Source organism: Aeromonas sp. s13, assembly GCF_040907905.1.
Classification (GTDB): domain Bacteria; phylum Pseudomonadota; class Gammaproteobacteria; order Enterobacterales; family Aeromonadaceae; genus Aeromonas; species Aeromonas veronii.
On the sequence record NZ_JBFOCS010000072.1, the window covers coordinates 44,529 to 102,199 of the forward strand.

The 57,671-nt window shown below is 52.4% G+C and carries 53 protein-coding genes, 1 other RNA gene and 1 pseudogene (1 of these 55 only partly in view); 16 read left to right on the plus strand and 39 right to left on the minus strand.

Annotated features, from left to right (window positions below):
• Nucleotides 1-331: 331 nt before the first annotated feature.
• The 3 genes from AB5Y82_RS14670 to AB5Y82_RS14680 all read right to left on the minus strand — a co-directional run bounded on the left by AB5Y82_RS14670 (nt 332) and on the right by AB5Y82_RS14680 (nt 3,707).
• Entirely contained in the window at nt 332-1,600 is a 1,269-nt protein-coding gene (locus AB5Y82_RS14670) for an FAD-dependent 2-octaprenylphenol hydroxylase (RefSeq protein WP_111899769.1), read from the minus strand.
• A 136-nt stretch (nt 1,601-1,736) separates the two neighbouring features.
• A complete protein-coding gene (gene ubiH, locus AB5Y82_RS14675; RefSeq protein WP_111899768.1) occupies nt 1,737-2,960 on the minus strand; it encodes a 2-octaprenyl-6-methoxyphenyl hydroxylase in 1,224 nt (407 codons plus the stop codon).
• Between the two features lie 177 nt (nt 2,961-3,137).
• Nucleotides 3,138-3,707, minus strand: a complete 570-nt coding sequence (locus AB5Y82_RS14680; protein WP_005346580.1) for a UPF0149 family protein — start codon at nt 3,705-3,707, stop codon at nt 3,138-3,140.
• A 173-nt stretch (nt 3,708-3,880) separates the two neighbouring features.
• Between AB5Y82_RS14680 and zapA the strand changes: the two genes are divergently transcribed.
• Both zapA and ssrS read left to right on the plus strand, forming a co-directional pair.
• The gene (gene zapA / locus AB5Y82_RS14685) at nt 3,881-4,213 is read left to right on the plus strand and encodes a cell division protein ZapA (RefSeq protein ID WP_005333910.1); all 333 of its coding nucleotides are present in this window, start codon (nt 3,881-3,883) and stop codon (nt 4,211-4,213) included.
• 16 nt (nt 4,214-4,229) lie between these two features.
• A non-coding RNA gene (ssrS, locus tag AB5Y82_RS14690) (6S RNA) lies at nt 4,230-4,411 on the plus strand.
• Nucleotides 4,412-4,576: 165 nt separating this feature from the next.
• Here the strand turns inward: ssrS and AB5Y82_RS14695 are convergent.
• Both AB5Y82_RS14695 and fdhD read right to left on the minus strand, forming a co-directional pair.
• The gene (locus AB5Y82_RS14695; RefSeq protein ID WP_368174160.1) at nt 4,577-6,868 is read right to left on the minus strand and encodes an FdhF/YdeP family oxidoreductase; all 2,292 of its coding nucleotides are present in this window, start codon (nt 6,866-6,868) and stop codon (nt 4,577-4,579) included.
• Nucleotides 6,855-7,661, minus strand: coding sequence for a formate dehydrogenase accessory sulfurtransferase FdhD (gene fdhD, locus AB5Y82_RS14700; protein ID WP_349933957.1), 807 nt, complete (start codon nt 7,659-7,661; stop codon nt 6,855-6,857). Before fdhD ends, AB5Y82_RS14695 begins: the two co-directional genes overlap by 14 nt.
• 153 nt (nt 7,662-7,814) lie before the next feature.
• On the opposite strand from fdhD, the gene AB5Y82_RS14705 reads away from it, so the two are divergent.
• Nucleotides 7,815-8,729: a LysR family transcriptional regulator gene (locus tag AB5Y82_RS14705; protein ID WP_368174161.1), complete on the plus strand. Its 915-nt coding sequence runs from the start codon at nt 7,815-7,817 to the stop codon at nt 8,727-8,729.
• Nucleotides 8,730-8,813: 84 nt separating this feature from the next.
• On the opposite strand, the gene emrD is transcribed toward AB5Y82_RS14705, so the two are convergent.
• From emrD to AB5Y82_RS14720, 3 genes are all read right to left on the minus strand, one after another.
• Complete coding sequence (emrD, locus tag AB5Y82_RS14710; protein WP_005333920.1) at nt 8,814-10,010, minus strand: multidrug efflux MFS transporter EmrD; 1,197 nt, start codon at nt 10,008-10,010, stop codon at nt 8,814-8,816.
• A gap of 262 nt (nt 10,011-10,272) precedes the next feature.
• Entirely contained in the window at nt 10,273-10,935 is a 663-nt protein-coding gene (locus tag AB5Y82_RS14715; protein WP_058056648.1) for a glutathione S-transferase family protein, read from the minus strand.
• A gap of 168 nt (nt 10,936-11,103) precedes the next feature.
• Nucleotides 11,104-11,559: a hypothetical protein gene (locus AB5Y82_RS14720; protein ID WP_103252533.1), complete on the minus strand. Its 456-nt coding sequence runs from the start codon at nt 11,557-11,559 to the stop codon at nt 11,104-11,106.
• Nucleotides 11,560-11,758: 199 nt separating this feature from the next.
• Between AB5Y82_RS14720 and suhB the strand changes: the two genes are divergently transcribed.
• Complete coding sequence (gene suhB, locus AB5Y82_RS14725; RefSeq protein WP_005352992.1) at nt 11,759-12,562, plus strand: inositol-1-monophosphatase; 804 nt, start codon at nt 11,759-11,761, stop codon at nt 12,560-12,562.
• A gap of 407 nt (nt 12,563-12,969) precedes the next feature.
• Here the strand turns inward: suhB and AB5Y82_RS14730 are convergent, their stop codons facing one another.
• A complete protein-coding gene (locus AB5Y82_RS14730) occupies nt 12,970-14,601 on the minus strand; it encodes a methyl-accepting chemotaxis protein (protein ID WP_201901965.1) in 1,632 nt (543 codons plus the stop codon).
• 157 nt (nt 14,602-14,758) lie between these two features.
• Complete coding sequence (locus tag AB5Y82_RS14735) at nt 14,759-14,926, minus strand: hypothetical protein (RefSeq protein ID WP_159143522.1); 168 nt, start codon at nt 14,924-14,926, stop codon at nt 14,759-14,761.
• A gap of 14 nt (nt 14,927-14,940) precedes the next feature.
• Here AB5Y82_RS14735 and AB5Y82_RS14740 point away from each other — a divergent pair, with 14 nt between their 5' ends.
• The 6 genes from AB5Y82_RS14740 to pseC all read left to right on the plus strand — a co-directional run bounded on the left by AB5Y82_RS14740 (nt 14,941) and on the right by pseC (nt 20,793).
• Nucleotides 14,941-15,873, plus strand: coding sequence for a ZIP family metal transporter (locus tag AB5Y82_RS14740; RefSeq protein WP_111899764.1), 933 nt, complete (start codon nt 14,941-14,943; stop codon nt 15,871-15,873).
• 169 nt (nt 15,874-16,042) lie between these two features.
• On the plus strand, nt 16,043-16,735 hold the full coding sequence (gene mtnN, locus AB5Y82_RS14745) for a 5'-methylthioadenosine/S-adenosylhomocysteine nucleosidase (RefSeq protein WP_021230869.1): 693 nt from the start codon (nt 16,043-16,045) through the stop codon (nt 16,733-16,735).
• Nucleotides 16,732-17,694 (plus strand): cobalamin biosynthesis protein, encoded by a 963-nt coding sequence (locus AB5Y82_RS14750; RefSeq protein ID WP_111899763.1) that lies wholly within the window; start codon nt 16,732-16,734, stop codon nt 17,692-17,694. Before mtnN ends, AB5Y82_RS14750 begins: the two co-directional genes overlap by 4 nt.
• Nucleotides 17,687-18,508 carry a cobalamin-binding protein gene (locus AB5Y82_RS14755; RefSeq protein WP_162632498.1) on the plus strand — a complete coding sequence of 274 codons (822 nt, stop codon included), beginning with the start codon at nt 17,687-17,689 and terminating at the stop codon, nt 18,506-18,508. The genes AB5Y82_RS14750 and AB5Y82_RS14755 overlap by 8 nt, the downstream gene beginning before the upstream one ends.
• Before the next feature lie 144 nt (nt 18,509-18,652).
• Nucleotides 18,653-19,657, plus strand: a complete 1,005-nt coding sequence (gene pseB, locus AB5Y82_RS14760; RefSeq protein ID WP_043819496.1) for a UDP-N-acetylglucosamine 4,6-dehydratase (inverting) — start codon at nt 18,653-18,655, stop codon at nt 19,655-19,657.
• Nucleotides 19,654-20,793, plus strand: a complete 1,140-nt coding sequence (gene pseC, locus AB5Y82_RS14765) for a UDP-4-amino-4,6-dideoxy-N-acetyl-beta-L-altrosamine transaminase (protein WP_043819493.1) — start codon at nt 19,654-19,656, stop codon at nt 20,791-20,793. Before pseB ends, pseC begins: the two co-directional genes overlap by 4 nt.
• A gap of 259 nt (nt 20,794-21,052) precedes the next feature.
• Here pseC and AB5Y82_RS14770 read toward each other — a convergent pair whose 3' ends face one another.
• From AB5Y82_RS14770 to AB5Y82_RS14850, 17 genes are all read right to left on the minus strand, one after another.
• A complete protein-coding gene (locus tag AB5Y82_RS14770) occupies nt 21,053-22,108 on the minus strand; it encodes a class I SAM-dependent methyltransferase (RefSeq protein ID WP_111899761.1) in 1,056 nt (351 codons plus the stop codon).
• 37 nt (nt 22,109-22,145) lie between these two features.
• On the minus strand, nt 22,146-23,327 hold the full coding sequence (locus AB5Y82_RS14775) for a class I SAM-dependent methyltransferase (RefSeq protein ID WP_043819487.1): 1,182 nt from the start codon (nt 23,325-23,327) through the stop codon (nt 22,146-22,148).
• Nucleotides 23,328-23,427: 100 nt separating this feature from the next.
• Complete coding sequence (locus AB5Y82_RS14780; RefSeq protein WP_159143520.1) at nt 23,428-25,209, minus strand: glycosyltransferase; 1,782 nt, start codon at nt 25,207-25,209, stop codon at nt 23,428-23,430.
• Between the two features lie 157 nt (nt 25,210-25,366).
• On the minus strand, nt 25,367-27,205 hold the full coding sequence (locus AB5Y82_RS14785; RefSeq protein WP_159143519.1) for a radical SAM protein: 1,839 nt from the start codon (nt 27,203-27,205) through the stop codon (nt 25,367-25,369).
• A 24-nt stretch (nt 27,206-27,229) separates the two neighbouring features.
• On the minus strand, nt 27,230-27,574 hold the full coding sequence (locus AB5Y82_RS14790) for a cupin domain-containing protein (RefSeq protein ID WP_162632497.1): 345 nt from the start codon (nt 27,572-27,574) through the stop codon (nt 27,230-27,232).
• Nucleotides 27,575-27,591: 17 nt separating this feature from the next.
• Complete coding sequence (locus AB5Y82_RS14795; protein ID WP_080741235.1) at nt 27,592-28,437, minus strand: sugar nucleotide-binding protein; 846 nt, start codon at nt 28,435-28,437, stop codon at nt 27,592-27,594.
• On the minus strand, nt 28,434-30,338 hold the full coding sequence (locus AB5Y82_RS14800) for a glycosyltransferase (protein ID WP_368174162.1): 1,905 nt from the start codon (nt 30,336-30,338) through the stop codon (nt 28,434-28,436). The genes AB5Y82_RS14795 and AB5Y82_RS14800 overlap by 4 nt, the downstream gene beginning before the upstream one ends.
• Entirely contained in the window at nt 30,335-32,167 is a 1,833-nt protein-coding gene (locus AB5Y82_RS14805) for a radical SAM protein (protein WP_111899757.1), read from the minus strand. The genes AB5Y82_RS14800 and AB5Y82_RS14805 overlap by 4 nt, the downstream gene beginning before the upstream one ends.
• 3 nt (nt 32,168-32,170) lie before the next feature.
• Nucleotides 32,171-33,235, minus strand: coding sequence for a GDP-mannose 4,6-dehydratase (gene gmd / locus AB5Y82_RS14810; RefSeq protein WP_111899756.1), 1,065 nt, complete (start codon nt 33,233-33,235; stop codon nt 32,171-32,173).
• Nucleotides 33,236-33,238: 3 nt separating this feature from the next.
• On the minus strand, nt 33,239-34,396 hold the full coding sequence (glf, locus tag AB5Y82_RS14815) for a UDP-galactopyranose mutase (protein WP_139444494.1): 1,158 nt from the start codon (nt 34,394-34,396) through the stop codon (nt 33,239-33,241).
• Nucleotides 34,393-35,364: a glycosyltransferase gene (locus AB5Y82_RS14820; protein WP_139444493.1), complete on the minus strand. Its 972-nt coding sequence runs from the start codon at nt 35,362-35,364 to the stop codon at nt 34,393-34,395. Before AB5Y82_RS14820 ends, glf begins: the two co-directional genes overlap by 4 nt.
• A gap of 168 nt (nt 35,365-35,532) precedes the next feature.
• Nucleotides 35,533-36,738 (minus strand): acyl-CoA reductase, encoded by a 1,206-nt coding sequence (locus AB5Y82_RS14825; RefSeq protein WP_139444492.1) that lies wholly within the window; start codon nt 36,736-36,738, stop codon nt 35,533-35,535.
• The gene (locus AB5Y82_RS14830) at nt 36,717-37,772 is read right to left on the minus strand and encodes an acyl-protein synthetase (RefSeq protein WP_159143518.1); all 1,056 of its coding nucleotides are present in this window, start codon (nt 37,770-37,772) and stop codon (nt 36,717-36,719) included. Before AB5Y82_RS14830 ends, AB5Y82_RS14825 begins: the two co-directional genes overlap by 22 nt.
• Nucleotides 37,769-39,127 carry an AMP-binding protein gene (locus AB5Y82_RS14835; RefSeq protein ID WP_159143517.1) on the minus strand — a complete coding sequence of 453 codons (1,359 nt, stop codon included), beginning with the start codon at nt 39,125-39,127 and terminating at the stop codon, nt 37,769-37,771. Before AB5Y82_RS14835 ends, AB5Y82_RS14830 begins: the two co-directional genes overlap by 4 nt.
• A complete protein-coding gene (locus AB5Y82_RS14840; protein ID WP_159143516.1) occupies nt 39,124-39,873 on the minus strand; it encodes an SDR family NAD(P)-dependent oxidoreductase in 750 nt (249 codons plus the stop codon). Before AB5Y82_RS14840 ends, AB5Y82_RS14835 begins: the two co-directional genes overlap by 4 nt.
• Nucleotides 39,873-40,106, minus strand: coding sequence for an acyl carrier protein (locus AB5Y82_RS14845; protein ID WP_139459750.1), 234 nt, complete (start codon nt 40,104-40,106; stop codon nt 39,873-39,875). Before AB5Y82_RS14845 ends, AB5Y82_RS14840 begins: the two co-directional genes overlap by 1 nt.
• A complete protein-coding gene (locus AB5Y82_RS14850) occupies nt 40,103-40,639 on the minus strand; it encodes a GNAT family N-acetyltransferase (RefSeq protein ID WP_043819461.1) in 537 nt (178 codons plus the stop codon). The genes AB5Y82_RS14845 and AB5Y82_RS14850 overlap by 4 nt, the downstream gene beginning before the upstream one ends.
• Before the next feature lie 164 nt (nt 40,640-40,803).
• On the opposite strand from AB5Y82_RS14850, the gene pseF reads away from it, so the two are divergent.
• The 5 genes from pseF to AB5Y82_RS14875 are packed head-to-tail and all read left to right on the plus strand — an operon-like array spanning nt 40,804 to nt 45,316.
• On the plus strand, nt 40,804-41,499 hold the full coding sequence (pseF, locus tag AB5Y82_RS14855; RefSeq protein ID WP_159143515.1) for a pseudaminic acid cytidylyltransferase: 696 nt from the start codon (nt 40,804-40,806) through the stop codon (nt 41,497-41,499).
• A complete protein-coding gene (pseG, locus tag AB5Y82_RS14860; protein WP_368174163.1) occupies nt 41,489-42,745 on the plus strand; it encodes a UDP-2,4-diacetamido-2,4,6-trideoxy-beta-L-altropyranose hydrolase in 1,257 nt (418 codons plus the stop codon). Before pseF ends, pseG begins: the two co-directional genes overlap by 11 nt.
• A 6-nt stretch (nt 42,746-42,751) precedes the next feature.
• The gene (pseI, locus tag AB5Y82_RS14865) at nt 42,752-43,798 is read left to right on the plus strand and encodes a pseudaminic acid synthase (RefSeq protein WP_368174164.1); all 1,047 of its coding nucleotides are present in this window, start codon (nt 42,752-42,754) and stop codon (nt 43,796-43,798) included.
• Complete coding sequence (locus AB5Y82_RS14870; RefSeq protein WP_159143512.1) at nt 43,791-45,083, plus strand: motility associated factor glycosyltransferase family protein; 1,293 nt, start codon at nt 43,791-43,793, stop codon at nt 45,081-45,083. Before pseI ends, AB5Y82_RS14870 begins: the two co-directional genes overlap by 8 nt.
• Nucleotides 45,080-45,316, plus strand: coding sequence for a hypothetical protein (locus AB5Y82_RS14875; RefSeq protein WP_159143511.1), 237 nt, complete (start codon nt 45,080-45,082; stop codon nt 45,314-45,316). The genes AB5Y82_RS14870 and AB5Y82_RS14875 overlap by 4 nt, the downstream gene beginning before the upstream one ends.
• Here AB5Y82_RS14875 and AB5Y82_RS14880 read toward each other — a convergent pair.
• The 12 genes from AB5Y82_RS14880 to flaA all read right to left on the minus strand — a co-directional run bounded on the left by AB5Y82_RS14880 (nt 45,313) and on the right by flaA (nt 56,858).
• Nucleotides 45,313-46,641, minus strand: coding sequence for a DUF4910 domain-containing protein (locus AB5Y82_RS14880; RefSeq protein ID WP_159144568.1), 1,329 nt, complete (start codon nt 46,639-46,641; stop codon nt 45,313-45,315). The genes AB5Y82_RS14875 and AB5Y82_RS14880 overlap by 4 nt on opposite strands.
• Nucleotides 46,625-47,032: a VOC family protein gene (locus AB5Y82_RS14885; RefSeq protein ID WP_159143510.1), complete on the minus strand. Its 408-nt coding sequence runs from the start codon at nt 47,030-47,032 to the stop codon at nt 46,625-46,627. Before AB5Y82_RS14885 ends, AB5Y82_RS14880 begins: the two co-directional genes overlap by 17 nt.
• Nucleotides 47,029-47,784: an AAC(3) family N-acetyltransferase gene (locus tag AB5Y82_RS14890; protein ID WP_201296177.1), complete on the minus strand. Its 756-nt coding sequence runs from the start codon at nt 47,782-47,784 to the stop codon at nt 47,029-47,031. The genes AB5Y82_RS14885 and AB5Y82_RS14890 overlap by 4 nt, the downstream gene beginning before the upstream one ends.
• Nucleotides 47,781-48,014, minus strand: coding sequence for an acyl carrier protein (locus tag AB5Y82_RS14895; RefSeq protein WP_159143509.1), 234 nt, complete (start codon nt 48,012-48,014; stop codon nt 47,781-47,783). The genes AB5Y82_RS14890 and AB5Y82_RS14895 overlap by 4 nt, the downstream gene beginning before the upstream one ends.
• Complete coding sequence (locus AB5Y82_RS14900; protein ID WP_111899741.1) at nt 48,007-49,626, minus strand: HAD family hydrolase; 1,620 nt, start codon at nt 49,624-49,626, stop codon at nt 48,007-48,009. The genes AB5Y82_RS14895 and AB5Y82_RS14900 overlap by 8 nt, the downstream gene beginning before the upstream one ends.
• Before the next feature lie 85 nt (nt 49,627-49,711).
• A complete protein-coding gene (locus tag AB5Y82_RS14905) occupies nt 49,712-51,796 on the minus strand; it encodes a 6-hydroxymethylpterin diphosphokinase MptE-like protein (RefSeq protein ID WP_368174165.1) in 2,085 nt (694 codons plus the stop codon).
• 6 nt (nt 51,797-51,802) lie between these two features.
• Nucleotides 51,803-52,102 (minus strand): hypothetical protein, encoded by a 300-nt coding sequence (locus AB5Y82_RS14910; RefSeq protein ID WP_111899739.1) that lies wholly within the window; start codon nt 52,100-52,102, stop codon nt 51,803-51,805.
• The gene (gene fliS, locus AB5Y82_RS14915) at nt 52,099-52,521 is read right to left on the minus strand and encodes a flagellar export chaperone FliS (protein WP_111899738.1); all 423 of its coding nucleotides are present in this window, start codon (nt 52,519-52,521) and stop codon (nt 52,099-52,101) included. Before fliS ends, AB5Y82_RS14910 begins: the two co-directional genes overlap by 4 nt.
• A 25-nt stretch (nt 52,522-52,546) precedes the next feature.
• Entirely contained in the window at nt 52,547-53,956 is a 1,410-nt protein-coding gene (gene fliD / locus AB5Y82_RS14920) for a flagellar filament capping protein FliD (protein WP_111899737.1), read from the minus strand.
• 27 nt (nt 53,957-53,983) lie between these two features.
• On the minus strand, nt 53,984-54,424 hold the full coding sequence (locus AB5Y82_RS14925; protein ID WP_111899736.1) for a flagellar protein FlaG: 441 nt from the start codon (nt 54,422-54,424) through the stop codon (nt 53,984-53,986).
• 33 nt (nt 54,425-54,457) lie between these two features.
• Entirely contained in the window at nt 54,458-55,363 is a 906-nt protein-coding gene (gene flaB / locus AB5Y82_RS14930) for a flagellin B (protein ID WP_111899735.1), read from the minus strand.
• 583 nt (nt 55,364-55,946) lie between these two features.
• The gene (gene flaA / locus AB5Y82_RS14935; protein ID WP_111899734.1) at nt 55,947-56,858 is read right to left on the minus strand and encodes a flagellin A; all 912 of its coding nucleotides are present in this window, start codon (nt 56,856-56,858) and stop codon (nt 55,947-55,949) included.
• Nucleotides 56,859-57,176: 318 nt separating this feature from the next.
• Here flaA and AB5Y82_RS14940 point away from each other — a divergent pair.
• Nucleotides 57,177-57,671: pseudogene (locus tag AB5Y82_RS14940) on the plus strand (IS5 family transposase) (it continues 421 nt past the right edge of the window).

Here is a 57,671-nt window from a genome sequence, read left to right on the forward strand (position 1 = left end):
CAAAAAGCGACCGGATCCAAAAGTGTGTGCTCGTTCCTGCCCTTGCCAGGCAAGAGGGATTCCTTGAACGGAGCGGATTATATGACAAGCAGGCGAGCGTGCCGCTCAAAAAAAACTAATCCCCTCCCGTAAAACTGACTCCAGACACTAAGATAAATGCAGTGATAAAAACAGCCATAAGCCGACTCAGGCGAGATTAAATTTTGATTTTTACCGTTTCGTCACAATTTGCAGAAAAACGTTTCGCTCCAGAGCAAAATTAAAGGCTGACACCCAAAACGGGTCGTCAGCCTTGTCGGATTACTTTTGTTGTCAAAAACGGCGAGTAATATTAGTTTTTTTCACCCTTGGCCTGCATGGCACTGCCTTTGGTCGCAGCAACAGTCCAGTCAGGACGGGCCAATGCGGGCAACTCTCCCTCCAGCCCCATGGCGGCGCGGATCACCCCCTCCTTGAAGGGCGTCAGCAGATTGGCCGCGCGCAATCCCACGCCCCGCACCAGTTTCTTGAGCGGGTTGGCCCCGCTGAACAACCGCTTGAGCCCTTCCATCGCCGCCAGCATGCGAGCCGCCTCGCTCTTGCGCCAGCGCTCGTAACTGCGCAGGTTGGCGAGCAGGCCGATATCCTCGCCCGCGGCATGATTTTGCAAGATCTGCTCCGCCAGCGCGGCAGCATCCAGCAGGCCAAGGTTGACCCCCTGCCCCGCCAGCGGGTGGATGGTGTGGGCAGCATCTCCCACCAGCACCAACCGCTCGCGAGCAAAATCGCGGGCATAGCGGGCGGTAAGAGGAATCGCGCTGCGCGCCCCCTCCACCTTGCACAGACCGAGCCGAGCGTCGAAGGCGGCAGTGAGCTGGCGGTTGAACTGCTCGTCATCGCAGGCGCAGAGCGCCTCGGCGCGGGCCGCAGGCAGCGACCAGACGATGGAGCAGAGGTTCTCCTGCCACAGCGGCAAAAAGGCGAGCGGGCCATCCGGGGTGAAGATCTGGCGTGCCACCGCCTCATGGGGTTCGGCGCAGCGCACCGTCGCCACCAGCGCGTGGTGGCCATAATCCCAGCTGGTAAGCGGGATATCAGCCTGACGGCGCACCCAGGAGTGGGCGCCATCGGCAGCCACCACCAGTTTGGCCGAGATGGCCTGACCATCTTCAAGAAGCAGCAGGGCGCCCGCCGGGCCGCTCTGCAGGCTCTTGGCTCTGGCGGGGGTCAGCAACTGGATATTGCTGGCACCTTCAATTGCCTCAAGCAGCGCCAGCTGGATCACCCGATTCTCGACGATGTGGCCGAGGTTGGCCTGACGCAGGCTGGCGGCATCGAAGTCGATATGGCCAAAACTGTCCTGCTCCCACACCGCCATCTTGTCGTAGGCCTGCAGGCGGCGCGCTTCAATGCCGTCCCAGGCGCCGACATGGCGCAGGATCTGCTGGCTGGCCAGACTCAGGGCGCTGACCCGGTTATCGGCCACCTCCCCCAGCTGCGGGTCGGGCAGTTGTCCCTCCACCACCAGCACCTTGAGGGCGCTATGTTTCAGGGCCGCAGCGAGCCCCAGCCCCACCATGCCGCCACCGACAATCACCACATCCACATTTTGCATCTGCATCATCTCATCCTTTCAGGGCTGACCGGCTGGCCAGCGAGGGGACGCCCGCAGGCATCACCTCTTTATTCAATAGGTTTTGATCAACGAATGGCGGTCACCATCTTCCGGTCAACAGGTTCCACTCAACAAGTGCTGGCTAGTTGCCGCACACATCAGCGACAAAGCCCAGGGTGCGCGAGGCAAGCGGCGCCTTGAGGCACGGGAATCGCCCCATCAGGGTGAGCGCCAGATTGCGCCCAGCCACCAGCGGATCGTGACCATTGGAGAAGAGCTGGGCCAGCGAAGAGGTAAGCCAGACGGTCTGCTCCTGATCGCGCTGACGCTGCTGCCAGTAGCCACTCAGTACCTTGAAGCTGCCGATATCCTCCCCCTCTGCCAACGCCTTGGCTACGGCGCCGGTAAGCAGGTCGAGATCCCGCATCCCGAGGTTGAAGCCCTGTCCGGCAATCGGGTGCAGGGCGTGGGCGGCATTACCGACCAGCACGGTGCGCTGGGCCAGCGGGTAGTCGCAGGCGGTCAGAATGAGCGGATAGACGTTACGCACGCCGCATCGCTCGAAGCGACCAAGCCGCCAGCCAAAGGCCTGCTGCAGACGGGCAAGAAACGCCGCCTCATCGAGGGCCATCAGCTCATCCACCTCATGCTGCCCGACGCTCCATACCAGAGAGGAGAGCCCATCCTGCATCGGCAGCAGGGCCAGCGGCCCCCCTTCGGTAAAGCGCTCGAAGGCGCGTCCCTCAGGGTCTTGCGCCGTTTTGACCGTGGCGATGATGGCGTGCTGCTCAAAGTCGTGGCGGGTCACCGGCAACTTGAAGTGCTGACGCACAAAGGAGTTGCCGCCGTCTGCCGCCACCAGCAGGCGGGTCTCAATCTGTTCACCGCTCTCGAGGGTGAGGGTCACCTTCTCCTCATCGGGCGCAATCTCGCTCACCCGAGCCGGACAGCAGACCCGGATATTGGGAGAGGCCGCCATCGCCCGTTGCAGCTCATGACCGGCAGCTGCAAGCTCGATCACCTGGCCCAGCGCGGGCAGACCGTATTCGGCAGCCGACAGGCGAGCCTGACCGAAGTGGCCCCGATCCGAGACATGAATCTGGGTAATGGGGGCGCAATGGGGGGCAAACAGCGGCCAGAGTCCGCGTCGCAACAGCGCATCACAGGTACCGGCCGAGAGCGCAATGGCTCGGGCGTCGAACCCTGAATGGGTGTGCTGTTCGGGGACGCTTGCCTCCAGCAGCAGGATCTCGAGGGGGGAGCCATCGGACCGAAGCAGGGCTGCCAGCGAGAGGGCCAGCACGGCACCGCTCATTCCACCGCCGACCAGGGTGACATCGACCTGTCGCACATCAGATTGAGACATAAGCAGAGAGGAAGAAGTGAAAAAGGTGGCCTCATGCTATCACAAAGCCGCTGGCCGAATGCGAGGTCACCGGCAAAAAACAGGTTATGCCTCACAGGGTTAGCCACCACAAGGGAATAAAAAAGAGCGCCATCAGGCGCTCTTGCAGATTCAGTAAGGGTCGCGTTGACCCGCACCTCAATGAAGGGTCGGCGGCGCGCTCGGGGTATCGGGGCGCTTGCCAAACTCTTCGAAGGCCATCATGACCCCCAGTTTGACGTGTTCGTAGAGCACCAGGAAGGAGGCTTCGTTCTCGTCATCTTCCTGATCGAACTCGGCGGAGACCTGAGTGATACTGGCGATATCCTGGATCATCTCCTGCAACTCTTCCGACGCACGCGACAACTCCTGCTGCACCACGCCGAAACCGGCCAGAAATGCCTGTGACCAGTCCACCAGCGAATCGATGCGCTCGTCGAGGGGAGCATCATCGCTTGGCAGCAGCAGCTCGACCCCCTTCTGGGCCATCAGGCTCTCGACTACATTGTGATAAAGATCGGTCATCACCTGGCGCACCGGGGCCGGCAGGCCGAAACCGTCGTTCACCAGATCGTTGAAATGGGGCACCCAACTCTTGTCGTCCAGTGCCACACCGCCGCACACCAGACCGCAGATCACACCATGGGCCTCTACTGCGCTGGCCATCAGCTCATGTTGTTCCATGATGTCGGCCACTGCCGCATATTTAAGGGGGTTCGTTTTGCTCATCGAGGATCCGCTCAAAGTTCAGTCAAATTTGCAGAATTAATGGTCAGGATCCTAGCATTCTCCCTCTTCCAGAGCCAGCAAGGCCTTGAAACTTATGCATCTGCGCTATATAGTCCCGCCCAGTTGTCCACGTGGATAAAGGCGGAAATCAGCTCCGCCGTATTGAGGAAGGCATGAGCACAGAGGCCGTAGAAATCGTCATTTTGGGACGTCCCTACAAGGTATCCTGTCCCCTGGGACAGCAGGATGCCCTGCGCCAGGCCGCCGAGCAGCTGACCGACAAGTTGATCGACCTGCGTCAACGCTCCAAAGTCTCCAGCAACGAGCAATTGGCTATCATGGCGGCGCTCAATTTCTGTCATGAGCTCTGCCTTGAAAAAGAGAAGAACCACCAATACTCTGAGACCATGGACAAGCGGATCAAGATGCTGCAGCGCACCATCGAAGCGGCCCTGATCGAGCACGGACAATATGGTGATTCCAGCGAAGAGGGGCAACAGCCCTAATCGCAAACCGTTTTAAAATTCCCTGGGATGTTTGTCAGCCGGTTCAAGTCCCCGAGCCGATATTCATACCAAACAGGGGATCTGCCTTCTGGCTATTGCGCATGCTCGGCACGACCGAGAAGCCTGCGGTCAGATCCGATCCCCGCCTTGAACCGACGGTTCAAGGGCCCAAACCGGCAACGGCATCTCGGGGTACCAACAGCAAAAGCCCGTCACCAGCGTGACGGGCTTTTTCTTTGCCTGATGATCAACGCCCCCTACCCCTTTCAGAGCTGAAAAAATGCCCCGGATGAAAAGCTCACCCGGGGCATCACCGCATTCACAGTGCATGCTGTGTTAGCGCAGCCAGTCGCGTTAGCGCGTCTATTTGACCAGCAACAAATTCTCCTGCTGGCGGGAGGCGGTCACCAGCACCGGGATGGACTTGGAGGTCGGGGTAAACGAGCCCGCCCCTATGCTGTCGATGGGCACCAGCGGGTTGGTCTCCGGATAGTAGGCTGCGATGTTGCCGCGCGGGATCTCGTAGATCACCACCACAAAACCGGTCACGCTGCGCTCGCGCCCGTCGTTGCAGATGGCAGCCATGTCAACCCTGTCCCCTTCGGCAAAGCCAAGCTGGCGGGCATCCGCCTCGTTCATGAACACCACATTGCGCTGGCCCTTGATGCCGCGATAACGGTCATCCATGCCATAGATGGTGGTGTTGTACTGATCGTGGGAGCGCAGGCTCTGCAGCAGCAGCACCGGCTGATCGCTCATCTGCTCGGCATGGCGGGTACACTCCGGCAACACAGAGTGCGGCAGGGTGCTGGCACGAAACTCGGCCTGGCCGCTGGCGGTGTTCCACACCAGCTTGGCGGCGGAGTTATCCAGATGAAAACCGCACGGCTGCTGGATGCGGGCATTGAAATCGGCAAAACCGGCGATGGTCTGTTCGATAAGATCACGGATACGAGCATAATCATCGCGCAGGGCCAGCCAGTCGACCCGCTCGCCGCCCACGGTGGCATGAGCCATCCGCGCCACTATGTCGGTCTCGGAGAGGCAGAGGGGCGATACCGGCTCGGCTGCGCCGGTCGAGGCGTGCACCATGCTGAAGGTGTCCTCCACCGTGATCTTCTGGTTGCCGCTGTGCTGGATATCGAGCTCGGTGCGACCGAGGCAGGGCAGGATCAGCGCCGCCTTACCCACCTGCAGATGGCTGCGGTTGAGCTTGGTGCTGATCTGCACGTTGAGCTCGGCCTTTTTCATCGCCCCGTAGGTGAAGTCGGTGTCGGGCGCCGCTGCCGCCAGGTTGCCACCCAGGCAGATGAGCACCTTGCTCTTGCCCTCGTCCAGCGCCTTGAGCGCCTCGTAAACGTTGTGACCTGCGGCCCGTGGCAGGCTCACCTGCAAGTGACGCTCGAGCCGGTCGATAAAGGCGGCGGTGGGCTTTTCGTTGATCCCCATGGTGCGGTTGCCCTGCACGTTGCTGTGGCCCCGTACCGGACAGAGCCCCGCCCCCGGCTTGCCAATCTGGCCGCGTATCAGGTGCAGGTTGACGATTTCGCGGATGGTATCGACCGAATGCAGATGCTGGGTCACCCCCATGGCCCAGCAGCTTATGATGCGCTGGCTGGCGGCAAAGACCCGGGCGGCCTGCACGATCTCGGCGCGACTCAGGCCGGACTGCTGCTCGATCGCCGCCCAGTCGGTGGCACGCACCTGCGCCTCATACTCGTCAAAATGGCGGGTGTGGCGAGCGATGAAGTCGCGATCCACCACCTCTGGCGCCTCTTCCAGGATGTACTTGGCCATGCCACGCATGGCGGCCATGTCGCCACCCAGTTTCGGCGTCAGGTACTGGTGGCTGATGGTGGTGGCCGCCGGGGTCAGCAGCTCGAGCGGGCTCTGCGGGCTGGCGAAGCGCTCCAGCGCCACCTCTTTCAAGTTGTTGAAGCTGACGATCTTGCAGCCGCCACGCGCCGCCTGGCGCAGGGCATTCATCATGCGCGGATGGTTGGTACCCGGATTCTGGCCATAGACGAACACCGCATCGGCCTGGTCGAAGTCATCCAGCACCACAGTCCCCTTGCCGATGCCGACCGACTGGATCAGCGCCACCCCGCTCGCCTCATGGCACATGTTGGAGCAGTCGGGGAAGTTGTTGGTACCAAACAGGCGGCCAAACAGCTGATAAAGATAAGAGGCCTCGTTGCTGGCACGCCCCGAGGTGTAGAACTCCACCTCGTCCGGGCTGGCAAGCCCCTTGAGGGTGTCGGCAATCAGGGCGAAGGCATCGTCCCAGCTTACCGGCTCGTAGTGATCGGTCGCAGGGTTGTAGCGCATCGGCTCGGTCAGCCGCCCCTGATACTCGAGCCAGTAGTCGCTCTGGGTCGCCAGCTGGCGCACCGAGTGGGCCGCGAAAAACTCGGCCCCCACCGTCTTGCCGGTGGATTCCCAGGCCACCGCCTTGGCGCCGTTCTCGCAGAACTGGAAAGTGCCGTGGTCGTTGTCACCCCAGGCACACCCCGGGCAGTCGAAGCCGTCGGTCTGGTTGACCCGCAGCAGGTTCTTGATGTTCTGACGGGTTTTCTGGCTGCGCAGCACCTGTTTCATGGTGGATTGCAGGGACGAAAAACCGCCGGCTTTGGCGGGCTTTTCAATATGACTCATGGCACTCTCCGATGGGATCCGCCGGGCGATAGCTGGAGTAGCTGACCGGGGCATCAAACTTGGGAATATGAACGACGTTGAGGTTGTATTTGAGGGCCAGCCTGACCGCCAGCTGGCTGGGCGATGCCAGACAGATGAGGTGACGGGCACCGAAACGGGCGGCTTTTTGCACCAGCTCGCTGCCGCAGCGGCTGGTCACCACCAGGGTGTCGCACGCACTGTGCCGGCGCAACAGCAGGCCGATCAGCTTGTCGAGGGCATTGTGGCGCCCGATATCTTCCCGGCAATGCAGGATCCGGCCCTCTGCATCCAGCGCCAGCGCCGCATGCAGGGCGCCGTGTTGCTGCCCCTTGAGCTGCCACTGGGCGATCTGCGCACGCAGCCCCGCCAGCAAGGCCCCATCCAGCGGCGGCGTCAGCGGCAGCACCGACAGTGCGGGCAGCGCCTGCTCTACCGCCGTCACGCCGCAGATGCCGCAACCGGTCGCCCCGGTCAGCCGGCGCTTGTGCCGGGCCAGGGCGGCCAGGGAGCGGTTGGCGATGGTGATGTCCAGCACCATCCCCTGCTCGGCTGGCGCGCTCTGGATGTCATGGACCTCGTGGTTGTGCCGGATGATCCCCTCGCCAAACAGAAAGCCGACGGCAAAGTCGTCGAGATCGTCCGGGGTCGCCATCATCACCGCATGGTTGATGCCATTGATGTTGATGGCGACGGCCACCTCTTCCACCAGATGATCCAGTGCGGGCGAGGCAGGCAAATTGACGGGTATCTCGACGGGCGTGTAGGCAGGCATGCAGGTTGGCCTAAAAATGCAAACTGCATTCAAGTTTAGAGAGGCGGCAGACGCAAAACCAATGAAATAAATCTATATGGCAATAGAGTTGTTCTATTGACGACGATTTTTCAATTGATTAATTTTTAAATCCATCCTCCCCTCACCTCCCGCATGATCATGAACATCAAGCAGTTGCACTATTTCCACGAGCTGGCCAAACACCAGCATTTTGCCAAGGCGGCCAAGGCCTGCCACATCACCCAGCCGACCCTCTCGGCCAGCATCACGGCGCTGGAGAAGAACCTCGGCACCGATCTGGTGGTGCGTACCAGCCAGTTCGTCGCCCTCACCGAAGCGGGCGAGCTGGTGCGCCAGTATGCCGAGCGGATGCTGCTGGAGCAGGAGGCGCTCAAGCAGGAGCTGGCGCTGTTTCATGGCGAGCTCTCCGGCACCCTGCGCATCGGCATAGTGCCCCAGTCCAATGTCGACATCATGCCGCTCATCGCCCGCTGCAAGCAGCGCTACCCCGACATCGTCATTCGCCTGTCGGTGCTCAGCAACGAAGCCCTGCTGTCACAGCTGGAGCTGCACCAGTGCGACATCGGGCTGGGGTTTGACGAGCCGCTCACCGGCGCCGCCAGACAGACTTTTCACCTCTATCCCCAGGGGCACAACCAGATGGCGGTGCTGATGAACCGCGACGAGGCGGATCAGCGCCTCCCCGGCGACGAGCTGACCCTGACCGCACTGCAGCAGCAGCCGCTGGTACTGCCCAGCCGCACCATGCAGTTTCGCAAGTACCTGGACCGCGCCGCCGAGCGGGCCGGCATCCGGCTTGACGTGGTACTGGAAACCGACTCCCTGTTTCACCTGGTGAGTGCCGTGCGCCACCGGCTGGGTTGGGCCATCGTCAGTGCCGGCCTCGCCCGATCCGCCAGCAAGCTCTCGGATCTGGTCTGCCTGCCGCTGGCGCCGCAACGCGACATCGGCCACACCGCCTTCATCACCCGCCAGCACAGCGTCACCCCCGCCATGCGCGCCTTTCTTGAGCTGGTGGCAGAAGGTGAACCGGCAAACGCGCCTTGACGCAGGCCGAGCGGTAAACCTCATCCGGTTCTGGCAAAGAAAAAGCCCGCCAGAAGGCGGGCTTTCAAAGAGCAAGCGCGGGCATCAAATCGCCATCTGCTCGTGCGGCGAGCCGTGGTGGCGCAGCCAGACAAAACTCAGCGCCACGATCAGCACCATCAGGGTCATGATGGCCCCCAGAGTCACCTGACCGGTCATCGGGAAACCAGCCGCCAGCAGGGTCACCACGCCCGCCCCCAGATTCTGCATCCCGCCGAGAATGGCACCCGCGGTGCCGGCCTGACCCGGGAAGGGCTCGATGGCACAGGAGGTGGCGGTCGGGTAGAGAATGCCGCTACCGATGAAGTAGACGGCCGCACCACCGACCAGCGAGGCGGCACTCACCACCCCGAACAGCCCCGGTACCAGAATGATGAGGGAGCCGAGCGCCAGAAAGGCGATGCCAAGACGCATCAGTTTGCCCTGAGTCAAACGGAAGCTCAGCTTGGCAGAGAGCCAAGCCCCGAACAGATAGCCGGGCAGCGGCAGCACGAACAGCACGCTCACGGTACGGGCGCTCAGTTTCAGCACATCGCCGAGCAGCACACCAGCCGCCGCTTCAAATACTGCGAGTCCCGCAAAGGTCGCCATCAGGCAGAGCAGATTGCCCTGAAACTTGGGGTTGCCCAGTACATGGCGATAGGCAGCACCGACGCGCAGTGGCTGACGGGCAGCAGCAGGCAAAGTCTCACCAAACCAGGCCATGATCGCCAGAGTGGCTACGGCACCAAAACCGAACAGGAACCAGTAACCGGCACGCCAGTTGAACAGCTCGGTCAGCCAGCCACCCAGCACCGGTGCCAGCAGCGGGGAGAAGATCACCCCCATGCTCACCAGACTGTTGGCGCGGTTGAGCTCGGCACCGTTGTAGCGATCGCGCATCACGGTACGGCTCATGGCGCCACCGGCACCGGTACCCAGCCCCTGAATAAAGCTACCCACTAGCAGGGCGGCAAAATGGGGGATGACCTGAATGATCAGGGTGCCCACCAGAAACACCATCATGCCGACGATCAGCACCGGGCGACGGCCGATACGATCCGACAACGGCCCATAGACAAACTGGGAGAGGCCATAGGGGATCAGGTAACAGGCCATCACCGCCTGTAACTGGCCCGAGGCCACATTGAAGTCCCCCGCCATCATGGGAATGGAGGGAACATAAAGGGTCTGGGTCATCTGGCCCACAGCGACCATCAGAATGGTCAGTAAAAACAACGGATAAAAACTGTGCCGATCCATATCAGTCCCAAAAAATCGAAAAAATGCTGCCGCCCCTCTGGCACAAAATGGCCCAGAGGAATCTGATCACAGAGGCTGTGATGCAATCAAAAACAGTGTTGGAAACAGTAGGCGGGGAGCCCGCCAAGCCACCGCACAGGACGCTTGGTGGTATGGGGGCATCATAGTGATTCAGCTCACAAAAAACGAACGAATCTTTATAATCGGATTGCCTTAGTTTTTCTAATATTACGGGGCAGCACGCCCCGTCAGCAGTTAAAAATCAACGTGTTACCATCTGCTGCGCCTGCTTGATCAGCTCATCGGGCTGCTCCTTGCGTGGCGGTATGGTGATCCCCTTCTGGCAGGCAGGTTTCTGTGCCATGCGATCCATCCAGGCTTGCAGATGGGGCAATCCCTCGATGGAGATACCGCTCCAGTCATAAATACGCACCCAGGGCCAGGTGGCAATGTCGGCGATGCTGTACTCGTCCGCCAGATATTCATGATGGGCCAGATGGCTGTCGAGCACCTCGAACAGGCGGCGCCCCTCCTTCTGGTAGCGTTCGATAGCGGCGGGGATCTTCTCGGGGAAGTAGCGGTAGAAGACGTTGGCCTGCCCCATCATGGGTCCTACCCCGCCCATCTGGAACATCAGCCACTGGATGGCCTGAGAGCGGCGTTTGGGATCAGCGGGCAGCAACTTGCCTGCTTTCTCCGCCAGATAGATGAGGATGGCCCCCGACTCGAATACGGCGAAATCGTCGTTATCCCGATCGACGATAGCCGGAATACGGCCATTTGGGTTGATGGCGAGAAACTCGGGCTTCTTCTGATCCAGCGCCGAAAGATCGAGAGGAATGACCCGATAGGGCAAACCCAGCTCTTCGAGGGCGATCGCCACTTTGAAACCATTGGGGGTCGCGGCGGTGTAAAAGTCGATCATGATTCACTCCTTGTTGGTCATAGCCAGATTGCACGGTTGGAACAGGGTGCAATACCATAGCCGCCTCATCTTGCAACAAGTGACCGGCTCCAGACCATTAAAAAGCGGCGCACCGTAGGCCAAACAAGGCCACGGTGCGCCGCTGATGCGCTCTGGCAATGGTAGATATTAGTTGATCACGGCGACCGGCTTGCGCTGGCGCAGCATGATCAGGCGGGAAAGCAGCGGGAAGTAGGACTCCAGCTTGCGCAACAGCACCCGGCTGCAGGCAGGCTCGGCCAGCTCCGACTCATCCAGCACGATGCCGTTTGAGACAAAATAGAAACGGGGGTCACGCACATCCGGCCCGCAGACCGTCAGCTCCTTGTCTCCTTTGCGGATCAGCAGCGGCAAGACAGGCAAACCGATCGTCTCATCCTCTCCCCGGGCAAATCCGGCATCCTGCCAAGGCGCATCGCCGTCGATCAGCAGGATCGCCGCCTCCGTCTTGGCCGGTTGCCACTGGGCCAGGGGGGTCACGGTGATGTGGGCAAAGTGATCACCATACTCGGGTGACGATCGTAAAATGGCCAGCAGTCCCTCGCTGGCAGTAGACACATTTTGACTCACTAATGACAAATTCATGGTTCACATCCCTATGCTCATGACAGCCTGTATCCGGCTGCTGGGATAAGACTAGCGCAGATCTGGTCTATATTGGAGCCGTCAAATCTGGCAGTGGTAATCAATTGGTCGTAGGGGGATAACAGTTGCCATCGCACAAAATACTGGTATCATACCGCGTCCTTTTATCCCCCGTTCTTTAACATCCAGTGGTGAACCTATGCATCCGATGCTGAATATCGCCGTGCGCGCTGCGCGCAACGCCGGTCAAGTTGTAGTAAAAGCCTTCTCCCAGCCTGAGAACATTGAGGCTATCCAAAAAGGCAGCAATGACTTCGTGACCAACGTTGACCGTGAAGCCGAAGCGGCCATCATTCACACCATCAAAAAATCTTACCCGGAGCACAGCATTGTTGCTGAAGAGTCTGGTGAGATTGCCGGTACCAATCCGGACTACCAATGGATCATTGACCCACTGGATGGCACGACCAACCTTGTCAAAGGCATTCCGCACTTTGCCGTTTCCATCGCCCTGCGTGTGAAAGGCAAAACCGAACAAGCCGTTGTTTACGATCCCATCCGCGACGAACTGTTTACTGCTACCCGTGGTAGCGGCGCACAGCTGAACGGCTACCGCATCCGTGTCGGCAAAGCCAAAGAGCTGGCTGGCACCGTACTGGCCACCGGTTTCCCCTACAAGCAAAAGCACCACATCGAGTCCTACCTGAAGATGTTCCAGAGCATGTTCATCGAATGTGCCGACATCCGTCGCTCCGGCTCTGCCGCACTGGATCTGGCCTACGTGGCTGCCGGTCGCGTCGACGGTTTCTGGGAAATCGGCCTGAAACCCTGGGACACCGCTGCCGGTGAACTGCTGGCCAAAGAAGCTGGCGCCATTGTCACTGACTTCGTAGGTGGTCACAACTACGAAAACTCCGGCAACATCGTGGTTGCCAACCCGCGCGTCCTGAAAGAGATGCTCGGCAAGATCCGCGAAGAGCTGCCGGAGTCTCTGGCTAAATAAGCCAGCCTTCGAGCAGACAGATAAAAAAACCGGCGCAAGCCGGTTTTTTTATTGCTGCGATATGCCCTGTCAGGCCACACCAGCTCACTGCTTATTCTCTCCTCCCCGCAGCGGGCACACCATCAGCTCACCCCGTTCCCCATCCCCAAAACAGTTCGTCGCCCTTCTCTCGTTAGCAAATACGCCTTAACCAACCTTCTTGAATATCACCGCACAGAGGCCGGGATAATTATCTGCCCCCCCCCTGTTTGCCCTGACCTTCATCCTCTTGCGAAGAACCCCAACCATCAGGCCTCGTACCCATCGCCAGATAAAAAAACACCCGGCACATGGCCGGGTGTCGTGAGGGCAGGCAAAGCGCCCCGACTTTTTATGAATAAAGAGGCCGGTGCACTCCAGCCCCTTTATCAGGCGAGGCGGAAGCGACCGATTGTCTGCTTCAGACCCACCGCCAGCTGGCTCAGCTCCAGACACGCGCGGGCAGTATGATCCGCCCCATGCGCCACCTCATTGGCGGATTCGTTGATCCGCTCGACGTTGCGACCCAGCTCGTCAGACACCGCATCCTGCTCACCACAGGCACTGGCAATCTGGATCGCCATATCGGCGATCTGCGCCACCGCCTCTTCGATCTGCTGGATACCGGTACCGGTCTGTTCGCTTTGGGTGACGCACTGTCGGATCATGTCACAGCTCAGCCCTGTCACCTCTTTCGCCTGATTGGCGCGAGACTGCAGGGTTTCGATGATGGCGACGATCTCGCCAGTAGAAGCCTGGGTGCGGCCCGCCAGGGTGCGCACCTCATCGGCAACCACCGCAAAGCCTCGGCCCTGTTCACCGGCACGGGCTGCCTCAATGGCGGCATTAAGAGCCAGCAGATTGGTCTGATCGGCAATGCTGCGAATGACATCGACCACTACGTTGATCTGGGCGGATTCACGCTCCAGTTCGGCCACCAGCGTGCCAGCCTGCTCAATCTCTTCCGCCACACGGGTGATCGCCACCAGCGAACGCTGCACATCCTGATTACCTTTGCGGGCTAAGGTATTAGCCGCACTGGCAGACTCAGAAGTGTGCTCTGTATTGCCCGCCACATCAGCAACGGTCGCTTTCATCTGGGTCATGGCCGTCGCCACCAGCGAAATCTCTTGCTGCTGGCTCTGAATACCCTTGGCAGACTGTTCGGAAACCGCACTTACTTCGTCAATCGCCGCCCCCAACTGGGTAACCGCAGCCACCACCTCTTCAATCAGACCACGCAGGTTGTCCTGCATCTTGAGGGAAGCTTTGGCCAGCATGCCCAGCTCGTCGCGGCCGATATGCTGACGCTCCAGCTGATGAGTCAGATCGCCGGCGGCAATGGCGTTGGCCTGAGCCACTACCGCTTGCAGCGGCAGGCAGATCTGGCGGGTCAGGAACCAGGTCATCACCACCATGAACACCAGCAGAGCACCAATGCTCACCATGGCGAAAGTGGTCACCATGCTGACGCTGCCAAGCAAGCTGCTGCGGTTTTCCTTCACAAAACCGAGGTTCACATCGATCAGAGCATAAACTGCCCGCTCCAAAGAACCAAAAGCAGCATTCGAGGCAAATAACTGTGCCTTGGCTTGCTCTTGTTGTCCTTGTACCAGCAGTTGATCAAACTCGTTCACTGCACCTTGGTAACTGAGCCACTGTTGTTTGGCCTGATTAAACACCTGACGCTCATGATCAGCACCGACAGTCGCCTCATAGGCGTGAAATGCGTTGTCTACTTTCTGGATATTCTGCTGGATCCGGCTGCGGCGAGCTTGCAGATCAGCGGCATCGTTCACCATCAGCAAGGCGAACTGGGCACGACGGACATAGGAGACATCATAGAGCAGGGTTTCAACCGACAGGACACTCGGCAGCGTAGAGTCGGTAAAGTTCAGCACCCGATCACGCACACCGCGCAATTCGCTGGAGAGAAAAACACCGAAGAGAACGTTGACTGCGGCAATGACCGCAAAAACCACGGCAATCTTTTTGCCGATGGAGAGATTCTTGTAAAACATAGTGGCGGGTGATCCTCTACTGCTGACAGGCGAATGGAGTGTGGCGATCACGTCCCTATGAGCAAATCCCCGGACCTTCCTGACGGGAAAGAATGCAGAACACCGGGAAGATAGGGTTCCGCAAAGGCGCGCACGCTAGCACAAAGCGACCACCCCCTCACTTTTCTTTAAAAATTAAAAGCAACTTAACAAAGCCAGCAACCGGAGCCTGATCACAAAAAATCTCATATTCACCTGACGCCATTTTCTCGATGGCGGCAATCGCCTTGCAGACATGGACAAGGGGCGGCCAAGTGGATGTAATGCCATTATCCGCTTTGCTCACCTTGAGGCCATGCCATGGACCATCTCTCTGCTCTTCCCCCGTTATCCTGGTCACAGCAACTACGCAGCCAGATGCAAAGCCGCCCGCTCACCGCTCTCGGCCTCTTTATCGCGCTGGCAGCCGTCTTGTTGCTGCTGTTGCAGAGTCTCATCATGCTCGCTACCGGCGAAGTGACCAGCGGCGTGCGCTATGGCCTTGTCGGTGGTGCCGCCGGGTTTGCCGCCACAGCCATCGGCGCCCTGCCCGCCCTGTTCCTGCGAGCGGTACCGCAAAAAGTGGAGGACACTATGCTCGGCTTTGCCGCCGGTATGATGCTGGCGGCCAGCGCCTTCTCCCTGCTGCTGCCGGGGCTGGAGGCCGCCGAGGGGATTACCGGCAACGGCTTTAGCGCCGCTGCCGTGGTGGTGGTCGGCATGACCCTCGGGGTGCTGTTGATGCTGGGACTGGATCAGTTCACCCCCCACGAGCATGACAAGACCGGCCCCTGCGGTCCCGGCCACGAGAGCTGCTCCCGGGTCTGGCTGTTCGTCTTTGCCATCGCCCTGCACAACCTGCCAGAGGGGATGGCCATCGGGGTCAGCTTCTCGCAGGGGGATATGTCGGTGGGGCTGCCGCTTACCACTGCCATCGCACTGCAGGATATTCCGGAAGGATTGGCGGTGGCGCTGGCCATGTGCGCCGCCGGTTTTCGCCCCTCGGTGGCGGTGCTGGTTGCCATCGCCAGCGGCCTGCTCGAACCGGTTGGCGCCCTGCTCGGGGTCGGGCTCTCCAGCGGCCTTGCCATCGCCTACCCCATCGGACTTGGGCTCGCCGCCGGCGCCATGCTGTTTGTGGTCTCGCACGAGGTAATTCCGGAGACTCACCGCAACGGTCACCAGACCTATGCCACCCTCGGCCTGATGGCAGGCTTTGCCCTGATGATGACCCTCGATACCGCGCTCGGCTAAAGACACTAGCCCCTCTCTCATCAATGCTTTTTGTCACCTGCGGCGCTCCCATATGGAGCGCCGCGTTTCATCTCTCCTTTCGCTTGTGCCTCTCGGCGCCGACGCCATCTTTTGTTATGATCTACAGCAACTTAAATTCAGCCACACGGCTATCAAGACGAGGTCAGCAATGAAAGTAGGTATTATCGGCGCCATGGAGCAAGAAGTGGCCCTGCTGCGCAGCCAGATGAGCAACCCCACCACCCTGCAACTGGGCGGCTGCGAGTTCTATCAAGGGGAGCTGGCAGGCAAAGAGGTGATCCTGACCCGCTCCGGTATCGGTAAGGTTGCCGCCAGCGTGGCTACCAGCCTGCTGCTGGAAAAATTTGCCCCCGACTGCGTCATCAATACCGGCTCTGCGGGCGGCTTTGCCCAGGACCTGCATATCGGTGATGTGGTGATCGCCAGCGAGATGCGTTTCCACGATGTGGACGTGACCGCTTTTGGTTACGAGATGGGCCAGATGGCGCAGCAACCCGCCGCCTTCCCCTGCGACGAGAAGCTCATCGCGGTCGCTCAGGATTGCATCGCCGAGCAGGGCAAGCACCAAACCAAGGTCGGCCTTATCTGCACCGGCGATCAGTTCATGTGCAAACCGGACGCCATCGCCAAGGCTCGCGCCGACTTCCCGCAGATGCTGGCGGTCGAGATGGAAGGTGCCGCGATCGGTCAGGTGTGCCACATGTTCAAGGTGCCCTATCTGGTGGTACGCGCCATGTCCGATATCGCTGGCAAGGAACAGGTTGAATCCTTCGATGCCTTCATCGAAGTGGCCGGCAAGCACTCCGCCGAAGTGATCATCAAGATGCTCGGCAAGCTGTGATCGAGAACGGCTCGTTTGATTTGATGGCCGACGCCCTCCTCTCGACGACGGCGGCCATTCTGGTGGGGGCAGCCCTGCTGGAGGCGGTGATCCCGTGGCCATCCCATCTGCGTCTTTCGGCCGTCACGCCCCTGCTGACCCGGCTGGGGCACAAGGTACACAGACCCGATGGTTCACCCGGCCAGCAAATGCAGGCCGGCCTGCTGGCGATGCTGGTAGTCTGGCTCCCCTGCGCCGCCGGGCTCTGGTCGCTGCGCAATCTGGCCCTGAGCGAGCCGATCTTCGACCTGCTGTTTCTGCTGTTGATGCTCGAATCCCGTCCACTGCGCGAACTCGCCCATGCCACCCGCTCGCTCGCCACCCAGGAGACCCTGCCGCTGGCGAGATTGCAGGCGACACCCTGGCTCAAGCGGGAGACCAGTAAACTCTCGACCATGGGGCTCGCCAAAGCAGTGACGGAGAGCTGTGCCCTGCGTCTGGTCGGCCAATGGGCTGGCCCCTTGATGGGGTACGCTCTCGCCGGGGCACAAGGTGCACTGCTCTGGCGGCTGACTCAGCTGATGAGCCAGGGCTGGAGCATGAAGGATCCCGCGTTTGGCTATTTTGGCCGAGCCACCAGCGCCCTCTATCAGGGACTCAATGCTCCCACCATCCTGCTGTTGGGGCTGCCGCTCCTGCTCCCGCGGCTCAAGCAGGCCGCACAGCTGCTGCGCAATGGTGCGCTCTGGCCCTATCCCGCCATCGGGATGCTGTTGACGCTACTTGCTGACAAGTGCCGGATCCGCCTTGGCGGCCCTCGCTACTATCAGGGAACCTTGCAACGCTGGCCAGTACTTGGCAGCAGTGGTGACCCCGGTGGAGAGTCACCACGCAAGGTCCTCAATATTCTGCAAGCAATTGGCTGGGGCTGGTTGATGCTGGCGCTGCTTGTCACTGTGGCGGGGTTATTTCATGGTTAGATGGTTGCGATTGCCGACTTGGCTGCCCTGCGCGCTGCTGGCCTGGTTGCCCGGTGTTCTGTTTGCCGCGACTCCGAGCCGGGTGGTGAGCGTGGTCCCCCATCTTACCGAACTGCTTTACGACATCGGTGCCGGTGACAAGCTGGTCGCCATCGACGATGCCTCCGACTATCCTGCAGAAGTGAAAAACAAGCCCAAGGTGGCCAATTATCGCAGCATCAATGTCGAGGCGCTGCTGGCGCAAAAACCGGACCTGATCCTGGGCTGGCGCTCGGCCCAGTCACGCATGCTGGCCCCGCTGGAGCAGCTGGGTATCCCGGTTTTCTACTCGGAGCCCACCGATTTTGCCTCGCTGGCGACCGAGATGCGGGCGCTGGGCAAATTGCTTGGAGTGGAGAAGAGTGCCAACGAAGCCGCCGATCGCTATCTGGCGCGCCTACATTCCCTGCAACAGCGCTATGGCCAACCAACCGGTGTCAAGGTGTTCTACCAGCTCTGGTACCCACCGCTCACCAGCGTCAGTGGCAATGCCTGGCCCGCTCAGGCCATCAAACTCTGCGGCGGGATCAACATCATGGCGAATGCCAAGACCCCTTACCCTCAAGTGGACATGGAACAGGTGATCAGGGCCAACCCATCGCTGATCCTGGCTGGGAGTCAAGATCCTGACGCTCTGCGTCACTGGCGAAAGTGGCCTAATCTCGACGCTGTACAGCATCAGCGACTCGATTTAATCAACTCGGATGAGCTGCACCGTTTCACCCCGAGAGCCCTTAATGCGGTGGAGGATATATGCAGAGCAATCAGAAAGTAACAAATGCCAAAGAGATTAAGACCTGAGTGATGCCCTTGGCTTTAAAACCGTTTTTATGAATTGATCACACTCTTTGCCAAAAAAGCTGGTACTTTATTTGCTAGCATATGATTCATCTACTGTTTTTATGACGAGATGCCCACAATGTTCAACGATAAAACGCTACTGATCACAGGTGGCACCGGCTCGTTTGGCCAACGATTGGTCAAGACAGTACTGGAACGTTATAAGCCGAAACGGCTAATCATCTATTCTCGTGACGAACTGAAACAGTTCGAGATGCAGCAGGAGTTTAACGACCCCTGCATGCGCTATTTTATCGGTGATGTACGAGACGCCAACCGGCTCACCATGGCAATGCGTGGCGTCGATTACGTGGTTCATGCAGCAGCACTGAAACAGGTTCCAGCCGCTGAATACAACCCCATGGAGTGTATTAAAACCAATATCCATGGTGCAGAGAACGTCATCCAGGCCGCTTTGCTCAATCAAGTCAAAAAAGTTATTGCCCTCTCCACTGACAAAGCCGCCAATCCAATCAATCTCTACGGTGCCACCAAACTGGCATCAGACAAGCTCTTCGTGGCAGCAAACAACATCGCGGGACAGGATCCTACCCGTTTTGCCGTAGTCCGCTACGGCAACGTGGTCGGTTCTCGCGGCTCTGTCGTCCCCTTCTTCCAAAAGCTGATTGACCAGAATGCGGATGCGTTGCCCATCACCCATGAGGAGATGACGCGTTTCTGGATCACTTTGCAGCAAGGGGTGGATTTCGTGCTGGACAATTTTGGGCGGATGAAGGGAGGGGAAATATTCGTTCCCAAATTGCCATCTGTTCGCATCACAGATTTGGCCAGTGCCATGGCCCCTCACCTGCCACACAAAATCATCGGCATTCGCCCGGGAGAAAAGCTTCACGAAGTGATGTGCCCTGCCGATGACTCTTATCACACCTTTGAGTTTGATGACTTCTTCGTAATTGGCCCAACCATCAACTTCAATAACCGCAACAACGATTTCTCCAAAACTGCGGCAGGCGAGAAGGGAAAGATGGTCGAGCAGGGATTTGAATACAACTCTCGCAGCAACCCTGACTTTTTCTCTATTAAACAACTGCAGAAGATGAACCAAAGCAAGGTAGCAGAATGATCCCCTACGGCCGTCAATCTATCAGCCAGGCAGATATCGATGCTGTCGTGGAAGTTCTCAAGTCCGACTTCCTGACCCAGGGGCCGGTCGTTCCACGCTTCGAGCAAGCGGTTGCCGACTACTGTGGAGCTAAATTTGGGGTGGCAGTCAATTCAGGTACTGCAGCATTGCATATTGCCTGTCTGGCGCTGGGCGTCGGCCACGGGGATTGGGTCTGGACATCGCCCATCAGCTTCGTTGCATCCGCCAACTGTGCTCTCTATTGCGGTGCACAAGTCGACTTCGTCGACATTGAGCCCGATACAGGGAACATGTGCGCAGTGGAGCTGGAGAGGAAACTGATTGCCGCCAAGGCGGAAGGAAAACTACCCAAGGTGGTCATACCGGTGCACTTTGCCGGCCTCCCTTGCGATATGAAAGAGATCCATCGCTTGGGGCAAGAGTATGGCTTTCGCATCATAGAAGATGCCTGTCACGCCTTGGGGGCTCGCTATCACGATGAACCAACCGGTAATGGCCGCTACAGCGACATCACCGTCTTCAGCTTCCACCCGGTGAAGATCATCACCACCGGTGAAGGGGGGATGGCCATGACCAACGACCCTGCGATTGCCAAGACGATGCGCATGCTCCGTAGCCATGGCATCACCCGTGAACCGGAAGACTTTATCAATGAGCCGGACGGCCCTTGGTACTATGAGCAGCAAATACTCGGCTTCAACTACCGTATGACTGATATACAAGCCGCACTAGGGCTGAGCCAGATGACGAATTTAGAAACATGGATCGAGAAACGTGGCGTGCTTGCGCGTTGCTACTTCGAAACGCTGGCAACAAACCTTATCCCTCGCTATTTCACCCCCGAAAGGCGCAGCGCTTTTCATCTATATGTGCACCACGTAGTTCCAGCGCAGCGCAGTGACCTGTTCCTGCGGATGCATGAAGATGAGATTGGGGTCAACGTGCACTACATCCCTATTTATCATCAACCAATGCACCAGACTGTGGGCAGCGTACGGCACTGCCCTCAAGCAGAAAAATTTTACGCTGGAGCCGTCACCCTGCCGTTATACCCAGGATTACCAATCCTCAGTCAGCATAAAATATGTGAATCTCTTTCCAATAAATGCACCTGACCTTCAATTCACTCGAACACGACCCTCTGACAGTCATATCAGGGAAGGATGATGGAGGGGCAGCTCCTTACTGCATATTCAAGAAGGGCCTGAAATTGATACCGAAGGAACTGGCACTAAAGTAACGTAAAAAAAGACACCGGTTTGAGGCCAGTGTCAGGTCATAACTAGCTCCATACTAACCCTTTAGTATAGAAATATGGCATTCCATGGTAACTATCAAAGTATCTTGCTGAGTCAAAATTCGGGCTGTGACCGCTCACCAATTATTTACAATAATATCAAAAATGGGATTGGTAATTCTACTGAGCATATTTAATCTTACCTGCTCTAAAGCCATGAATCTGCCAAGATCCTCAACAGATGTAAGCCCATAAGACGCGATTGACCTTGGGTAGAAAGACGTTCCAAATATATCATCGAAAGCACACTTATTGGGATAAGTCATCCGCCTTTCAGCATCTAACCACAACATCATTTCTAGATAAAGTCCAATATCTGGACGTCCTGATATTTTCATAGCATCGTCTGTATGTTTCTTAATCCACTCATGAAACATATAAGTAAAAATTAACTGGTTGAACTTATAACAGATTGGATGCTTACCTATGTTTATAGAGTTGCTGGGGAAATGCAACTCGGGGGCGTCTTCAAACAATATTGAAGCCTTTCCTTGACAACCATTAAGAAACCAATCCCGCAATCGATCAGATAAATACTCAATTGTTGAATTTATCTCTACTATATTTATAGATATTGTTTCAAGTAAATCATCTAGATTTATTGGTCGCATAAAATCAACATTCGCAGTACCTGTCAGCAGTGTTGTGTTATGCTCAATGTTGTACAGCATTCCTTTACGCATAACCGTATCAACAACTATTTTTACACCAATATAATATACTCCCCCCGCAATAGTTTCATCATAGTCATGAAATGCAATTATTGTTTCATTATTGAGGTTAGCGGACCAAGCATTAAAATCATTCAACGTATCGATAAGCCTGTGCCCCCCATCTATAAATAAAAAGTCTATTGGGGAGTTCCATCGGGCAGCTATAGAATCAGATGTACCATCTAAAAAATATATATTCTTTCCATGAAGTTTATCTTTGGTTTCTAAAACATCTTGATTTATATCAATAGAATATATTTTTGCGGAGTCATGTACGTTATTATGAATTAGGTTAGCTGTCCCACCTAAAAAAGTACCAACTTCAACAATAATACTATTTTCACTTAAACCATTGCATATTTCTATTATTTTATTAACCTCATAATGAGAGTGCAGGCTTGGTGCTGGATTATATATCATGTGATGACCTTTATAAAAATGAAATTTAATAAAAATATTATATACTTAGCAGATATGCATTTCTAATTAGATCCCATTCAGGAGAGTGAACATCATGCAATGGATATAAGCTCAAGAAGTTTATTTTCTCAGTGAGGCTATTTTGTATATCAGCCCCAGAAAATTCTGCAGCAATCACGACATTAAGTTTATTCATGGAAAACAAAACATCAGGGTGTATTACACTCCATTTATTTTTAATTTTCGAACCAAATACAGCCTTATCTACAAAAGTAATATCATAGTCGTCATAGTTTGCTGCATTGGCATATAAGAAATCTATGATTTTTTCAGCTAAAAAACCACGAGCGCCATAAATAAAAATATTTTTATCTTTACAATGTAGAAGGCATAAACGAAAAAGATTAATTTGTATGTCAGGGCAAAATATGGTTTCTTTAGCTGTCGGATTGTAAAGGTTACCTCTATATATTATTGACTCTCTCTTTCCTACAATACCTATTGCATTATCAACTGCTGGTACAGCCCTCCATTCCAATACGGGTGTAAGTAAACTACGAAACCATGAGTCCAGCATATCTAAACCACGACATAAAATGGCAACTCCAAACGGGACAAAATCCAAGCGATAAAACTTCCATCCTTCATCATAGAAGTCATTGGCTAACTCCTCAACCGCAGAGTACAACCCGAAAGTTCCTGCATCGTGAAAATAAACTAACGAGCTCTCATTTAGATACTTCTTTATGCCTATAAAGTCTTTCTTTAACTGTTCTGGAGTGTGAAGCCCATCAACAATACAACAATCATATGTTTGCTCTATATTTCTACGACTGTGAGGAATATCTGCAGGAGAAAACCCCTTAAATAAATTCAGTTGATTGAAATGCCTCTCAGAAATTTTCCTTGTAATTGATGAGCCCAGCTCATTCTCAGCGCCTTCAATTTCAGCATCAATTACATCTATAACAGCATTTTCAAATATAGCCGCCATATTCAAAGCACTATAACCAAAAGCATTACCAATAATATACATGCTACTTGGGGACCAGATACTCTTCAAAAAAAACCAGAATGAAATATCCTCTACACACATTCCCCCACCAACATCTAACACCTTGCCATCATTGTTAATAATTTTAGCAGAAAAACTCATGTTATTTCCAACATGAACCCGATAACCCAGTTCATTATACGCATTGATAACTTTAGGGTGCATGAATTTATCTCCATAATTAAAGACTAGATACCAACCAAATTGTTAATGTAATAAAGGTCGAAAAAATCTAATTGATAAGATCAAAAAAAATGATGCCATTTCAAGACGAGATAATAGGTAGCAGAGAGTTACCACTGCCACACTTATTAAGCGCTTTGTCAACATCGGCTTTTATATTATCACCTGACATGTACATGCGAATTACGCTGATATCAGGTCTAGTCTTAAAGTGCTGCTCATAAATAACATTACCAGATGACTCTGCGGCGATGAATACTATTTTTACTGCAGCTATATCAATTATACTATTGTCGTAAATATAATGCTTCCCAATATATGTTCCGACCAGCCTATTATCAATAGCATAAATTACTAAATTGGGCAGATAAACAGAGGTGAAATTTAACAAAGAACGACCAAATTCTCCCCCAACCCCATATATGGCGATTTGCTCACCTTGATTTAACAGAGAAAGCCCTCGCAGGTGTTCGAACAACTTTCTCCGTATTTGTATAGGTTTATTTAGAAACACTCCATTTTTTTTAATCTTATACTCAATGGGATAATGTATGGAGCAATCATTCACTACGTTGATTGATGAGCCAAGCATAAAACAATCATAATTTATGTCACGTGGAAAAACTAGGCCGTCAATGAAATATGATTGATTGTTTTTATCAGTGACCATATACCGATGTGATGGCATAGGAACACAATCTAATAAGCTACTGGAAAAATCACTGTAATTACTTACAAACTCACAAACCAGCTCACCATTGCCATCAGAGTAATGAAGATGATTATTCTGAAATTCAGAGAAATCAAATAACACCCCAAAATTATTTATTTGATCAGTTTTAGCATAAGAACATATAAGGCCATTATCTATATAAACCGCAGCTGAATCCAGCATTGAATTAACTGTTACAAAGTCGACTGCAGGATTTTTATCAAAAAAAGCCTTAATATTTTGCAAAATAACTTTAAATGACCACTCAGCTTGAACGTGCAGATTATAAACTCTATCTGTATTTATGACATTATGGGCCTCAAAATCAACTTTCCTCAGGAATTCGTAAAGTCGATTATGTACCGAGTGTTTCAATAGTTTATCTTTTGCAACTGTGTGTTCATCATTATAAATATGAAGACAATGTAATAGTTTTTCCAAAAAATCACATTTATCTTTAAAATAAATAACAGAGGTCTGCTCACCAAGGCATTCTATTAGTTCAGGATTAAAATTTGTTAATTGTCTACCACCGGTGCCAAATACCTCAAAGTGGCGTAGCTTAACTTGAGGCTCCATACTATCAGGAGCCCATGCAGGGTTAAAAACCACCTTTGCATTACCATATACACGACTGAACTCATTGACATCTAATTGCCCACGAGAGAATTCTCCTAATATCGGATGGTTAGCCCATCCATAGCCATATATTGCAAAATCAAGATTCGCCCTCTTTGCTAATTCAGCACAAATACACAACAACTCGTCTCTTAAAAGACCATCCTCACAACTTGTTCTACTCTCTTTTGAGAGTTTATTTTTCCCCACAAAAACAATATCATGCCCTCTCTCTTTAACTGGCGGTGATATAATATTACCATTGAATCCCCATGGTAAATGAACAATATTTTCATATCCCATTTCCATTCTAAGCTGACAAGCTTTAGCTGAATGAGTATAAATATTGCTGTAATGATGATCGTAGTTATTTACATTAAGATCCATCCATATGCCTGGCTCATCATCAGGATAAAAGGCAGATACCAATGCTTTATTTTTAAGTAAAATCCAAAATGCGTTGGAAAATATATCCTTTATCCAATCATGATAAACATACACGTGACTTATCTTACTATCTTCAATTAAAGTCATGATGTATCTTTCTAATTCATGACGCCCTAGATAGTAAGAAAGGGGCAATGCATTAAGAGTAATGCAAGAATCCCCCAATATATCTTTAAAAGGATCCCTACAGCTGTTATGTATATATTCAATATTGAACGCCCCTATTACCAATATTTTACTCATATCAAATTATATTCCCATCAACGCTAAACATAATAGAGGGTAATGTACCAAGAGCCATTATCTTGCGAACCTCATCATACCCAGCCCCATCAGAGTTGGAACAAGGCGCGACAATAATTGAATTACCACCTAATAGTCGACTAAAAGTAGAACCTAGTTCATCAAAGTCGAAATGCTTTACATTGCTGAACACCAATATATTTTCATCATTCAGCACTTGCAAAAAATCGCTCACAAAACGCTCATGTGTAAATACCTTAACTGTCCAGCCAAAGTTATTTAGTTCTGCTATTAAATGCTTTGTGAAATATATGTTTGCACATTGCAGGATCATAATTTCTGAATCCTTACCAGGATTTCTAGAAAGGAGTTCATTGTTTAGTTTTTTCCCATACTCACATTGAATGAACATTTTATTCTGTTTTGATATATTAAATCGACGGTAGGCTTCATTTATATAAAACTCTAACTGTTCACCAGTAAAATTCTCTGTTCTAGATACAGCCTTTGTAGAGCCTACATAATCTTCCCAATTTTCACTCTGTAACCATCCAGCCTCTTTATACATTTCGTACATACGAGTACCGGGGTAAGGTGTCGCAATGGAGAACTGTACTGTGTCACAAGGAAGTTCACATGCGAGATCAATTGTTTTCTCAATTGTCTCTATCGTGTCGCCAGGTAAACCAAAGGTAAAGGTTAAATGGACTTTGATGCCACGAGCAGCAGTTTTTTGGATACCACTAATAACTTTATTGATATCTATGTATTTTTCCGAGGCATCAAGAATTGATTGTTCAGCCGATTCGACACCATATTTGATACTGTAAAGCCCAGCCTCAACGAGTGCATCTAGTTGTTCATCATCAATTCTATCCGCACGCCCCATGGTCGCCCATGGAATCGTATTTAACCCAGCATCAGTAATCGCTTTAGCCAAAGCGATTACACTTGCTTTACTCATATTGAAAGTATCATCATCAATATAGAAACTCTTGTACGGGATTTGTTGCAAATTTGCTTTAATCTCACCAACGACATCTTGCGGTGTGCGTTTGCGATACTTACCGCTTTTATAGAACATTTGTGGCCAAACACAAAATATACATCCGTAAGGGCAACCACGCGTTGACATGAGTTGTAATTGTGGACGGGGCAACCCACATACACCATCAAAATAGTTTAGTGCAGGTAATCCATCTTCTCTCTCTGCCCACGGCAATGAATCAAGACCAACCAATTCACCGAACTCAGTTTTAACTACACCAAGTAGCTCACTTCTGAAAAGAATACCTGGTATTTCACTCAGGAGACGATCGCTGACACCATCACGAATGACCTCAAGTAGCTTAATCACACTAGCTTCATATTCGCCATATGCTATATAGTCAATAATCGGCGTACGCTCCAAGAATGACTTATCTTCTAACTCAATATGTAATCCGGTGAATACGACAATACACAATGGATGTGAATTTTTAATTTTATTTGCTATCGCAAGATCATGCTTCAGTGTAGCAGAAGCCGTTTCGATAACGATCACATCAGCATTATATGAATTCACAAAACCATAGAAATTATCATAAGTCTCACCCAGAGCTATCGAATCCCTGACATATGCTTCAAAACCTCTTTGCTTTGCAAGTGCACCCGCCGTTGCCAACCAGAATGGAAATGGTAAATAACCGCCGAGCAGACCAGGAAGAATTCCATCTTTTTCGCATGCATTATCAACAGTAAAAGTGTGTGGCCAGCGTGAGCCAGCTCTTACACCACGCCAGCCTTCATGGCCGTCTTCCGGAAGCTTATACCAAGGAGGATTAAGAAAAAGTACACGCATTATGTTCACCTTCATCATTTATATTTAATTAGATGTAATGATATGAAAATCCGGATTGCTATCAGAAAACTTCATATCCAAGCCATTAATCCAAACCACATCGCTAATTGCAGTTACAGTATGTATTTCATTTTTTTCAATAATGAACATTGCTCCTTCAGATAACTCACCATCAAACAAAATTTCATTTTTCAGTGTGGTCACTTGTAAATGTAACCGACCTGATAATACAATAAAAAATTCGTTTGTACTCTTATGGTAATGATTACCCCTTGCATGGCCAGCCAAGGTTCTAATCATATTTATTTCAGCAAGAGGAAATTCTCTAAATATACCGATAACCTCACCCCTTGCATCCATACGATTCATATATGACTCAATGAACTTCATCCTATACTCCACATATCAAGAAGCGAGTGGCTAAGTTTCGGCGTTGTCATACCCAATAAATCCCATGAGGCTGTCGAATCTAGAGAAAGATCGAAAATATCATTCGATGAAAGACAACAAGAAGCGTCAACTAAAGACGATGAAACACCGGCAACATTAGCTAGTTTCTGAGCAAATTCGACTCTAGAACATCGCTCACCACCAAGATGTACAGTGCCTAAATGAACTTTATCTATGATGGCGGCAAGTCCATCATAAAAACACGGAAGATATAACGGGCTATAAAACACGTCACTAAAACAGCTTACAACTTTGTTGTCAGACCAGGCGCTTAATAACATCGCAGGAAATGCTGCATCTCGGTCAAATACAGCTGATGTTCTAACTATGGTTGCCTTTTTACTATATAGTCTCAAATATCGCTCTGCTAAATACTTACTTTTTCCATATATAGTATGAGGGTTTGGTCGGTGACTCTCTTTGTAAAACCCTTGTACTCCATCAAAAACATGATCAGTGCTAATGAATATAAAATGAGCAGAAGGAACTAAACGACAAAGATTGACTACCATTTCAGCATTATCTATTCGTGCCTGTCTTTTATTTGTCTCTAACCACTTAACATTCTTATTCCCTGCACAGTGTATAATAATGTCGGGGATACCATTTTTAGTGATTAGTTGACAGACAAAGTCATTAGACGTTAAGTCTCCGGACCAATTAGATTTACCCGAGCGACCACCGATGGGTATAACATGAAAGTCCTTACTGTTAGAAAAAGCATCCACTAGGTACCTACCAATATAACCAGAGGCACCTGTTATCCATATTGTCCTACTCATGTAAATTCACTCCACGCAGGGAAGAAAGGATCATAGAGAGGCAAAATTTTCACACTTTTATCTAGTGATGCACATTGTGCCATTATTGCTGGCCCAGAAATAGCAGCACAAATGAGTACAATCATGTCTTTTATAGAGGAAATATCATCATGTCCATATATATATCCTATCGGTAGACTACTCCCCTTAAGAGCATTATCAACAAGAATCAGTGAATCTATTCCTTTTGACGTTTTCAGATAAGATATTGCTGACTCAGCCAGATCACCTCTAACACCGTATACAGTTAGTTTCTTTTTTTCATATATACAACGTTCTGATACACGATCAAGAAGCCAGTATAAAGGGCTGACTGTATTTTCCCCGAAATAACCACACAGCCATGAGTCAAACCTTATAATCAGTATCGTATTCAAGCTACGTCTATTACTTAAAGACGCCAGTTTAATATTTAATGCATGGATACTGTCTGTATCACAGAGACATTCCAACAATGTTTCGCGATGAATCAAACTGGTATGGAGTGGCATTTTTAGAGTTTCAATTAATCCGTCACCAATAATGCTCATTAAACCTGGCGTAATACTTCCTGTAAACTCACCTTTTGATACGTGGCAAGCATATATTTCTTCCCTGCGAGGCTGTACAGGATCTCGTAGCTTGCTATAGCCATAGGAAAATAGCTCGCAGTCGACTACCTCAGGTCTTTCCAAAACAGCATGCGATGCCGGCACGTTGGGAATACGAACCTCAGTTCCTTTCGGACAGATATAAACATATTCAGCGGTTGATAACTCAAGTTGCGCCTTTAAATGCTCAATATTTTCATTAAAAGCTAATTTTTCAATCTTTCTAACGTTATTACAGACTGGCGTGCTCACTTTACAGCTGTTCATTAAATCACGAAGTCGACCATCAATTGTGTGTTGTTTAAAAGCTTTATTCTTAGCTAAATTTGCAAGACTGGCACACTTTTGCGGTTTATCTAACCAATATTTTATCTTTTCAACTAAGTCAGCAGCTTTATCATAGAATACTATTTCCTTATTCTCCTCAAAAAGAGTACCAAGCTCGGCATTCTCATTAGTCAGCTGCATTGCATATCCGTTAGCCGCAACTTCAAAATGGCGTAGTTTTACTTGAGGCTTTAATGACTGACCATCCCACGCATAACCAGGATTGAAGGCTATGCGTGACGATGCCAGTACTTTTTGATATTCATCATCCGAAATCTGGCGAGCATACCAAGGAGCCAAGGTTGGGTGGTTTTCCCACCCAAAGCCAAAAATCGCAAATCGCCATCCATGATGTTTAGCCGCATTGGCAATTGCCTGTAATAATTGGTCCCGGATTGCACCATCTTCTCTATATAAGCCGCTCCCTAGCGAATCTTTGTTACGGCCAATAAATATCACATCATAATTGTACTGATGCTTATCTTCGCTCATGTCATATTTTATGATGCGAGGGTTAAATCCCCAAGGAAGATAATAGCATTCCCGTTCAGGAAACTGCTCCTTTCTTTTTTCGATAGCTGAAGCGGAATGCGTAGCTATATATGAATAATGGTGATCAAATCGAACATTCCTTTGAAACCATACTGGTGGCTCATCGTCGGCGTAGAATGTAATAACTTTAGTGATTTCTTTTATTTCCGAAAAAAAACTATCACTCAGATCTGCAAAGATAAGATCATGATAGAAAAAAACATATCGCACTTCAAATTCTTTAATTATCTTCTTTAGATATTTTTCAACATCTTCTGTAGATAAAATAGAAAGTAATACGTTAACATCAACTGATATGAGATTTTCGTTAGATATTATACTTAATGGCTCAAGCCAATGATTATTTATGTAAGGATAGTCAAATGCGCCAACAACAAGTATTGGGTGGCTCACTTTATAAATTCTCCATCCAAATTTACACCTGCTATTATCTTCCCTGTTGCAACGAGAGCCATTTTCTCTACCTCAGCATAACCTGAGCCAAACCGGTGACTATAGGGAATTAATGCACCACAAAAGTGACCACTCAGATTGTCACAGAGATCTTTTAATTGCATAAAGTCAAAGTTGCTGGATTTAGAGAATGAATGTAACTGGCTATCCTTAATGAGAGCTCTAAATTCATCACAGAAGCGCTCATGGCATAATACATGTACATTGTGGCCAAGGTTTAACAAGGTAGTCAGAAGTGCTTTGGTAAATGACACTCGAGCAGACTGAAATAATAATATGGGACGTCCGTCATTACCAATAACCGCCAGGCGCTCTTTTAAATTAACAATAAATTTATCATCCGTCACTTTACGCCGTGCATCTGCCTCTGCGTAGCGTGACATTGCGAGCTTTTGATAATGCTCCAAATCCTCAGGTGTCAACGTATCCGTCTTACTAACCGCCTTGGTTGAACCTACATAGTCAGACCATTTGTCAGACACTAACCAGTCCTTATCCTTATATATGTCATACATACTGGTTCCTGGATAAGGTGTCGCTATGGAAAACTGCACTGACTCACAAGGTAGCGAACATGCAAGGTCAATTGTCTGATTTATTGTATCATGTGTGTCATTTGGAAGTCCGATGGTAAAAGTTAGATGAACCTTTATACCTGCATTATGAGTCAACTCAATGCCACGAATCACTTTATTAATATCAATGTGCTTACCAGAACTATTCAATACGGTTTGATCTGCTGATTCTACACCGTATTTTACACTATATAACCCGGCTTCCTTCAATGCGTCGACCTGGACTTGGTCAATCAAATCGGCCCGTCCCATCGCACCCCACGGGTAATTATGTAACCCTCTCTTTTTTATTTCTTGAGAAAGTTCAATAACAAATCTGCTGTTTATATTGAATGTGTCATCATCCAGATAAAAGCTTGCATAGTGACCCGTTTTCATGTTGTGCTCAATTTCATCGACCACATCTTCAACTGTACGTTTTCTATACTTACCACTGCGATAGAACATCTGCGGCCAAATGCAAAATATGCACCCATATGGACAACCACGGGTAGCCATGATCTGCAGTTGTGGCATTGGGAGGCCACTTGCGGTGTCATTATAGGCAAGGGAGACCACGGGATCCCGATAAGGCCAAGGGAAATCGACCACTGATCTTCCTACGCTAAATGAATTTTTTATAATAGAACCATCATCATTTCGATATAATAATCCAGGAACGTTAGAAAGTGTTTTTTTATCTCTTAATGCCTCGAGAAGACTCACTAATGAAAGTTCATATTCACCATAAACGATGTAATCAATGCTTGCGTGTTTTTTTAAAAACTCTGGTGAGTCCAGTTCAATATGCAAACCGGTCAAAACTACGGTTAAATCAGAGTTAAATTTCCTGAGCTGTACGATGATCTCTAGGTCGTGCTCCAATGTTGCTGATGCGGTCTCCAAGACAAGAATATCTGGATGAGATGTACAAAACGCATCATAGAATGCCGTGTAGCTTTCTGAGAGAGCGATCGAGTCTCTTAATTCGACCTCAAAACCGGGTAGTTCATTCAACATACTGGTCGCTGTGGCCAACCAGAATGGAAATGGCTTGTAGCTATTTCGTAGTTCAGAAATAGTACCGTTTTCATCTGTATGCGAATAATACGGAAATGTATGAGGCCAACGAGAACCTGCGCGCACACCATGCCAACCAGGTGATTCCGCAGTCGGTTTATGATACCAAGGAGGATTGCTCAGAAAAATTTTCATGATTTAGTCCAGTTTCGTTGTTTGCAAGAGCAGTGTCTGCTTAGCTTCAATGAGATCGTGCTCAATCATTTCATCCACCATCTCTTCAAAAGTTATTGATGGCTCCCAACCTAACTCTTTGCGAGCTTTTGATGCATCTCCCAACAATGTTTCAACCTCTGTCGGTCTAAAATAAAATGGGTCAACTTCTACAATGCACCGACCATTTTGATCATAACCTTTCTCATCAACACCTTGTCCACGCCATTCGATATTCATTCCAAGTTTTTTGGCGCAGCGTACAACGAACTCTCTGACACTGTGTTGCTGTCCTGTGGCTATTACATAGTCTTCTGGGTTGTCCTGTTGCAGCATAAGCCATTGCATTTCGACATAATCTTTGGCGTGTCCCCAGTCTCTTAGAGAATCAAGATTGCCAAGATATAATTTTTCATCCAACCCTACTTTAATTCGAGATAAACCACGAGTTATTTTTCTGGTTACGAAGGTTTCACCACGCCGGCTAGATTCATGATTAAACAATATACCATTACATGCATAGATACCATATGCCTCACGATAGTTTACGGTAATCCAGTATGCATACAGCTTTGCCACCCCATAAGGAGAGCGCGGATAGAAAGGTGTGTTCTCATTTTGCGGTATAGTTTGAACCAATCCATATAGTTCTGATGTAGAGGCTTGATAAAACCTAGTTTTATTCTGCAGCCCTAAAATTCGGATAGCTTCAAGAATCCGCAGAGGCCCCAAGGCATCCACATTAGCCGTATATTCAGGTTGCTCGAAAGACACAGCCACATGACTCTGAGCAGCCAAATTATAGATTTCATCCGGCTGAATTTGCTGGATCAAACGCAATATATTGCTGGAATCAGTGATATCACCATGATGAAGATGAAACTGTCTTTCTCGAACATGGACATCCTGATACAGGTGTTCAATTCTTCCAGTGTTAAACATCGAGGTCCGACGTTTTACGCCATGAACAATATACCCCTTACCAATCAAAAACTCGGCAAGGTATGAGCCATCTTGACCAGTCACACCAATAATCAAAGCGGTTTTCATTTATTATCCTCTATTGAAAACTCTGAATTTTTCCAAACTATTAGCGACAATATCATCCATATCAAAATACTTGTATTCAGCTAGTCTACCGAGGAGAAATAAATTTTTCATTTTCTCTAAGGTATCTTTATATAGTAGATATCGATTCACCGTAAAATCTTGTAGCACGGGATAATAAGGCTCTAGGCCATATTCTGGAAGATAGTCACATGGATACTCAGTAACAATACTGGTATCTAATTTCAATTGTCCAGTCAGGTGTTTAAACTCAGTAATACGGGTATACGGCTCTTCATTGGGATAGTTGACCGTCGCCACCGGTTGAAATTGCGCTTGCTTAATATGCTGATGTTCAAAACGTAATGAGCGATATGGTAGTGGCTCGGGATTATCCGGAATAAGTGCATCAATCATACCGGTGTAAATGACTGGGCCGTTAAAAACATCCCCATCCAAAAGAATTAATTTCTTTTCCCAGTCCAACGAGACACGCTGCACCATAGGTGTCGACAACCTCACTTCAATCAGCGGGTGTGCGAGCATCCGCTCAAACATTGCGGTATAGCCTTCCGCCGGCACCGCCTGCCAGGGATCGGTGAAGTAGCGATCATCCCGACTCACCACCACGGGCACTCGTGCCGTCACCTCGGGGGAGATCTGCTCGGGCGGTACCCCCCACTGTTTACTGGTGTAGTTGACGAAGGCTTTCTGATAGATGAAATCAGCCAATTCACCCAACAGGGGATGCGCCTCTTTGCGTAGCTCTAGGATCGGTACTCTGGCACCATCACCAAACCGGGTGCGCAAGGCATCAATCATGGCGGCGGCTTTGTCGGCCTGGAAGCAACGTTCGATGCTGGTCAGGTTGAACGGGATCGGCACCAACTGCCCGTCGATGCGTGACAACACACGATGCTCATAAGGCAGCCACTCGGTAAACTGCGACAGGTAATCCCAGACTTCCTTGTTATCGGTATGGAAGAGGTGCGGTCCATAGCGATGGATCAACACCCCATGCGCATCATACTCGTCAAAGCAGTTGCCACCGATATGATCGCGCTGCTCCAGTACAAGTACCTTCCAACCGAGCTGGCTGGCCATTCGCTCAGCCATGACGGCACCGGAGAGCCCGGCGCCAATGACGATCGCCTGATAACTCATGCCGCCTCTCCAAACAGTTGTTGCATAACCCGTGCTGGATGGGCCCGCTGCATCCAAGCCAGTTGGTGTCGCTCATCGAAGAACCAGCCTGGCGCCAGCTTCGCTACCTCGGTAACTGACTGTTCGATAAGCTGCGTGAAGCGGGCAACGTCATCCTGCCGCAGAAAGTAGAGTGCGGCAGAGTAATAGTGATGGGCACGCCCCTGGGCAATGGCCACAGGATCCGCCCCAAACGCAGCGGCGTTATCACAGGCGCGCAGCAGATCGCGCAGCGACTGCTCACGACGTTCTGCCGATTTGCGGGTCTGTCCGCCAAAGCTCTGGGTATGGAAGCGATAGCGGCCCAATAATTCGGGGATAAAATCCAGCGTCCCCGTATTGTGGGAGAGGTTCAAGATGTGCCAGGGATAATCGAGGATGATCTTGCACCCCTCATCGATGGCATTTTCCATCCCTTCATAACGGCGGAACATTATGGAACTTGCATTGACGAACACCCCGAAGCGGATCAATGCCTCCCGTGTCATCACGGGTTCAAGATAGCGGGCATTGTAATAATCACGGGTGAATAGCTTGATCCGTGCGCCAGTTTCATCATCAAACATCTCCGCTTCGTGGTAGCAAAGGGTGCAACCGGAATGCACGTCCAGATAATCTGCCTGACGTTGCAGCTTGCCCGGCAGAGCCAGATCATCCCCGTCTACATAGGCGATATATTCGCCGTTCGCCTCTCTCAACAAGCGTTTCTGGGTCTTGGCCAACCCCATATTCTGCGAATTCTGTAGTGCCTTGAGTTGCGGCCACTGCTGCGCTAGCCGCTGCATAATGGCCCAGGAGTCATCGCTCGAGCCGTCATCAATGGCGATCACTTCAAAATCGAAATTGGTTTGCTGTTCCAGCAGACTTAGCAGACAGGGCTCGATAAAGCGCCCGAGGTTATACACCGGCACCAGTACGCTGACTTTCATAGAGAATCCAGAATTAGAGTAAAAAAGAAGCGAATTGGAGAAAATGGACAAGGCTACCGCACGGTCTCTGTCAACCCTTCCTGCCCTTGATGGCAATATTTACTGCAAGAGCCGTGCCTGACCAAGCTAATTCATTGATATAACTTGATTTATGTGACCTGGCATCCACTATTCAATGCGAGCAAGTTGACGGCTGCAGGCCACCAGCATGTCGATGCCGTCCCAGAGCCATTCGAATGCCAGCGCTTGTCCCGGACTTGCCACCCTATCGATACGGCAGCAAGGCGACAGCTGTAGCGCATACTCAAACCGCATTTTATCTGGCCCAACCCAGACACAGGTCTGCATATCCCAAGGCTGTAACAGCAACTCATCAAGGGTATCGGCAACAAATTCGGCAACTGTACCTCCTCCGATGTGTGCAAGCCGCAAAGAGGCGGTGGGAGTCAATAAGGTGACGCCAGAGAAGGTGTCAAGCTTCATATGGCCATCATGTGCGGCATTTTGTTGACTATTAATAAGGCGTTCCATCATCAGGGAGGGATTATCTGCAAATGGGGCGAAGCTCCCTTCGAGCAGACAACGGCGCAACGCACTGGTGGGAGTGCCCAACCAGCAAATGGTGGTGGGGGACGCGCAGGCTTGTTGATTGAAACGGGTAAAGTCTTGTTGCAAAGCCGCAACCAATTGCCGCCACGCGGCTGCATCCAGGCTGGCGAGCCATTGGCTATCAAATACCGCCATGGAGCGACGATCCGGAAACACAATTTCCTGAGCGCGGGGTGAAAGCGGAATAGCCCGTACCCGGCCGATAGTTTCATCACCGCCCCAAATGATGCGAAGGCGGCACCGGGCCGACAGCCAGGCGGTGACGCGCTCGTCATGGTCATACCGGATAAAACGGGTACGCGAGGCAATCTCTTGCCACTCGGGCAGAGAGAAGAGCTCGTTCAGGATGGTCAGCATGGCCTCTTGCACCGGGTCGATGCGCGATGAGAGCCGAATCACGGAACCATTACCCATCAGCAGCGCCATGATCCAGGAGTAGAACGCGACGGTCGGCACGTTGGAGGGGACCAGATGAAAAACCATCCCCAGCGGTGCCCGTCCCGCCATGCGCTTGCGCTGTACCTCAATCTGGCGCGGCCGCAACCAAAAACCAAAGGCGGCCAAATCCGGATTCTCTCGCCCCCCCTGCTGCAGACGTGCAGAGAGCGCAGCCACAAAGTCACCTATGACGGGCGCAAAACTTGGTAGCGGGCGAGTGACAAAACCTTGCCAGCCGCTGACGGGAGCCGCGAAAGCAACCTCTGGCCCCGCTTGCCACATGACATCTTCTACATCTGATCGGCTCACTGGAAAGTGTCGCTGCATCCCCTCACCTCGGCGCCTTGCTGACGTCCTGATACATGGAAATAACGGCCACGACGGCCGCAGGGGCAATCATCCTCCCCCAGCAGCACGCCGAGATCCTCGGTCAGCAGGCTGTGGCCTGGATAACTTTGGGGAATGGCAGAGATCACCTGCAACAAGCCGGGTTGGCCGACCCCGAGCGGTCGATGGGTCAGCGGATCCCGCACCAGCAGCTCAGCAAAGAGAGGCGCATGCAGATGGCCCTGCTCGCACTCGACAAACACCGACCCCACCTGCTCCACCATGCCATAGAAGTTGTGGACCCGACTCAGCCCCAGCTGTTCGCGGCAGCGGTCCTTGAAGGCAGGATTGTCCACCGCTAGGTGCTGCAGCTTCTTCCAGCCACCACTGTGAAAAAGCGTGCCCTGCGTCAACGGCAGTTGCAGACCGCGCTCACGCAGCGGCTCCAGCAAACATTGCCAGACCATGAAGGTAAAGCCGAACAACAGGACCGGCTGGCCTGCATATTTGTCACAAAACGCCTCGATGACCGGCCAGTTGGGCCGCATCTGCTCATCGAGGGCATAGGTATGGTCTCGGCCAAGGAAGGAGAGCCCAAGCGCACCGGCGCCTCGGGCTGAAAAACCGCTGCGGTTTTGGATAAGAGCTGGTTGCTCCACCAGCAGCATGGGCAGCCGTTGCTTGCCGACAAACTCTTGCAAGATTTTCACCAGCACCTTGCTCTGCAGGGCGGCTGTATCTCGATCCAGCACGATCCGTGACGGCGTTCCGGTTGTGCCAGAGGAGGTGAGCACCTTGAATACTTCTTCTTGCGGCACGCTCTGCCATTGGGCCAATTTGAACAGGCGAGCGGCCAGATAGGGAAGCTCTTGATAGGTCGAGGCCTGACCCCAGCCAAACGCCGTCAGAATATTGGCAAAGGCTGGGCACCCCTGCGCATGGCGCTGCGTCAATTCATTCAGACGAGCAAGGAGCAGCCCACTTTTTTCCTGTTGGGGCAGCCCGAAAACCGGCGCATCAAACAACCTGTTCATAGCTGCTCCAGCTCAGCTAATAGGGCCGGATAATCAATCTTCATATTGCTGCGTCGTGGCAAATGATGTTGGTAGATGCGTACGCTTGATGGCGGCACCATCAGCCAGCGGGCTAGCTCCAGCTGCAGTGCGTCACTGGGGCACGCATCTGCCTCGATGGCTACCAGCAGGCGATCATCGCGGCCAGTCGCGGCGCAGGCATAGCCCCTCCCCTGCAACCAGGCCTCCACTTCAGCCAAGCTTACCCGTTTGCCAAACAGCTTCAGGAAACGGTTGAGTCGCCCGGTCAGATAAAATCGGCCCGCCTCATCACAACGAGCCAGATCGCCGGTAAAGAGCGCATCCATATCACGTTCCCGAACCAGATCTTCAGGGCGCTCGGCATAGCCAAGCATCACGTTTGGCCCTTGGTAAACCAGCTCCCCCTCCCCGTCGGGGAAGCCGGGCTCATGACGCAGAGAGAGGCACCCGCCCGGTACGGCACGGCCGATGGCATCCGGGGCAATCATCACTTCATCGTGTGCCAACCAGGCGATGCGCGGTGCCGCTTCGGTCTGGCCATACATCACGAAAAAACGGCGTCCCAGTGCAGCGGCCTGCTCGGCAAACTGTTTTGCCAGTGCTGGCTCAAGTCGTCCTCCGGCCTGGGTCATTGTCATCAGACAGGGATAACGCGCCCAGTCAAAACGCAAGCGGTTTAGCATCTGAAAGGTAAACGGTACCCCCGCCACACTGGTGACCTGATGGCGATTGACCTCATCCCAGAATTGGCGCGCAAGGGGACTGGCAGTGCATGAAACCAGCGAGGCGCCAACCAAAAGATGGCTGTTAAGTACCGACATACCAAAGGAGTAAAAAAGTGGCAACGAGGTGATGGCTCGCTCACGCCCGTTCAGCGCCAGATATTCGGCGATGGCCGCAGCATTTGCATCAAGATTGGTTCGCGACAATCGCACCCATTTGCAGGAGCCGGTACTGCCCGATGTCGGCAGCAGCATGGCCAGCTCAGGGTGAAGCGAGGGCGCATCGCCAAGATGCGCAACTGCCCCATCCTCCAATACCCGCAGACTGACACCAAAGCGCTGGCACTGCTCATGGTGCAACTGGGCATCCTGTGCAGGGTCGGCCAGCATGATGGCGTGGCCATCACGCAGGGCCAGCAAGTAGTGAAGCAGATGCAGGGTGGACGTCACAAATGGCAGGTAGACCAAATGACGACCAACGGGATAGGTGGTGGCCAACTGCGCCACACGCCGAGCCAGCTCCCCATAACTGAGCCACCCCTCTTGCGGGTCTCGCCAGGCTGGCTCGTCATTACTTTCAACCAGATGTGTCAACAAATCAGGCTGGCTCAAATCACCATCCCCCCATCGACCCCAATCACCTGTCCGGTCACATAGCTCGACAAGTCGGATGCAAGAAACAGGGCCACCTTGGCCACTTCATCTGGCGTACCAATCCTCCCCATTGCGATGCTGGCCACCCGCTCGGCAAACTTATCTTGCGGGATGGCGTGCGCCATATCGGTATCAATAAAACCTGGGGCAATCGCATTGACCCGGATCTGGCTGGCGGCCAGCTCCTTGGCCAGTGACTGGGTAATACCGATCACCGCCGCCTTGCTGCCGGCATAGCTGCTGAGCCCCGCCGCCCCCACCTGCCCCATCAGGGAGGCGAGATTGATGATGCTGCCACCACCGCTGCGTTGCATCAGGCGGACGGCATACTGGCTGCTGTAGATCACGCTAAAGGTGTTGTTGCTAAACGTCTTTTGCAGATGGACCTGGCTCGCCATCCCCAATAACGCCTCTTCCAGCATGCCGGCATTGTTGACCAGCACATCCAGCGATCGGCTCTGGGTAAAAAGCTGTTGAAAGGCCTGCTTGACCGCCGACGGATCAGCCACATCAAAACAGAGAGGCTGGCAGGGCACGCCAAACTCTGAACCGAGCGCGGTAGCCAGCTGGCTCATCGCCACCTCATCACGGCCTCCCAGCCACAGTTCAGCCCCCTGAGAGGCAAACTGACGGGCAATGGCAAGGCCGATGCCACGCCCGGCACCGGTGATCAACACCCGTTTGCCTTGCAGCAGCCCCGTCATCAGAAAGCGATCCCGTATTTGGCCAGGATCTCACGCGCCTTGCCGACCGAGCTCATGTCGATAATGTCATCGGTGTCGAGCAATACACCGTAGTTATCCTCCAACTGGGCAATCAGCCCCATGTGGGCGACGGAATCCCACTGCGGGATGCTATTGTAGGCCAGCCCATCGCTGACGCTGCCGATATCGATACCCAGAGCCTCGGCAAAAACCTGTTCCAATGCGATTGTCATCTGAAAAATCTCCGTAGCCGCTCACGGGCGGCATAGTAATCCGCAGGCAGCAATTCCAATGCGAAAAATCCGTTCTCTTGCCCTATCTGACGGTAACCCAGTTGTTCATTCAAGCGCAGGGCCGAGCGATTGTTCTCCCGAACCAGGGTCCGGATACAACCGATGTGCAGCTCATCAAAACCCTGATCAAGCTGGGATAAGGCAGCAGCAATCGCCAACATGGGATGCCGTACGGTCGAGTTGCCCAGATAGAGTCCCGCATCGGCAATCGCCTGACCCTGCAGCTTACCCTGGCACTCACCTTTCAGATTGACGTAACCCGCGCGCACGCCCTTGCACCAGAGCACCCAGTGCTGCTGATCCTGTCGCTCACGGGTGGCGGCGAACCATTGGCGCTGTTGCCGTGGTGAGATACGCGTCTGGGATACCATCTGCATTCGCACCTCATCCTTATTGCGCCAACGTCGCAAGGCAGGAAGATCCCACGGCTCTATCGGGCGTAACTCAACGCCATAGCTCATCTTAAACGCCATCCACTTTTCATGACCTGTCTCTCTTATCGACCACACAGCTGCCATTCCGTAGCAAAAATCGATAATACAAGGAGAAAAACCAGTATAATATCAAAAATAATCAAAGAGTTGTCATCGATTATCCTGGCTTTGGCCAGTCATTAATCCAGCAGAGAGAGCCCATCATGGCCATCGCCATTATCCCAGCCCGGGGTGGCAGCAAACGCATTCCACGCAAGAATATCCGTCCCTTCTGCGGCCAGCCCATGCTCGCCTATGCCATCCTGGCGGCGCAAAAATCTGGCTGTTTCAGCAAGGTGGTGGTCTCCACCGATGATGAGGAGATTGCCAAGGTCGCCCGTCAACTGGGCGCGGATGTGCCATTTCTGCGGCCAGCCAACCTCGCCGATGATCACACCGGTACCACCCCTGTGGTGATCGACACAATCCAGCGGCTCGACCAGCTCGGCATCCAGGCAGAGCACTACTGCTGCATCTATGCCACTGTCCCGCTTATTCAAGCCGATGACTTGAAGGCCGCCCATCAGCGACTGATCGCAAGTAATGCTCCATTTGTCTACACCGTGGCCGAATTCGGCTTCCCTATCCAGCGCGCCGTGCGCATGGATGAGCAGGGCCGGGTCACCCCCTTCTGGCCGGAGCAGATGACGAAACGCTCTCAGGATCTGGAGCCTGCCTATCAGGATGCAGGCCAGTTCTATTGGGGGACGCGGGCTGCCTGGTTGGGCGGGATCAGCCCCGTCGGCGGAGAGGGGATCGGCCATATTCTGCCAAGACACAGGGTGGTCGATATCGATACACCGGAAGATTGGCACCTGGCCGAATTGCTCTATCAAGTGCTGGCCCAAGATGACGTTTAAGGTAGCCTTCCGGCTCGATGCCGGGGCCGAGATTGGGCTGGGTCATCTGATGCGCTGTCTGGCCATTGCCGATCGGCTGAAAACGGCTGGCGCCGAGTGCCACTTCCTCTGCCATCAGCTACCTATGCACCTCTTGCCACTGCTGCACTCCCACCAGCATCACGCTCTTTGTAGTCTGGACGATGCAGGCCCCTTGCCCACCTTGGTCCCGGAGTGGCTGGTGTGTGATCACTACCAGATTGATCGACAGATCGAGCAGACACTGGCAATCCACTGTGGTCAGTTGCTGGTGATCGACGATCTGGCCGATCGCCCTCATCATGGTCAGTTGCTGCTGGATCAGGGGCCACTGCGCAGCACAGCCGATTACCAGTCACTCGTCCCTGCCGACTGTCGGCTGCTGTTGGGCACCGACTATGCCCTGCTGCGCCCTGCCTATCGCCAGCTTGCACGCCAAAAGGTCAGCCAGTGGCAACGTGGCCTCATCTGCTTTGGTGGTGCCGATCCGGCCGGAGCCTGCCTCATCACCCTCAACAGCCTGGCTCGACTGCCTTGGGCCCGCACTATCCGGTGGACCCTGGTGGCGGGCGGCGCCAATCCCTTCTGGCCCGAGCTGGAACAGAGAGTGGCTGAACTGACCGACCTCGATCTGGTGCTGCTGCGCCAGAGCGACCAGATGGCGCAACTGATGCAACAACACGACTTTGCCATTGGCGCTGCAGGCGGCATGACCTGGGAGCGGGCCTGTCTCGGCCTGCCGACCCTGGCGGTGCCCATCGTCGACAACCAACAGTTTAACGATGAGGTGATCGCCCGCTTTCAGCTGGCAGAGCGGCTGACCCTGAGCGAACTGGATGAGCCTGAGCTGCTGATGCAGGCCCTGCAACGACTTGAATTGCAAGCAGATGACTATCGCCTCCGCGGTCAGCAACAGGCCGACGGGCTGGGGCTGGATCGGCTCACCGCCTGGTTGCTGCCACAATCCGATTATCAGCTGTTACCTGATGGTCAACAGTGGCAACTACGCTATGATGACAAACCACTGCTAACCCTGACTCTGGACGGTCAGCATCTGACATGGCAGGCCGCCCGGCCACTTCAACCAGCGGAGTGGCAAGAGCTGGCACATCGCTTGCAAACAATTTTCTCCCAATTTCCCCTCTATCTTGCCGAGCCACCGCAGATAGCGCCCCCTGCCCCCTGGCAGCCGGCGCCGCAAGGCTGGCAACTTGGCACAGGAATCTGAACACAGATGCAGATCGATCATCGCCCCATCAACCAGGAACATGCTCCCTATGTGATTGCCGAACTGTCGGCCAACCACAATGGCAATCTGGACCGCGCCCTGGCTATTATGACCGCCGCCAAAGCAGCGGGTGCCAGCGCCGTCAAGCTGCAAACCTACCGCCCGGATACCATCACCCTCAAAAGTGATCGACCGGAATTTCAGATCCACGGCGGTTTGTGGGATGGCCACAGCCTCTATGACCTTTATGAGTGGGCGCACACCCCCTGGGAGTGGCACCAGGCGCTGTTTGCCAAAGGGCGCGAGCTGGGCCTGACGGTCTTTAGCAGCCCGTTCGACTTCAGTGCGGTGGACTTGCTTGAATCACTGGACTGCCCGGCCTACAAGATCGCCTCCTTCGAGCTGGTGGACTTGCCCCTTATTCGCTACGCCGCCCAGACCGGCAAGCCGCTTATCATGTCCACCGGCATGGCGAACGAGGCCGAGATCGCCGCCGCGGTCGAGATGGCGCTCAAGCATGGCAACGGACAGCTGGCACTGCTGCACTGTGTCAGCGGCTATCCGGCGCCAGCAGCCGAGTACAACCTGCGTACCATCCCCATGTTACGCCAGCGCTTCGGGGTCGAGGTGGGTCTCTCTGATCACACTCTGGGATCGGCCACGGCCATCGCCGCCACTGCGCTTGGGGCGACCCTCATCGAGAAACACTTCACCCTGGCCCGAGCCGACGGCGGGCCGGATTGCGTCTTCTCCATGGAACCGGCCGAGCTCACCGAGCTGGTGGCCTCGGTCAATACCGCCCATGCTGCCCTCGGGGTGGCTGACTACCAGCTCACACAAAGCGAACAGGGCAACCGAGCGTTTCGCCGCTCCCTCTATCTGGTCAAAGATATTGCGGCAGGAGAGGAACTCACCGCAGAGCACATCAAGTCGGTGCGCCCTGCCCTCGGCCTGCCTCCTGCCGATTACGATCGACTCATCGGCAAGCGGGTCAACCGCAATCTGAGCGCCTGTCAGCCTCTCAACTGGGAGTGGATTGCAGAAGATGAATGAAGATCTGTTGCGCCACCATCTGGCGATCATCGAACAGCGTTGGCCACGGCTTGCTGCCCACCTCACGGTGGCACAGCTGGGCGATCTGCAGGTTGAACTGTGTGAAGGCATCAGCAGCACGCTGCTGGTCAATGGCATCCAGCTGACAAGTCGTCACAACCGGGTAGCAGAAGCCGAATTGCAAGCAGCCAGTCTGCCTATGGCTCCGGTTCTACACCTGTACGGCACAGGCCTTGGCGATTTGCCGCGAACATTACTGGCGCGCAGCGATCTGCGCACCCTGCATATCCATATCCTCAACCAAACTCTTTTCACTTTGGTACTGGCGCTGCTCGAACAGGATGATTGGCTGCAAGACCCCCGAGTGCATCTAACCATGGCTTGCGACGAGCAGGAGATACTCCTGCCCTTCTTCGCTCTACCCAGTGAACTGGAGCTGGCAGAAGAGAGTGCTTGTCGTATTCGTGGACGTTTGATGAGCGAGATACTGGCTGGGTACACTCGCCAGCGCTTTGATCCCGCATCGCCACGGATCTTAAGCCGGCTGACTGAGAATATGTCTCTGGTGGCAAGTGATGGTGACGTCAGCTCTCTATTTGGCTCTCGTCCTGATGGCAGCGCACTGATCATCGCCAGTGGACCCACCCTAGCACAACATCTGCCAAAACTGGCTGGCTGGCTGGATCATCATCCAGACTGGCTGGTGATTTGCGTCGATACAGCACTGGTTTCGTTACGCAGTTATGGCCTTGCACCTCATGTGGTAGTCAGTATCGATGATGCTATTACCCCGGACAGGTTGCCAGGAGCAGGGTTGGATACAGTCCCTCTTGTCTACGCGCCCATGGTACCATCCGATACTCTGAATGCTTGGCCAGGACCACGGCTTACCACCTACTCAGCCAGCCCCATGTATGCAGCGCTGGCTCGGGAACATCCCAAGGGAACCCTGCATCAGGGAGGAAGCGTCATTCATCCGACCGTCGATCTGGCAGTACAGATCGGATGCACTGAGGTACTCCTGCTTGGTTGCGATTTTGCCTTCCCTGGCGGCCAGACCCATGCCGGTTGGCAAGACGGAGCTCTCGGCCCCAGCGCCAGTCAGGCACTGAGCTGGGCCGTAGATGGCCATGGGAAACGGGTCAGTACCAATCCCAACTTCACAACCTATCAAATTGAGCTGGAACGCTATATGGCAGCCCATCCCGAAGTTCATTTCTGGAACAGCAGCCGAGATGGTTCAGCTCTGCTCGGTAGTGAATATCATCCGGACTTTGCATCATGACGCTCAAACACCATTGCATCTCCCTCGCCCACCGTTTTCGGCTCGGCCATCATGTGGAGAGTGCCCTGACCCTGCCTGATTTGCTCGAACAGGTGTTGCTGACGCTCCCACAGGAACATCACAACGAAGCAGCCAGAATCATTGGCGCCTTGCTGGCATGTCAAGAGCGCCATGACTGGCTTGGGTTAGCCGATTGGCTGGAAAGTGAACTGGCAGCCCTGTTAAGCACCTAGACCGGACTGAGCAAGCCAGCTTCGAGCAACATGTCTGCCAGCTGGCGGGCTTGCCAGAATGGAATGTGGATCGTCTCGGCAATCTCGAACAGGGTCATCTCTCCATCACTGTAAGCAAGGAGGTTCATCATGTCCCGCACAGCCCATCCTGACCAGCGGGTCGATAGATCCGGATAAAGACCGCGCTTGCCCATTTGTGGCTCGCAAAGCACCGTTACTCGATAACGTCCATCCAGCTCAATACATTCAATTGCCCTGCGCACTGCCATAAAGCCTCCCGCCAAGCCAGCAGGCGTTACGATAGAGAGATCATCAAGCGAGGTGTGATACTCAGGGTAACAACCATATTTGGTGCGCATAATCGAGGCGATCGGCAGGTCAACCCCGGGAGCGCACAGCTGACGCTCATTGGAACCTCGATCCAGAAAGCTGAAACGATGAAATCCCGGGTCAATGTGGGCAAGAGCGTGCAATGCGGCTCTGTCAGCCAATGTACCACCACGGCGTGAGGGCAAATAGGAGTAACCACGTTCATCCCCAAGACAAGAGAGGTTGAACCCCGCCAGCGTCTGTGCTTGCAGGTGTGCCAAATGGCGTGACAGGTACACAATGGCGCCCAACGTTTCAGGCACTAATATGAGGCGATAGCTATACCGGCGACGCGGCATACTGGCGAGCCAGGCCATCAAAAACACACCGACCAAGGGACCCGAAAGCTCGTTGTTGGCCATGGATGGATGGCAAAGATAGCTTGACAGCAGGATCTCTTGCTTGCTCTCTCCTGCCAAACACATATCTGCATAAGTCAGTGACCCCGGAGCAAGCGTCGCATCGATCACTACCCGGTACTGCCCTGGCTGCAACTGTTCACGAACCCTGTGAGTCAGACAAAAGCCCCACCGACGCCGGTAGTAGGAAGTGACATAAGGAATGGCATCAGGCAACTCCGGTAACGAGTGCAGGTGCGGCTGCAGTTCTTCCAAGGACAGAATCGTATCAACAGGCTCTGAATACCCCACCAGATGCAGATTGTGATCGCGAAAATCGACTACCCGACGCCCATCCGGCCCCACTATGTAAGCCTCGCGTACGTTCCATTCTTCAGGCACTTGCCAGTCAAAACACTCAGTACCGGTCAGCACTTCGTGAACCTGCAACTCCGGCAGGCAATGGCATAGCAATGCCAGGCTTTCTCGAACGCCATTACCGGTCAGGCTGCGATTGATAGGATAAAGGCGCGCCGCCAGATCATACATGGCCTGGCCAATCTGCGTCGGGTCTTGCCAGTCTGCAGGTAAAAAATCTGTGTCAGGAGTCATGGGTATGCTGAACCAATTCGACAATGTGCCCAAGCGGGCTTAGGAAAAATTGAACGTGGGCGCCGCCAAAGGCGATAGCCGGCTGGCTGGGCCCGAGGGGAAGGTGGCGCTGAGCCCGAAGTCGTTCGGCTGCCATCGCTATATCTGCCACTTCATAGGCCAGATGATTGAGCAGGTTATGGCGCGTACGTAACGCCTGGCTGACCGGGCTATCTTCACCGGCCGGGGCAATCAATTCGTAGCAAATCCCAGCCTCATCGTATGCAAAACAGATGTGTACCCGCTGCAAAGGATCGAGCACCGGCTCGCTAAATCGGGAAATCCCGAGAGCCTCGCGGCAATAGCAAACCCCGAGCTCGAGCTCGGATACCACCAACCCGATATGATGCAGTTTCATGCTCCCTCCCGGATGAGTGCATGAGGATGATCTGCTATGAGTTGTTTGGCCACCGCGGCAAAGTCGGCGCAACGAACCGCCCAGACCGGCAACCTGCCAAACAGCGCTTGTCGCCACTTGTCCTGGCTCTTGAGCGCATCAACCAGACGGGAAATATCAATCTCGCTGGCCAGATCGAGTCTTCGCACAAAGTAGTCACAATACCAGGGGCGCACAGCACCGCCCTCGCAGATTTCACCCTCGAAGCGCTTCATAAAGCGATAATCGACACCAAGTTGCTGCTCAACATAGTGGGTGAAGGTAATGCGATCGGGATGGCAAGCAAAACCGGCAATCCAGCCATCATGGGCAGCCAACCAGGCAAAGGGGCTATCTTGACCAAAACAGTCATGACCGCCAGCGGTAATAATCTCGTCCCCCCCCGCCCCCCATACGGCCATGCTGAAGATAGGGTCGCGGGTACGCCCCACATCAGGCAGAGTGCGAAACAGTTCCGTCATCAGGCCCACTTCACTGGGAGACGTCACCCGGTCGAAACATACCTGGCGTGTCAGGCTATAAGTGAATGTAGGCACCAACAGAGTGCCCTCGTCTCCAAGCCACTCCTGTATCCCGCTCCAAAAAGCGTGCATTCCAGCGTTATTACTCTGACCAGGAAACTGGGCTACAGCCATAGCGTCAGAGTGAACCATCAAGGCACTTCCGCGCGCGATCCCTAGCGTGCTCAAAGTATGAGATAGAGCCTCAATCACAGGGCAAGACCACGACGCAACAGCGCATCACGAATATCCTGAAGTTGCTTCATCGTCGCCAGCTCTTCAGGCTCGAAGCGTACCGAGAACGTCTGTTCAACCAGTAACAGAAAATTAAAATGACCGAGCGAATCCCATTCCGGAAAGGCCCCAAGTCCCAACTGATAGTCGCCTCGCGTGACGGTTGCAGAAGGAAACTGCTGTTCTAACAAAGTGAAGAGATCAGTCATGGTGATAAAACTCCAAAAAAGGCAAATTCAGCTGTGCAAGCGCCAGACTATGGAAATGCTCATGAGAGAAACGGGTGGGATCCGGATTATCACAGGGGGTCAACGACAGGGATGCCAACCATGTCAGCGCAGGTTCATTACGTGCACAACGGTTCGAGCCAATAACCAAGCGCTCGATCCCCGCCTCGCGCAATGCAGCAGAGACTCTATCCAGTAACCAATATTCGAGCCCTCTGGACAACACTCTGCAACTCAGAGCCAGCGTATCGAGCAATGCCAGTTTGGGCGTGAGGTTTATGATCAGCACCAAGCCAACCAAACCATGATCGGCAAAGCGATCCTGCAACGACACTAGCCAGCACCAGCCAGACTGCGCCAGCCGTTTGAGCTCGCTCGCCTCATATCGCTGACAGGAGAGATTAAACTGGTTGGTTTTATGGATGATCTGCTCGGCACGAGCAAGGTTATCCACCGCCAACGGCTGTATCGACGCACGCAACGACAAGGAGGCGAGAAAATGTTGTTCACTGCCAACCTCGCTACGTAACCGGGCGGCATCTGCCAATGCCAGATAGGAGGCCTGACGAACAGCGTCATCACCACTGAAGGTACGCGAGAACCCCCCATAAGTGAGCAAGGTTGTAGGCCATGCCCAAATATCTGCTGGTGGTTCAATGACATCGACTTGTGGCAGGGCATGGCGAACTTCGGCCCTTTCCAGGGGGGAATCATCCCAGAAGACCAAGGCCTCAAGCCCCAGATTGAGGCTGGCAGCAATATGTCGCAAACCTTGAGATTTAGAGCCCCAACCAATGGCAGACGCTGCAACATTTCGCCTTTTGAGTCTCATGGCGCCATGCTGCTCAAACACCAGCCAAACATCTGCAGGCTCGTTTTTAGAGCACAATGCCAATAACACGCCACGCTGATACCAATAGAGCGCCGCATCCTGAAACGACTGATAGAGTTTGCCGAGACCGTCCTGACCAAGGTACAGTCCAGTCAACCCCTCTTCACCCACTACCCCCCCCCACAGGGTATTGTCACAATCGAGCACCAGCACCTTGCGTATCGGCGCCTGATCAAGCATCCAACGCGCAGCAATCCAGTCGGCAAGGCTGGTCAAGCCGTGCATCGAGAGAGGACAAGAAAGAAGGTAACGATTACGCTCGTCCACACAATGGGCTCGCCCCTGCTCATAGAGCCAGCGACCCAGCCCCAAATCCCTAATGTGGTGACGTGCAAGTGCTCGGGTAAAACAGATATCCAGCTGCATCATCCAGGGGTGAAGAGCGCCACTCACACCGCCTCCTTGCAGTGAACAAGCACCGAGATAAAGATGAGGGAGCCCCCGCAGTGGTGAGAGCAATCCTTCCAACCAGGTGTCGATGGTTTCGGACAATGCAGATTCAGCCAAGGTGTGCCAATGCTGGCATTCGCTGTCGGTCAGCAGTTGTTCCCAAAACCAGAGCACCAGATGTCCGTCACAAGCGGCCATCGGCTGCCATTGACCTTGAGGACAAAATTGCAACTGTGCATGTCGGGCCAAAGGAGCCCATGCCACATTACCGGGCATGAGAAATGCGGTGGATGCCAGGGAAAGGGTGGCCATATATGCACCTGAAAGGATTAAATACTTCTATATCATACTGTTAGGGAATGGAGATGAACAGTGTCATCCCCATCCGATTCAAGGACTAACGCTTGAACACATCCAGGCCGGTAAAGTAGGTGGTATCATGGCCATCGAACGCATCGGCATACATCACTTTGCTATCCTCGAAGAATAACTCCAGAATTGCCTGCGCCTCTTTTATCTTGCCCGCCAGCACCTCGGGTTCTGCTGTCACCTGCGCCATCATTAGGCTGATGATATTGGCGTAGAAATAGTTAATTGAACCAATCAACACACGATAGAGATGTGATTCGCGGCTCATCAGCAGATAGAGCAGATAGTCGTGATGGCGTTGCATCATGGCCAATACCGCATTGTGTTCACAGGCTACTTGGCGCCAGTCATCGCGTAACTTGTCTACCAGCTCAACGAACAGCGGCACCTGCAATGCAGCAGCGAAATCAACGCTGCTCATGTCAAAGGACTGGAAACAAGTGGCCATAACTTCATCCATGAGCGGGATTTTGTCGAGTACCGGCCATTCAGGTTGCAACGATTCAACACGACGAGGGATTGCCCCTTCTATATAAGCGCCGTCACTACTGTTGACGCACTGCATCTCGGGATAATCACGCAATACACTGGCCATATTATGAATGGCTAGCCCAAATAGATGGTTTATACGCACTTCCTCGCCAAAGTTACCCGGTGCCGGGAAAGTATCCTTTAAATTTTCCTCGTATTTCGCCTCTTGCTTGTCGTTGTAATAGAGACTAAGGCTGGAGTGATGCTGTCCGGCTGTTTTATAGCCATTGTCTATGCCAAACAGATATACCTGCTTGAAGCCAAGCAAGGCCGCATAATTGAGGCCGGTATTACCGACGAACGGGTTGGAAAATTCGATAGTATCGTACTCGAATGCCTGACCAAATGCGCTAATCAGCATGGAGAACATTGGCTCGTTGGGCTTGAATGCCAATCCTGTTTTGCGAAAGAAGCGCTTGCATTCAGGATGGATGACATCAACGCTCAGGAACACCGTATCCTTGAGAAAGTCATCGGCGTTGAGGATGCTAAGAAAATCTGCTGAACTTTTGGTGCGCTCCACTGCAACATAGATATCCGGTTTTACGCCAGCTTTGTAAAGCGCGCTCACCGCTGTACCGCAGGCAATGATGATGGCCTGCTGCTGATGCTGCCGGATGAACTCGATGCTCTGATCCAGCGAAGGGCCATTACCGATCACGAAGATCGGCACCTGCTCGAAGGCACGGGTATCACGCCACCGTTTCAGGAAGGGGGTGCCATCTTGCAGATGGGTGTGGCTATGGGCAAGCGCATAGATGTTGTCATCAAAGAATCCCCATCCTGTCTTGAGCAGATAAAACTCGTTTTCCACCTGTGTGATCAAGGCGTGCAGCTTCGGCGAGTGGTAATGACAGAACGAGAAATAGCTCGCCGACCAGAATGCCCCCTTGCGATGCAAGGCTTCCATCATGTCAGCGACCAGTAATTGCTCGTCAACACCGATAAAGAGGTGAAGAGTGATCGACTCCTCCTCCATGTAGGCGATCAACTGATGCCAGTCAAAGCAGAAGAGCGAGGCATAAAACATGTCAAGATCAGGTTCGAAAGCAAACAGATTCTTGATCTTGCACTGTTCATATAAACAACCGAGCTGGTAGCCCAAGCCAATGCCATACATCAGAGCCAGAGGAATATCGGTATGTAATGCTGCGTTTAGACGCAACCCTTCCAGAGCTGAGTTCTCTTTTAATTTGGAGATTTCATTGTTGTATTTGATATGGATTTGGCCATCGCTATACCACTGGGGCACAAAATCGATGCACTGCAAGACGCTGTGTTCAATGACCTCGGCAATCTGCGACTGAACCTCACTAAATGGATCATCCCCATAAAGCGAGATACCCTCGTCGAGCCACAGAATATTGGGAACGCCGTTTTCGTTACAGAAGAAGCGAAAAGGCCTGGCAGGCTGGTACTCCTTGAAAAAGTCATGAATGGCGGGCATGTACTTGGCAAACGCAGCCATGTTGAGTTCATAGCGCAGCGGAAGCACCTCCTGCATTGCAGTTTCTTGCTGCTTTTGCTGCGCGAGTCGGGCCAACTCATTTTCTATATCTGTAATTTTTTTATGAATATCCATGTAGTACTAACCCGCGTTCAGCTTGTACATATCAGATGCTCGACCTGCTTTTGAAAGTTTCCACAAAGCTGTTTCTGTCTGATTCTTTGCATATTCTATCCGCTCATGTAAGGTTTGAAACTGCACCAATGCTTGTTGGTGCTCCATATCAATAACTACATGTGGCTGGATATGCTGGAAAACAGCATCAAGGAGAATGAGATAATGATCGATCAACTGTTCAGCCATTTGCACATCCTCTTGTTCGAACAAGGTCAGTAACTCTTGACCTGCTGCGATTAATTCTGGCAAACGGTTATTACTCATTCGACTCGGCCCATCTTTTGTTGAGCCAAGGCCTTGTCACGCTCCTCGACAGGAATGGCATCCCAACCGCTTTTCACGGTCAGCATCAGATTTATCACCTCATCGATAGCTGTAATATCCATATCACGGCTGGCATCCATCATCCGAAATTTCATATAGTCATAAAGGGCAAAAAGATCTTCGGGAACCTTACCATAAGAGAGATCAAGCGAATCTTGAAGCCCGTTGATGATAGCCATGGCTTTGGAGATAGATTGGGATTTTTGCTCAAAATCTCGACGTTCGATGGCACCGCGAGCCTGAGCCAGACGCTCCAGGCCCCCTTGCATCAAAAGTTGAATCACACGGTAAGGATCAGCTACTGCCAATTCGGATTGCAGATTCTGGGTGGTATAGGCTTTTATATTTTTACGATACATATGAGACACCACTCATAAATTCAAATTAACTATTTTGGGTATTCAGCAGATTCAAATATGAAGCCGACTTGTTCATCTTGGCCAACATGGCATCCAGGCTTCCGTACCGGGCCCGCAAGGTCTCTTGATACTTGGTCAGTTGAGTGGCAACATCGGACTCTTTGCGGCTCACTTCGCGCAGATCGGAATTCAAAGAGTCTTCCCTTTTCGCCAGCAAACCACCGGTCTTGGAGTAGGTTTCCAGCTGGCTGGCCAGCTGACCTGCAACCCCATCCTTGCCGCCAAAAACCGCCACTACCTGATCGAAATTCTTGTCGATAGCTTCGTTGAATTTGGTATCGTCGATAGACAATACCCCCTTGTTATCCATCTTTATACCCATCTGGAAAATCGTTGAGTAAGTAGAGGACTTTTGCGAAGGCTCGGTGATGGTGCCATTCATCATATTGACCACGGCACGCGTCGTTGCATCGCCCGCCAGAGCACCACCATCATTCTGGCTTTTCCCTGCCACGATAGAGTTGCGCTTGCCAAGCTCATTGCTTTTCTTCACCAGCGCGTTATAGCCGTCGACAAAGCTCTTGACCATGTCCTTGATGCCAGCTTTGTCGGTGGTCACGTCAACTTTGTTGGACTTGTAAGTCTTGGTCACAGAACCATCGCTTGCAGTCGTACTCGTACTATCAGATTCCCTCAAAACTGTCAGTTTGAGGCCAACTATAGTGCCATCAAATGTGTTGGTAGCACTGGTCAGCGTGTTTCCATCTACCTTGATTTGAGCATCTTGCGCGGATTGAGTTTTTGACAATTTAGAAGTGAAGTTATCTGCCAACTCAGTGGTACTTCCGGTGATCACCAGATCCTTGCCACTCCCGCTAACCCCAGAGTCAATCACAAGTTTAGATTTACCATCAGATGTGTTCATGATGTTGACATTAAGACCAAAATTATTACCATCATTATTGATGCGTTTACGAATGGACTGTAGCGAATCCCCCGCCTTCACATCCACATCAAAGGTCTTATCACCAGCCTTAAAGGTCAAGGTTCCATCTTGAGTGATCATTGGAGTAGTCGAAGAGTCAAAACTACCTTCAAATTTGCTGGCCTTCGCCAATTTTTCGACAGTTATATCGTATTGCCCGTTAGAGGAACCCGTTTTGCTCTCCACCTTGAGCACCGGATTATCTTTGTCTTGGGTGATGTTTATGGCGCGTTTATTAAACGCATCATCCTTGGACATGGCCTGGAGTGTCGTCACAAAAGAGGCGATAGCCGATTTCAACTGTCCAACCCCTGAGAGAGTGATCTGGGCATTGGTCTTTTTGGTGGTTATGGGCTGCATCAGTTGTGCTTTCTTGGCATTGACACTCGCAGCAATAACAGACTCCAGATCCAGCTGTGAACCCGCACCAGCAGACGTAATAGTGGCCATTCTCACTCTCCTCGTAAAACTTACGTATTAAATCTCTTTATCAAGCAATAATCCGACTCTTGAGCCACCACCTATTACATCACCTTCACGCAGATCCTTGAGCCGTTTGCTGATAGACAGCAACTCTTCACTTGGGATCTGACGGATCATTGACTTGGTATTGGCGTCCATCACCTTGATAACAACTTGCTCGAGATCCTTTTCGACGCTGAAGTTGACGGTCCATCCCTGCAACTTGCTGAACTCCTGCAAGTTTTGTACCTCTTTTTCAATGTCCTTATCTGAGACATCGGATTTGCGAACCTTCTCTTTGGCTCGCTCCTCTTGTTGCTTTTCCACATCCTGTGTCATCACCCGCTGCTCTTCCGCCATGCCAGATAGCACTTGAGCGGCCGATTGGCCGCTCTTGCTACTTGACTGAAGAGAAGAAGGAGTGACCGATGAGGGAATTCCAATGTCATTGGCCATATCGTCGCTCCTTTTCTATCTCATCACTGCCCGTTAACCCAACAGGGACAGAGCAGATTGCGGTCTTTGGTTGGCTTGCGCCAGGATACTTGATGCCGCCTGCTGCAGGATATTCTGCTTGGTCAGGTTGGCTGTTTCTGTCGCAAAGTCTGCATCACGGATACGCGAACGTGCTGCACTCAAGTTCTCGGACACGTTGGACTGGTTGCGAATGGTCGAGTCAAACCGGTTCTGCACCGCACCCAGCTCTGCCCGTTTGCTATCCACGGCCTTTATCATGAAATCAAGGTTGGCCATGGCTGTCTGGGCATCTTTAGCGGTTTTGATACTGCTGACACTAGTTGTAGTAACCGCTGTAGTTGTTTTGCCAATCGTATAAGGTTCACCTGTGGTGGTGGTAGTTACTGTTGCACTCCCTTTTGTCGCAGATGCAATACCCTTGATCGTGAAAGCAGATGTCATCTTGAAGGTAATTGTTTGCCCTGCATCTGCACCGACTTGGAAGGAGCCCTTATAAGTACCATCAAGCAGCTTTTGACCACCAAAAGTGGTATCGCCAGAGATACGATTTATCTCTGTCGTCAGTTGGTCATATTCCTGCTGCAAAGCAACACGATCATCCGAGTTGTTGGAACCGTTCGCTGATTGCTGAGCCAAAGTGCGCATCCGTTGCAACATGGAGGTCACTTCATCCATCGCACCTTCTGCAGTTTGTGCCACAGAAATACCATCGTTAGCGTTACGGTTGCCTTGATCTAAACCGTTAACCTGTGAAGTCAAACGGTTGGAGATCTGCAAGCCGGCAGCATCGTCTTTGGCAGTGTTGATACGAAGGCCGGATGCCAACCTGGTATAGGAGGTATCCAGCGACTTGTTGGTATTCATCAAGTTACGCTGGGCGTTCAGTGATGAAACGTTGGTGTTAATGTACATAGCCATAAAAAATTCTCCCGAAGAACATGCAACTGCAGGTTGCGTCGTCCAAACAAAACGACGGCCCACCGTTTGAAGAGCAGGTTGAACATGCCTGTCTCTTCAGGCGGGTGTCTGTTTGAACGAACAGGTCACCCGCAGTAGTGCAAACGTTGGATTCCGAACACCCCTCGATTGCTTCACTTTATTTAACGGCAGCACAGAGGCAAGCTTTAGGAAAATTGTTGCCTAAAGCGGCAAGTTTTCTCCGGGAAGCGGCAGCTGGATATGAATTGAGCAGCATCACCATACAACTCACTGCTGATGATGACTCTGTTTACAGGAATAGGCATGTTGGCACGGTTCCTGCTAAGTACTGAGAGAGTGACGTCAATTTGGCGGCACAATAAAAAGAGGCCGGTAAACCGGCCTAAAGATGAGCATATGCTCAGGAGAATATGACCAAGCGTGACAGAACTGAACAACTGGACAACACTTGGCATTACTAGTAGAGATTATATCTCTCCCGATAGAACAGAGTGCGACCCGAACACCCCTTTGTTCCATCTCTTGATCAGGGCGGCCTGAACAACCGCCCTGTTTTCTTTTGTTAGCCTTGCAGCAGTGACAGTGCAGACTGCGGGCGCTGATTTGCCTGAGACAGAATGGTCGATGCTGCTTGCTGCAGAATGTTCTGCTTGGTCAGGTTGGCGGTTTCAGTTGCAAAGTCAGCATCACGGATACGTGAGCGGGCAGCACTAACGTTTTCAGATACGTTCGCCTGGTTACGAATGGTAGAATCAAAACGGTTCTGAACAGCACCCAGCTCAGCACGTTTACTGTCCACAACTTTAATCATGTAATCCAAGTTTGCCATAGCTGTTTGAGCATCCTTGGCTGTGGTAATAGTGCTGATGCTTGTTGTTGAGACATTACCAGTGTTGCTTTTAGTCACAGTGTAAGGCTCACCCGTTGTAGTAGTCGCGACTGTAGCATTCCCCTTCGTAGCCGAAGCCATTCCTGTAATAGTAAAAGCCGATGTCATTCTGAATGTAATTGTTTGCCCAGCATCTGCTCCGACTTGGAAGGAGCCCACATAGCCACCATTAAGCAGATTCTGTCCGCCAAATGTGGTATCTTTAGCTACGCGGTTAATTTCTGTAATTAACTGGGTGTACTCTTGTTGCAAGGCGGTACGGTCATCTGAGTTGTTGGAACCGTTGGCTGATTGCTGAGCCAGTGTACGCATGCGCTGCAGCATGGAGGTCACTTCCTCCATTGCACCTTCAGCTGTTTGCGCTACAGAAATACCGTCATTGGCGTTACGGTTACCCTGATCCAAACCGTTGATCTGAGAGGTCAAACGGTTGGAAATTTGCAGACCCGCGGCATCATCTTTGGCGCTGTTGATACGCAAACCAGATGCCAGTCGAGTGTAGGAAGTATCCAGTGATTTGGTCGTATTCATCAGGTTACGCTGAGCGTTGAGTGATGAAACGTTAGTGTTGATATAAAGGCCCATGACTATTCTCCTAAGCTATTAAATTTACTCTTCTATTTGCTCTGGCTTTATTATTTTCTGTGCCCGATGCGTCTTATTTAACGGCTCGTTTTTGGATGTCTTTAGCATTTTTTTCAACGCTTCATCGCATTAACGCCGCTTACCTTATATATCGGCGGGTCAAGGGAAAACTTAAGGAAAAAATGGGGCCTAAACCAGTGACAGACTCAACCTTCTGAAGCCCGCCAACGGACGTTGTTTCCCAAATAGATGCAGCTTGAATGGAACCAACTAAAGACTTGGTGATCTGATCACCATCATCCTCTTCAAATCTGCATCATGGGCACGTCGCTTCACCCCATCACCACTGGCCTAAATACAACAAGTCTTTGATTAACACTGGTTCACTCACCTTCTGGGTTGATGCCGAGGCCATGAGCAACTGGTTTCACCACGACCATCATGGGCACCGGGGCCGCAGCCAGCTTTACACTGACCAGACCATCGCCACCTTCCTGATGCTCAAGGGGATTTTCAACCTCACTTTACGGGCCACTCAGGGACTACTCGACTCCCTGTTCGAGTTGATGAACGTACCGTTTTGTGACCCCTATTACAGTTGTGTCAGCAAGCGCGTCCGCACGGTGACAGTTGCCTATCGGCAGCCTAGTAAGGAGCGTATCACCGACCTGGTTATCGACTCGACTGGCCTCAAGGTATTTGGGGAGGGCGAGTGGAAAGTCAGAAAGCACGACGCCGAAAAACGGCGAGTCTGGCGCAAGTTGCATCTGGCTGTGGACCCGGTCACTCACGATATCGTGGCGGCGAAAGTCT

What these genes read in the sequence shown, in the direction of transcription:
- AB5Y82_RS14670 (WP_111899769.1), bottom strand. Translation starts at nt 1,600, where the DNA reads ATGCAGATGCAAAATGTGGATGTGGTGATTGTCGGTGGCGGCATGGTG.
- ubiH (WP_111899768.1), bottom strand. Translation starts at nt 2,960, where the DNA reads ATGTCTCAATCTGATGTGCGACAGGTCGATGTCACCCTGGTCGGCGGT.
- AB5Y82_RS14680 (WP_005346580.1), bottom strand. Translation starts at nt 3,707, where the DNA reads ATGAGCAAAACGAACCCCCTTAAATATGCGGCAGTGGCCGACATCATG.
- zapA (WP_005333910.1), top strand. Translation starts at nt 3,881, where the DNA reads ATGAGCACAGAGGCCGTAGAAATCGTCATTTTGGGACGTCCCTACAAG.
- AB5Y82_RS14695 (WP_368174160.1), bottom strand. Translation starts at nt 6,868, where the DNA reads ATGAGTCATATTGAAAAGCCCGCCAAAGCCGGCGGTTTTTCGTCCCTG.
- fdhD (WP_349933957.1), bottom strand. Translation starts at nt 7,661, where the DNA reads ATGCCTGCCTACACGCCCGTCGAGATACCCGTCAATTTGCCTGCCTCG.
- AB5Y82_RS14705 (WP_368174161.1), top strand. Translation starts at nt 7,815, where the DNA reads ATGATCATGAACATCAAGCAGTTGCACTATTTCCACGAGCTGGCCAAA.
- emrD (WP_005333920.1), bottom strand. Translation starts at nt 10,010, where the DNA reads ATGGATCGGCACAGTTTTTATCCGTTGTTTTTACTGACCATTCTGATG.
- AB5Y82_RS14715 (WP_058056648.1), bottom strand. Translation starts at nt 10,935, where the DNA reads ATGATCGACTTTTACACCGCCGCGACCCCCAATGGTTTCAAAGTGGCG.
- AB5Y82_RS14720 (WP_103252533.1), bottom strand. Translation starts at nt 11,559, where the DNA reads ATGAATTTGTCATTAGTGAGTCAAAATGTGTCTACTGCCAGCGAGGGA.
- suhB (WP_005352992.1), top strand. Translation starts at nt 11,759, where the DNA reads ATGCATCCGATGCTGAATATCGCCGTGCGCGCTGCGCGCAACGCCGGT.
- AB5Y82_RS14730 (WP_201901965.1), bottom strand. Translation starts at nt 14,601, where the DNA reads ATGTTTTACAAGAATCTCTCCATCGGCAAAAAGATTGCCGTGGTTTTT.
- AB5Y82_RS14740 (WP_111899764.1), top strand. Translation starts at nt 14,941, where the DNA reads ATGGACCATCTCTCTGCTCTTCCCCCGTTATCCTGGTCACAGCAACTA.
- mtnN (WP_021230869.1), top strand. Translation starts at nt 16,043, where the DNA reads ATGAAAGTAGGTATTATCGGCGCCATGGAGCAAGAAGTGGCCCTGCTG.
- AB5Y82_RS14755 (WP_162632498.1), top strand. Translation starts at nt 17,687, where the DNA reads ATGGTTAGATGGTTGCGATTGCCGACTTGGCTGCCCTGCGCGCTGCTG.
- pseB (WP_043819496.1), top strand. Translation starts at nt 18,653, where the DNA reads ATGTTCAACGATAAAACGCTACTGATCACAGGTGGCACCGGCTCGTTT.
- pseC (WP_043819493.1), top strand. Translation starts at nt 19,654, where the DNA reads ATGATCCCCTACGGCCGTCAATCTATCAGCCAGGCAGATATCGATGCT.
- AB5Y82_RS14770 (WP_111899761.1), bottom strand. Translation starts at nt 22,108, where the DNA reads ATGATATATAATCCAGCACCAAGCCTGCACTCTCATTATGAGGTTAAT.
- AB5Y82_RS14775 (WP_043819487.1), bottom strand. Translation starts at nt 23,327, where the DNA reads ATGCACCCTAAAGTTATCAATGCGTATAATGAACTGGGTTATCGGGTT.
- AB5Y82_RS14780 (WP_159143520.1), bottom strand. Translation starts at nt 25,209, where the DNA reads ATGACTTTAATTGAAGATAGTAAGATAAGTCACGTGTATGTTTATCAT.
- AB5Y82_RS14785 (WP_159143519.1), bottom strand. Translation starts at nt 27,205, where the DNA reads ATGCGTGTACTTTTTCTTAATCCTCCTTGGTATAAGCTTCCGGAAGAC.
- AB5Y82_RS14790 (WP_162632497.1), bottom strand. Translation starts at nt 27,574, where the DNA reads ATGAATCGTATGGATGCAAGGGGTGAGGTTATCGGTATATTTAGAGAA.
- AB5Y82_RS14795 (WP_080741235.1), bottom strand. Translation starts at nt 28,437, where the DNA reads ATGAGTAGGACAATATGGATAACAGGTGCCTCTGGTTATATTGGTAGG.
- AB5Y82_RS14805 (WP_111899757.1), bottom strand. Translation starts at nt 32,167, where the DNA reads ATGAAAATTTTTCTGAGCAATCCTCCTTGGTATCATAAACCGACTGCG.
- gmd (WP_111899756.1), bottom strand. Translation starts at nt 33,235, where the DNA reads ATGAAAACCGCTTTGATTATTGGTGTGACTGGTCAAGATGGCTCATAC.
- glf (WP_139444494.1), bottom strand. Translation starts at nt 34,396, where the DNA reads ATGAGTTATCAGGCGATCGTCATTGGCGCCGGGCTCTCCGGTGCCGTC.
- AB5Y82_RS14820 (WP_139444493.1), bottom strand. Translation starts at nt 35,364, where the DNA reads ATGAAAGTCAGCGTACTGGTGCCGGTGTATAACCTCGGGCGCTTTATC.
- AB5Y82_RS14825 (WP_139444492.1), bottom strand. Translation starts at nt 36,738, where the DNA reads ATGCAGCGACACTTTCCAGTGAGCCGATCAGATGTAGAAGATGTCATG.
- AB5Y82_RS14830 (WP_159143518.1), bottom strand. Translation starts at nt 37,772, where the DNA reads ATGAACAGGTTGTTTGATGCGCCGGTTTTCGGGCTGCCCCAACAGGAA.
- AB5Y82_RS14840 (WP_159143516.1), bottom strand. Translation starts at nt 39,873, where the DNA reads ATGACGGGGCTGCTGCAAGGCAAACGGGTGTTGATCACCGGTGCCGGG.
- AB5Y82_RS14845 (WP_139459750.1), bottom strand. Translation starts at nt 40,106, where the DNA reads ATGACAATCGCATTGGAACAGGTTTTTGCCGAGGCTCTGGGTATCGAT.
- AB5Y82_RS14850 (WP_043819461.1), bottom strand. Translation starts at nt 40,639, where the DNA reads ATGGCGTTTAAGATGAGCTATGGCGTTGAGTTACGCCCGATAGAGCCG.
- pseF (WP_159143515.1), top strand. Translation starts at nt 40,804, where the DNA reads ATGGCCATCGCCATTATCCCAGCCCGGGGTGGCAGCAAACGCATTCCA.
- pseG (WP_368174163.1), top strand. Translation starts at nt 41,489, where the DNA reads ATGACGTTTAAGGTAGCCTTCCGGCTCGATGCCGGGGCCGAGATTGGG.
- pseI (WP_368174164.1), top strand. Translation starts at nt 42,752, where the DNA reads ATGCAGATCGATCATCGCCCCATCAACCAGGAACATGCTCCCTATGTG.
- AB5Y82_RS14870 (WP_159143512.1), top strand. Translation starts at nt 43,791, where the DNA reads ATGAATGAAGATCTGTTGCGCCACCATCTGGCGATCATCGAACAGCGT.
- AB5Y82_RS14875 (WP_159143511.1), top strand. Translation starts at nt 45,080, where the DNA reads ATGACGCTCAAACACCATTGCATCTCCCTCGCCCACCGTTTTCGGCTC.
- AB5Y82_RS14885 (WP_159143510.1), bottom strand. Translation starts at nt 47,032, where the DNA reads ATGAAACTGCATCATATCGGGTTGGTGGTATCCGAGCTCGAGCTCGGG.
- AB5Y82_RS14895 (WP_159143509.1), bottom strand. Translation starts at nt 48,014, where the DNA reads ATGACTGATCTCTTCACTTTGTTAGAACAGCAGTTTCCTTCTGCAACC.
- AB5Y82_RS14900 (WP_111899741.1), bottom strand. Translation starts at nt 49,626, where the DNA reads ATGGCCACCCTTTCCCTGGCATCCACCGCATTTCTCATGCCCGGTAAT.
- AB5Y82_RS14905 (WP_368174165.1), bottom strand. Translation starts at nt 51,796, where the DNA reads ATGGATATTCATAAAAAAATTACAGATATAGAAAATGAGTTGGCCCGA.
- AB5Y82_RS14910 (WP_111899739.1), bottom strand. Translation starts at nt 52,102, where the DNA reads ATGAGTAATAACCGTTTGCCAGAATTAATCGCAGCAGGTCAAGAGTTA.
- fliS (WP_111899738.1), bottom strand. Translation starts at nt 52,521, where the DNA reads ATGTATCGTAAAAATATAAAAGCCTATACCACCCAGAATCTGCAATCC.
- fliD (WP_111899737.1), bottom strand. Translation starts at nt 53,956, where the DNA reads ATGGCCACTATTACGTCTGCTGGTGCGGGTTCACAGCTGGATCTGGAG.
- AB5Y82_RS14925 (WP_111899736.1), bottom strand. Translation starts at nt 54,424, where the DNA reads ATGGCCAATGACATTGGAATTCCCTCATCGGTCACTCCTTCTTCTCTT.
- flaB (WP_111899735.1), bottom strand. Translation starts at nt 55,363, where the DNA reads ATGGCTATGTACATTAACACCAACGTTTCATCACTGAACGCCCAGCGT.
- flaA (WP_111899734.1), bottom strand. Translation starts at nt 56,858, where the DNA reads ATGGGCCTTTATATCAACACTAACGTTTCATCACTCAACGCTCAGCGT.